Annotated in this window: 42 protein-coding genes and 1 tRNA gene (2 of these 43 only partly in view); 24 read left to right on the forward strand and 19 right to left on the reverse strand. The window is 41.2% G+C overall.

All coding sequences use genetic code 11. From position 1 onward, the window contains the following. Nucleotides 1-934 carry the beginning of a ribonuclease R gene (gene rnr / locus ACFQ1G_RS10630; protein WP_380739372.1) on the reverse strand. It extends 1,271 nt beyond the left edge of the window, so only the first 934 of its 2,205 coding nucleotides appear in the window; it begins with the start codon at nucleotides 932-934; the stop codon falls past the left edge of the window. Between the two features lie 209 nt (nucleotides 935-1,143). On the opposite strand from rnr, the gene ACFQ1G_RS10635 reads away from it, so the two are divergent. The 4 genes from ACFQ1G_RS10635 (at nucleotide 1,144) to ACFQ1G_RS10650 (ending at nucleotide 2,985) form a co-directional block, all read left to right on the forward strand. Next, entirely contained in the window at nucleotides 1,144-1,290 is a 147-nt protein-coding gene (locus ACFQ1G_RS10635) for a hypothetical protein (RefSeq protein WP_380739374.1), read from the forward strand. 52 nt (nucleotides 1,291-1,342) lie between these two features. Continuing rightward, nucleotides 1,343-1,585, forward strand: coding sequence for a DUF2007 domain-containing protein (locus ACFQ1G_RS10640; RefSeq protein WP_380739376.1), 243 nt, complete (start codon nucleotides 1,343-1,345; stop codon nucleotides 1,583-1,585). Nucleotides 1,586-2,105: 520 nt separating this feature from the next. After that, nucleotides 2,106-2,540 carry a ribose 5-phosphate isomerase B gene (gene rpiB / locus ACFQ1G_RS10645; RefSeq protein ID WP_380739378.1) on the forward strand — a complete coding sequence of 145 codons (435 nt, stop codon included), beginning with the start codon at nucleotides 2,106-2,108 and terminating at the stop codon, nucleotides 2,538-2,540. A 4-nt stretch (nucleotides 2,541-2,544) separates the two neighbouring features. Further along, a complete protein-coding gene (locus ACFQ1G_RS10650; protein WP_380739380.1) occupies nucleotides 2,545-2,985 on the forward strand; it encodes a GNAT family N-acetyltransferase in 441 nt (146 codons plus the stop codon). A 1-nt stretch (nucleotide 2,986) separates the two neighbouring features. On the opposite strand, the gene ACFQ1G_RS10655 is transcribed toward ACFQ1G_RS10650, so the two are convergent. From ACFQ1G_RS10655 to ACFQ1G_RS10680, 6 genes are all read right to left on the reverse strand, one after another. After that, entirely contained in the window at nucleotides 2,987-4,621 is a 1,635-nt protein-coding gene (locus ACFQ1G_RS10655) for a S41 family peptidase (RefSeq protein ID WP_380739382.1), read from the reverse strand. Nucleotides 4,622-4,627: 6 nt separating this feature from the next. After that, entirely contained in the window at nucleotides 4,628-5,002 is a 375-nt protein-coding gene (locus tag ACFQ1G_RS10660) for a ribonuclease P protein component (RefSeq protein ID WP_380739384.1), read from the reverse strand. A 109-nt stretch (nucleotides 5,003-5,111) separates the two neighbouring features. Further along, nucleotides 5,112-6,944, reverse strand: a complete 1,833-nt coding sequence (locus ACFQ1G_RS10665; RefSeq protein ID WP_380739386.1) for a M1 family metallopeptidase — start codon at nucleotides 6,942-6,944, stop codon at nucleotides 5,112-5,114. Between the two features lie 4 nt (nucleotides 6,945-6,948). Then, a complete protein-coding gene (locus ACFQ1G_RS10670; RefSeq protein ID WP_380739387.1) occupies nucleotides 6,949-8,625 on the reverse strand; it encodes a S8 family peptidase in 1,677 nt (558 codons plus the stop codon). Between the two features lie 9 nt (nucleotides 8,626-8,634). Next, on the reverse strand, nucleotides 8,635-9,495 hold the full coding sequence (locus ACFQ1G_RS10675) for an MBL fold metallo-hydrolase (RefSeq protein ID WP_380739388.1): 861 nt from the start codon (nucleotides 9,493-9,495) through the stop codon (nucleotides 8,635-8,637). Nucleotides 9,496-9,619: 124 nt separating this feature from the next. After that, nucleotides 9,620-11,404, reverse strand: coding sequence for a monovalent cation:proton antiporter family protein (locus ACFQ1G_RS10680; RefSeq protein ID WP_380739389.1), 1,785 nt, complete (start codon nucleotides 11,402-11,404; stop codon nucleotides 9,620-9,622). Between the two features lie 252 nt (nucleotides 11,405-11,656). Between ACFQ1G_RS10680 and ACFQ1G_RS10685 the strand changes: the two genes are divergently transcribed. After that, nucleotides 11,657-13,543 (forward strand): cation:proton antiporter, encoded by a 1,887-nt coding sequence (locus ACFQ1G_RS10685; protein WP_380739391.1) that lies wholly within the window; start codon nucleotides 11,657-11,659, stop codon nucleotides 13,541-13,543. On the opposite strand, the gene ACFQ1G_RS10690 is transcribed toward ACFQ1G_RS10685, so the two are convergent. Continuing rightward, nucleotides 13,544-14,302 carry a YebC/PmpR family DNA-binding transcriptional regulator gene (locus ACFQ1G_RS10690; RefSeq protein WP_380739393.1) on the reverse strand — a complete coding sequence of 253 codons (759 nt, stop codon included), beginning with the start codon at nucleotides 14,300-14,302 and terminating at the stop codon, nucleotides 13,544-13,546. A gap of 139 nt (nucleotides 14,303-14,441) precedes the next feature. Here ACFQ1G_RS10690 and ACFQ1G_RS10695 point away from each other — a divergent pair, with 139 nt between their 5' ends. Further along, on the forward strand, nucleotides 14,442-14,798 hold the full coding sequence (locus ACFQ1G_RS10695; protein WP_380739394.1) for a four helix bundle protein: 357 nt from the start codon (nucleotides 14,442-14,444) through the stop codon (nucleotides 14,796-14,798). A gap of 43 nt (nucleotides 14,799-14,841) precedes the next feature. Here the strand turns inward: ACFQ1G_RS10695 and lepA are convergent, their stop codons facing one another. Continuing rightward, entirely contained in the window at nucleotides 14,842-16,638 is a 1,797-nt protein-coding gene (gene lepA, locus ACFQ1G_RS10700; RefSeq protein WP_380739396.1) for a translation elongation factor 4, read from the reverse strand. Nucleotides 16,639-16,935: 297 nt separating this feature from the next. Between lepA and ACFQ1G_RS10705 the strand changes: the two genes are divergently transcribed. The 11 genes from ACFQ1G_RS10705 to ACFQ1G_RS10755 all read left to right on the forward strand — a co-directional run bounded on the left by ACFQ1G_RS10705 (nucleotide 16,936) and on the right by ACFQ1G_RS10755 (nucleotide 32,798). Continuing rightward, nucleotides 16,936-17,802 (forward strand): ROK family protein, encoded by an 867-nt coding sequence (locus ACFQ1G_RS10705; RefSeq protein ID WP_380739398.1) that lies wholly within the window; start codon nucleotides 16,936-16,938, stop codon nucleotides 17,800-17,802. Between the two features lie 25 nt (nucleotides 17,803-17,827). Next, nucleotides 17,828-19,108, forward strand: coding sequence for a sugar MFS transporter (locus ACFQ1G_RS10710; protein WP_380739399.1), 1,281 nt, complete (start codon nucleotides 17,828-17,830; stop codon nucleotides 19,106-19,108). Nucleotides 19,109-19,222: 114 nt separating this feature from the next. Continuing rightward, nucleotides 19,223-20,818: a beta-N-acetylhexosaminidase gene (locus ACFQ1G_RS10715; protein WP_380739401.1), complete on the forward strand. Its 1,596-nt coding sequence runs from the start codon at nucleotides 19,223-19,225 to the stop codon at nucleotides 20,816-20,818. Nucleotides 20,819-20,833: 15 nt separating this feature from the next. After that, on the forward strand, nucleotides 20,834-21,646 hold the full coding sequence (gene murQ, locus ACFQ1G_RS10720; protein WP_380739403.1) for an N-acetylmuramic acid 6-phosphate etherase: 813 nt from the start codon (nucleotides 20,834-20,836) through the stop codon (nucleotides 21,644-21,646). 118 nt (nucleotides 21,647-21,764) lie between these two features. Then, nucleotides 21,765-24,875 carry a SusC/RagA family TonB-linked outer membrane protein gene (locus tag ACFQ1G_RS10725; protein ID WP_380739405.1) on the forward strand — a complete coding sequence of 1,037 codons (3,111 nt, stop codon included), beginning with the start codon at nucleotides 21,765-21,767 and terminating at the stop codon, nucleotides 24,873-24,875. Between the two features lie 11 nt (nucleotides 24,876-24,886). Beyond that, nucleotides 24,887-26,503 carry a SusD/RagB family nutrient-binding outer membrane lipoprotein gene (locus ACFQ1G_RS10730; protein WP_380739408.1) on the forward strand — a complete coding sequence of 539 codons (1,617 nt, stop codon included), beginning with the start codon at nucleotides 24,887-24,889 and terminating at the stop codon, nucleotides 26,501-26,503. Between the two features lie 10 nt (nucleotides 26,504-26,513). Then, nucleotides 26,514-27,302: a DUF4397 domain-containing protein gene (locus tag ACFQ1G_RS10735; protein ID WP_380739410.1), complete on the forward strand. Its 789-nt coding sequence runs from the start codon at nucleotides 26,514-26,516 to the stop codon at nucleotides 27,300-27,302. Between the two features lie 93 nt (nucleotides 27,303-27,395). Next, entirely contained in the window at nucleotides 27,396-29,009 is a 1,614-nt protein-coding gene (locus tag ACFQ1G_RS10740; protein WP_380739412.1) for a glycoside hydrolase family 10 protein, read from the forward strand. Between the two features lie 24 nt (nucleotides 29,010-29,033). After that, on the forward strand, nucleotides 29,034-30,524 hold the full coding sequence (locus ACFQ1G_RS10745) for a sodium:solute symporter (RefSeq protein ID WP_380739413.1): 1,491 nt from the start codon (nucleotides 29,034-29,036) through the stop codon (nucleotides 30,522-30,524). A gap of 13 nt (nucleotides 30,525-30,537) precedes the next feature. Continuing rightward, on the forward strand, nucleotides 30,538-31,548 hold the full coding sequence (locus ACFQ1G_RS10750) for a dipeptide epimerase (RefSeq protein ID WP_380739415.1): 1,011 nt from the start codon (nucleotides 30,538-30,540) through the stop codon (nucleotides 31,546-31,548). A gap of 14 nt (nucleotides 31,549-31,562) precedes the next feature. After that, nucleotides 31,563-32,798, forward strand: coding sequence for a C40 family peptidase (locus ACFQ1G_RS10755; protein WP_380739416.1), 1,236 nt, complete (start codon nucleotides 31,563-31,565; stop codon nucleotides 32,796-32,798). A 78-nt stretch (nucleotides 32,799-32,876) separates the two neighbouring features. Here the strand turns inward: ACFQ1G_RS10755 and ACFQ1G_RS10760 are convergent, their stop codons facing one another. From ACFQ1G_RS10760 to ACFQ1G_RS10770, 3 genes are read right to left on the reverse strand one after another with little or no spacing between them, the layout of a single operon-like run. Beyond that, nucleotides 32,877-33,812 (reverse strand): N-acetylmuramoyl-L-alanine amidase, encoded by a 936-nt coding sequence (locus ACFQ1G_RS10760; RefSeq protein ID WP_380739418.1) that lies wholly within the window; start codon nucleotides 33,810-33,812, stop codon nucleotides 32,877-32,879. Between the two features lies 1 nt (nucleotide 33,813). Beyond that, nucleotides 33,814-35,733 (reverse strand): glucosamine-6-phosphate deaminase, encoded by a 1,920-nt coding sequence (gene nagB, locus ACFQ1G_RS10765; RefSeq protein WP_380739420.1) that lies wholly within the window; start codon nucleotides 35,731-35,733, stop codon nucleotides 33,814-33,816. A gap of 26 nt (nucleotides 35,734-35,759) precedes the next feature. Then, nucleotides 35,760-37,016 (reverse strand): ROK family transcriptional regulator, encoded by a 1,257-nt coding sequence (locus tag ACFQ1G_RS10770; protein ID WP_380739421.1) that lies wholly within the window; start codon nucleotides 37,014-37,016, stop codon nucleotides 35,760-35,762. A gap of 228 nt (nucleotides 37,017-37,244) precedes the next feature. Here ACFQ1G_RS10770 and ACFQ1G_RS10775 point away from each other — a divergent pair, with 228 nt between their 5' ends. From ACFQ1G_RS10775 to dusB, 4 genes are all read left to right on the forward strand, one after another. After that, a complete protein-coding gene (locus tag ACFQ1G_RS10775) occupies nucleotides 37,245-38,417 on the forward strand; it encodes an acyltransferase family protein (RefSeq protein WP_380739423.1) in 1,173 nt (390 codons plus the stop codon). A gap of 39 nt (nucleotides 38,418-38,456) precedes the next feature. Beyond that, entirely contained in the window at nucleotides 38,457-41,390 is a 2,934-nt protein-coding gene (locus ACFQ1G_RS10780) for a glycoside hydrolase family 3 N-terminal domain-containing protein (protein ID WP_380739425.1), read from the forward strand. 152 nt (nucleotides 41,391-41,542) lie between these two features. Then, a complete protein-coding gene (locus ACFQ1G_RS10785) occupies nucleotides 41,543-43,975 on the forward strand; it encodes an outer membrane beta-barrel protein (RefSeq protein ID WP_380739427.1) in 2,433 nt (810 codons plus the stop codon). Nucleotides 43,976-44,091: 116 nt separating this feature from the next. Beyond that, nucleotides 44,092-45,084, forward strand: a complete 993-nt coding sequence (gene dusB, locus ACFQ1G_RS10790; RefSeq protein ID WP_380739429.1) for a tRNA dihydrouridine synthase DusB — start codon at nucleotides 44,092-44,094, stop codon at nucleotides 45,082-45,084. 280 nt (nucleotides 45,085-45,364) lie between these two features. Here dusB and ACFQ1G_RS10795 read toward each other — a convergent pair whose 3' ends face one another. Together ACFQ1G_RS10795 and rbfA are read right to left on the reverse strand one after the other, a co-directional pair. Then, the gene (locus tag ACFQ1G_RS10795) at nucleotides 45,365-46,564 is read right to left on the reverse strand and encodes an ABC transporter permease (RefSeq protein ID WP_380739431.1); all 1,200 of its coding nucleotides are present in this window, start codon (nucleotides 46,562-46,564) and stop codon (nucleotides 45,365-45,367) included. A gap of 3 nt (nucleotides 46,565-46,567) precedes the next feature. Next, a complete protein-coding gene (rbfA, locus tag ACFQ1G_RS10800; RefSeq protein ID WP_380739432.1) occupies nucleotides 46,568-46,963 on the reverse strand; it encodes a 30S ribosome-binding factor RbfA in 396 nt (131 codons plus the stop codon). 131 nt (nucleotides 46,964-47,094) lie between these two features. Here rbfA and mce point away from each other — a divergent pair, with 131 nt between their 5' ends. The 3 genes from mce to ACFQ1G_RS10815 all read left to right on the forward strand — a co-directional run bounded on the left by mce (nucleotide 47,095) and on the right by ACFQ1G_RS10815 (nucleotide 49,177). Further along, nucleotides 47,095-47,541 carry a methylmalonyl-CoA epimerase gene (gene mce / locus ACFQ1G_RS10805; RefSeq protein WP_380739434.1) on the forward strand — a complete coding sequence of 149 codons (447 nt, stop codon included), beginning with the start codon at nucleotides 47,095-47,097 and terminating at the stop codon, nucleotides 47,539-47,541. Nucleotides 47,542-47,674: 133 nt separating this feature from the next. Continuing rightward, nucleotides 47,675-47,748: transfer RNA gene (locus ACFQ1G_RS10810), tRNA-Ile, on the forward strand. Nucleotides 47,749-48,088: 340 nt separating this feature from the next. Beyond that, nucleotides 48,089-49,177 (forward strand): Fic family protein, encoded by a 1,089-nt coding sequence (locus tag ACFQ1G_RS10815; protein WP_380739436.1) that lies wholly within the window; start codon nucleotides 48,089-48,091, stop codon nucleotides 49,175-49,177. 782 nt (nucleotides 49,178-49,959) lie between these two features. On the opposite strand, the gene rlmF is transcribed toward ACFQ1G_RS10815, so the two are convergent. The 5 genes from rlmF to ACFQ1G_RS10840 form a co-directional block, all read right to left on the reverse strand. Beyond that, nucleotides 49,960-50,910, reverse strand: a complete 951-nt coding sequence (gene rlmF / locus ACFQ1G_RS10820) for a 23S rRNA (adenine(1618)-N(6))-methyltransferase RlmF (protein WP_380739438.1) — start codon at nucleotides 50,908-50,910, stop codon at nucleotides 49,960-49,962. 231 nt (nucleotides 50,911-51,141) lie between these two features. Then, nucleotides 51,142-51,312 carry a hypothetical protein gene (locus tag ACFQ1G_RS10825; protein WP_380739440.1) on the reverse strand — a complete coding sequence of 57 codons (171 nt, stop codon included), beginning with the start codon at nucleotides 51,310-51,312 and terminating at the stop codon, nucleotides 51,142-51,144. Next, a complete protein-coding gene (locus ACFQ1G_RS10830; RefSeq protein ID WP_380739442.1) occupies nucleotides 51,302-53,629 on the reverse strand; it encodes an ATP-binding protein in 2,328 nt (775 codons plus the stop codon). The genes ACFQ1G_RS10825 and ACFQ1G_RS10830 overlap by 11 nt, the downstream gene beginning before the upstream one ends. Nucleotides 53,630-53,793: 164 nt before the next feature. Next, nucleotides 53,794-56,667 (reverse strand): M16 family metallopeptidase, encoded by a 2,874-nt coding sequence (locus ACFQ1G_RS10835; RefSeq protein WP_380739444.1) that lies wholly within the window; start codon nucleotides 56,665-56,667, stop codon nucleotides 53,794-53,796. 177 nt (nucleotides 56,668-56,844) lie between these two features. After that, nucleotides 56,845-57,671: the 3' portion of a transporter substrate-binding domain-containing protein gene (locus ACFQ1G_RS10840; RefSeq protein WP_380739445.1), read on the reverse strand. Its footprint extends 232 nt past the window's final position; only the last 827 of its 1,059 coding nucleotides appear in the window; its start codon lies beyond the right edge, outside the window; the stop codon is at nucleotides 56,845-56,847.

A 57,671-nucleotide genomic window follows, 5' to 3' on the forward strand; every position in this document is an offset into this window, starting at 1 on the left:
CGTCAAGTATGGTACCGGGCTTTACGTAATGGGAAACATCGGCAATGTGAATTCCAATTTCGTAGTTACCATCTTCAAGTTCTTTAAAACTCAAGGCGTCATCAAAATCTTTCGCGTCTTTAGGATCGATAGTGAAGGTAAGCGTATCCCGCATATCCCTTCTCTTCTTAATTTCTGAAGCTTGTATGGAGGTGTCAAGTTTATCTGCGAATTCCTCTACTTCAGTAGGAAATTCATGAGGGAGTCCATATTGAGCCAGAATGGCATGGATCTCAGTCTGATGTTCTCCGGGAGTTCCAAGTACCTGAACGATCATTCCGAAAGGAGAATCTGCTTTTTCGGGCCATTCTTCCATCTCGACCACTACTTTATCACCGTCTTTTGCTTCACCAATTTTATTCTTTTGAACAAAAATATCGGTGTACATTTTAGCATCGGGAATAGCAACAAAACCAAAGTTCTCTTTCAATTGAAGAACCCCTACAAAACGGGTTTTCTTTCGAGTAATTACTTTAGTAACCTCTCCTTCAGGTTTTTTATTTTTTCTTCTTTTGTAAACATATATCTCAACCTCATCCCCGTCTAAAGCTTTATTGAGGCTGTTTGACGGAATAAACACATCGTCTTCCAATTCCTCAACTACAACATAACCGCTACCTTTTGCAGTCATATCCAAGTAGCCACGGTAATAATCTACGGTCGATACCAAACGGTATTTCCCTTTTTCTACTTCTTCAATTTTTTTCTTAGCAGCCAGCTGGGCCAGAGTCCTGATAATTTTATTTCGATTAGTAGGATCATCAACCCCAATTTTTGCAGCAATCTGCTTGTAATTAAATGGTTTACCCGAATCTTTTCTTAAGATCGCAAGAATCGTCTTGGTTACATTTTCCAGGTTTGCCGACTTATTTCCTTTTTTCTTCTTTCTTGTCATTGTTTAATTTAAGCTATAAAATTAAGCCTTATATCTTAGTTCTCATGAACTATACATTAATATTTGATTAAGCTTATAAAATAAAGGAGGATTTAGAGTGATTCTTTTCGAATCATCTATCATTTTTTTGGATATCTTAACATTATTATTGCTTTATCTTAAAAAAATATTAAATTAGTCGAAGGATTGAATCACATTTACACTAAGATATGAGTAAATCTGTTAAAATCACCTTAGTATTTGTCCTAATATTTCTGGTTGGGGTATTATCTTTTGTCGCTTATATCAATTATACACTCAACAATCCGCTAATTTCTATAAACGGACGTGGTGACGAGATTCCTGATCTTCAATAAATTACTTCCATAACTTAAATTTTAATACTATCTTTCATAGTAAGCATTTATCATGAAAGATTATCATACCATAGCCATTTTTACTCTTCCGCATGAATATGCGATCCTTAAACTCTTGTTTGACCAGGAACATATTCGATATATCTTCGAGAACGAAACCATGGTGGGTGTCTTTCCATTTTACTCTAATGCCCTCGGCGGAATTCATCTTAAAGTTCACGGAACAGATATCGAAAGAGCAAAAGAAATTTTAGATTCCTTCAATGGTTCTTCATCACCCTTAAAAATAGTATAGTTGTTAACAGTTATATTAATATTCTTTTTTTCTTCTTTTTTAAAAAATCAAAAATGATAGTTATTATAGTCTGTTGATATGTGGAATAACTTTTTCCTCTTTTTTTTGCTTTGTATAGCTACGATACTTCAATAACAAGTTATAAACAGGTTATCATTTATTTAAGTAGTTGATTCCTAAATATCCTTAAGACTTTCTTAACAATTGTTCATAACGAAATGTAAATATCATCTTCTAACAACTTTTAAAATTTTGAATGTTTAAAAGCTTAAATCAGGTGCTGAAAACTTTTCGAAAAGTGAGGAGTAAAAAATTTGATACTCTCGGAAATTAATGGATATGGGTATTTAGAAGGAACTTTCCAAATTTCGTTTTTATTTTTTCATCTTTAATTATGAACAAAAACCAGTGAATTGTAAATCCTTTACAATTAAGGTTTTGTAACATTTAATTAACAATAGTTAAAATTGAAGTTAATAAGCCTATTTTCTACCTTTGTCCCTACTTTAAAACACACAACATGAAAATATCCATTGGAAACGACCACGCCGGTACCGGTTACAAATTTGAAATTACCGAGTACTTAAAATCCCAGGGTCACGAAGTGATCAATCACGGAACGGATGAAACCGACAGCGTAGATTATCCAGATTTTGTACATCCCGTAGCTTCCGATATCCAGAATAAAAGAGTGGATTTAGGGATCATTATATGTGGTAGTGGAAATGGAGCTAATATGACCGCCAACAAGCACCAGGGAGTGCGCTCTGCGCTTTGCTGGAATAAAGAGATCGTTCAGCTCGCGCGTGAGCATAATAATGCCAACATCTTAAGTATTCCCGCCCGCTTCACTTCTAAAGAACAGGCTTTAGAAATGGTGAAGGTATTCCTGGATACTGAATTTGAAGGTGGCAGGCATTCCAGAAGGATCGATAAGATCCCGAATGAAAAATAATTTCATGGAGATCAAAGTAAAAGCATTTGAAGAACTGAACCTGCATGAACTTTATGAAGTTCTACAGTTAAGGGCAGAAGTTTTTGTAGTAGAACAAAATTGTGTATACCAGGATATTGATGGCAAAGATGAAAAAGCCCTTCATGTTTTAGGCTTTGAAAATGGTACCCTGTTAGCATATACCAGGATCTTCCCTCCCGGAATTTACTTTACCGAGGCAGCTATTGGCCGCGTAGTGGTGAAAAGTTCCAGCCGCAAGAATAAATTCGGACATGATATAATGAAAGCTTCTATTGAGGCCATTGAAGAAAGATTTGATACTTCAAACATCAAACTTTCTGCACAGACCTATCTTACGAAATTCTATGAAAGCCATGGATTTGAACAGGTAGGCGAAGGCTATCTGGAAGATGGCATTCCGCACATTGCTATGATTAAAAAGTAATTTATCTAAGGATCTCTGTGTATTGTACAGGATCGTTCAAAACCTCCCGGGCTTTTTGGATCTCGGGATTTCTTTGTACGTAATACTCATAAAGGCCTTCCTTGTAAAAATACCTTTTTATGATCTCATCTGATAACAGGCTTACCAGCTCAGACTTTTTTTCCTCAAGAGCTTCTTCCTTCAAATTCTGAATATCTTTTTCGATCTGTGAAAAGTGTTGAGAAATGTCACTTTCAAGTCCTTCAAATTCTGCAGCTTTTTTAAGTTCTTCCAATTGTTTCTCAGTGAAGGTTTTGTAATCGAAATCCATAGACGACAGGTAATTTTGAAAATCGGTGTAATCTTTATCTGTAAATTTGAAATTCTTAAAATCTTTCAGGTCATGCGAATAATAATATTCTGTCGCGTAGTTAAAAATCGCATTTTGCTGAAGGATCGCGTTTGTGATACTGCTGTATTCTGAAGTTGACATTTTAATATCAGGAGAAATTCCCCCGCCGTCATATACTTTTCGTCCATTTCGGGTCTGGAATTCATTATAGTCTTCTGTAGTAAACCTGATCGCATTTCCTTCCTCATCCCTATGGCTATAGTCGAGAGCCTGGATACATCTTCCGCTGGGCGTATAATAACGCGAAATGGTCACTTTTAATTGGGTACCATATGTGAGGTCTTTTGGCCTTTGAACCAGACCTTTTCCGAAGCTTCTCGCACCAATGACCACTGCCCTGTCAAGATCCTGAAGAGAACCCGCAACTATCTCGCTTGCCGATGCGCTTCGGCCGTTGATGAGCACCGCTAAAGGGATCTCGCTGTCGATCGCTTTTCGGGTGGTGAAAAATGTCTGGTTATATTTTTCTACTGCCGACTTTGTACTGGTGATCAGTTCCCCTTCCGGAACGAAAATATTCACCACGTTGATCGCTTCGGAAAGTAATCCTCCGGGATTTCCCCGCAGGTCTAAAATGATCTTTTCGGCTCCCTGTTCCTTTAGTTCTTTTAATGCTTTTAAGGTTTCACCTGAAGCATTTCGGTTAAACTGAGAAAGTACGATATAGCCGGTATTTCCCTCTAATAATTTATAGAAAGGCACAGCCTTGATTTCAATGGCACCCCTGGTTAAGCTGGTGGTTTTAGTTTGCCCCTGACGATTATAAGTGAGTTCCACTTTACTGTTAGGAGCTCCTTTTAGAAGTTCTCCCGCATCTTCGGCATAATCTGCTACCTTGATATTTCCTATCTTAATTATCTCGTCTCCTGCCTTTAATCCTGCTTTGTCTGCCGGGTAATCTTTATAAGGTTCAACGATGATGATCTTATTTTCCCTAATTCCCACGGTTGCACCTATCCCGGTATATTCCCCGGCATTATTTATTCGTGCCGCCTGTACCTCTTGTTCGTTCCAGTAATGGGTATAAGGATCCAGATCCTCCAGCATGGCATTAATGGCGGTGTCCATGAGTTCGGCAGGATTGGTCTCGTCAACATAATTCATGTTGAGTTCCTTGAAAAGGGTGGTAAAGATCTCGATCTGTTTGGCGATCTCGAAAAAGTCAGATTTAAAACTGACGGTACTTAGGAAAAGGATGGCGACAGTAGCCACGACCCCCATCTTCCTGGCAATTTTTGAATTCATGGTATCTTATTTTGTTTCTTTCTCTACAAGAGACTTCAGAAGTTCACGGGTAGAGGAAACGATCTTGGAATAAGAAACAATTTCCCGGCCTATATAAATGAACATGAAAGCGTAGTGAGAGTCTAAACTGTTACTAACAAGATACTTATTTTTCCTATATGCTTCTCGCATCAAACGTTTCAATTTAATACGATCCACTGCTTTTTTATGATTTCTTTTAGGAACCGATACCCCGGTTTTATGATAATTTTCAGATTCTTCGGAAAGAGGAAGGTAAATTAAGAGCATGGGAAATTTTTTTACCGACTTGCCTTCAGCAAATAATTTATCGATAAGGACCTTACTCTTGAGCTTTTCCTGTTTTCCGAAAGATTCATTCATGGGGTAAAAATATTGAATTCAGAAATCTTAGAGATGCGCTTCGGTATTTAATTCTAAAACAAAAAAAGCCCCTTCCGAAGAAGAGGCTTTAAAAATGAGTTTTTGAACCCTATTCGTTAGTATAAACGTTGTTGTCGCGGTTTATGTCGGCCATCAATTGTGAACTATCGATCTCAATAGTTTCGATCTCACTTTGAGGTTTATCCAGTGTAAAAGTATAGGTCGGATAAGCCCATGCCCAATCGTCTTTTACCGTTCTTTCCACTCCTTCTTCAGCAGGTTTTTCCCAACGCATCATCTGCAACGGAATATAAACCTCTTCTGAAGTACCGTCTTTATAAGTTACGCTTACTTCAACCGGCATTGGCATCAACCCGATCCTTTCCAGGGTTACTTTTGTTCCGGAAGCGCCTTTGGTCACTTCTTTCACTCCGTAATCAATGGTGTTGGTGGTTTGTGTCCAATCCATCAGGTACCAATCTAACTCTGCACCCGAAACTTTTTCAGCAACCCTGATAAAATCATTGGGGGTTGGGTGCTTGAATTTCCAGTCGTTATAATACTTTTTCAAGGTCTTCTGAAGGTTTTCCTTTCCAATTATATAACCAAGCTGAGCCATGAATACTTCCCCTTTAGAATAAGCGGTAGCACCGTATGCCACGTTATAGTTATAACGATCTGCATGAGTGGTTTGCGGCTGCTCGATTCCTGAAGTAGCCAGCCTTCCGTAGCTGTTGTAAGATCCGGCATGAGGATTTTCCTCGTTACCACCCATTACTTCGTTCATAGCCAAACTGGAGATGTAGCTGGTGAACCCTTCATCCATCCACTCGTGTTTACTTTCGTTGGTCGCCAGTAAATGCTGGAACCAGGCGTGTGCAAACTCATGTGCGGTAACCCCAACAAGGCTTCCGAATTTACGTTCCCCGGTGATTAGAGTAAGCATGGCATACTCCATACCTCCGTCGCCACCCTGGACAACCGAGTATTGCGGCCAAGGATAAGGACCTATGTGTTCGTTGAAGAACAATAATAATTCCTCTGTTTTTGGCTGTAAATCTTTCCAGTTCTGTTTGATACTTGATTTGTCTTTATAAAGAAAATGCAATACGGTACCATCTGCAGCCGTGCGTTTATCATGGATATAATCCGGATCTGCTGCCCAGGCGAAATCATGCACCATTTCGGCCTTGAAATGCCAGGTGTGCTTATCACCTTTACTAGAATTAACCTTTACACCTTCATCCTCGTAACCATGCCCAATATCATTTGCATTTTGCAACACCCCGGTTGCACCCACAGTATACTTCTTATCAATTGATAATTTTACGTCAAAATCACCCCAAACTCCGTGGAATTCCCTGGCGATGTATGGATCTGCATGCCATCCCTGGAAATCGTATTCAGCCATCTTAGGAAACCACTGTACCATGGAAAGAGCTACTCCTTCGCTACTATTCCTTCCCGATCTTCTGATCTGCTCAGGAACCTGCCCAGCGAATTTCATGTTGAAAGTGGTCTTTTCTCCTGGAAGAATCGGTTCAGCCAATTCCACCTCCAGCACAGTTCCTACTTCTTCATATTGAAGTGGTTTGCCATTTTGGGTAAGGGCGTTTACTTTCAAATAGCCTTGCTGAGAAGGAGAAAGTTTCGAGATACGATCGGCAACCCTTCCGTCAGGGTCATTGATGGTTCTTGATCTTACATCCATTTCACTTCCCGGTTGGAAGGCGTTGAAATAAAGGTGATAAAATACTCTTTTCAAAGTATCGGGAGAGTTGTTGGTATACACCAACTCCTGATCTCCAGTGTACTGAAAATTCTTGACGTTCATATCAACATTCATGTTGTAATCAACATGCTGTTGCCAGTAAGAAGTATTATTCTGGCCCCTTGCTCCAAGGGCGGCCAAAAATGCAAATGTTATTAGGATTCTCTTCATAATATTATTTAGAAATTCTGTCTGCCATAATTAAGGCGTTATACAAATTCACCATTTTTCCGGAAGTAGAAACTTCACTGAATTTTTTGGTTTGGGACGGGTCACCTCCCAGGATCACTGTAGCGCTACTTGAAAGCCCGCTTTCCATAATGATCTGCTTCACTTGTTCTGCGGAAAGTTTTGGGTATAAAGAACGGATCATGGCAGCTACACCGGCAACTGCAGGAGAGGCCATAGAAGTTCCTTGTAAGAACTCGTATTCATCGTTTGGAGTAGTTGACCAGATCTTGGTACCAGGTGCAAACACGTCTACGTTCGTTTTTCCGTAGTTAGAGAATGTAGCCAGCATATTTGATCCATACTCGTAGTTAAGTGCTCCAACCGTTAGGAAGTTGTCTGCGATCTCATTTGGACTGCTTGGATCCTGATCATTCGGATAAATGGTAGTACCATCAAGGTCCAATCCATCATTTCCGGCGGCATTCACGATCAAAACATCATTTTTGTCAGCATATTCAATAGCGTCTCTTACCCATTCAGGATGCGTGGAGAAATATTTTCCGAAGCTGGTATTGATCACTTTCGCGCCATTATCAACCGCGTAACGAATAGCAAGTGCAATATCCTTATCGTACTCATCTCCATCAGGCACCGCGCGTACAGGCATGATCAACACATTGTTGGCTACCCCGTCGATCCCGATGTTGTTGTGCTCAGCTGCGATGATCCCGGCTACGTGAGTACCATGCTTGATATCTTCTTTTTCAGGATCTGGTCCTGTAACATCGTTGTTTCCGTATCCGCGGTCATTAAGATCGTTAGGATCATCTCCAACAACGGCTCTTCCGTCTAATTCCATGTTGAAATGAGAGCTCAATCTTCCGGAGAAATATTCGATTGCATCATTAAGCTGTGCGATAGATTCCGGCACACTACCTTTGATGTTGCTCATTACCTGAGAAAGGAAGGCTTGGTACTGCTTCATTTCTTCGGTTTCGGCATTCATAGCCTGCAATTCTTCCAGGGTATAATCTTCTTTTCCAAGCTCTTCAGAAACAGCTTCATGTGCCATTTTCAGCTGCTGCATAATGCCTTCATACTGATTTTTAAGGCCTAAAGCTTCGTTATATTCTTTGTCATACTCGGCCTTGGCTCTTTTATAAAGCTCGAATTCTTCTTGGTTTTCAGGTTTTACGGCAGAAGCGGGAACATTATCGTATTTAGGTTTTAAAACCTTTAGGATACGCACGTATTCCATGTTTTCCTTAACCGCGTCACCAAGAAAGTTCCAACCGTGAACATCATCCACATACCCATTATTGTCATCATCTTTCTGGTTGTTAGGGATCTCATCTGTATTAGTCCAGATCACCCCGTCAAGATCTTCGTGCTCGATATCAACACCACTGTCAATAACCGCTACGATCACTTTCGTACCTTTTTTATTTTTGATTATCTCGTTATAAGCTTTTTGGACACTCATCCCCGGAACGGTATCTGAAACCAGGTCTGCTCCTCCCCATCCTTTTAGTTCAGTCTCGGTGAGATCTGTGACCTTGAGGGGCATGGAATCAATATTTTCAATTGGGGTTGAAACAACCGCGGGGGCTGAACTGCCGCATCCTGCAACAGCAACAGCTAAACCGGCAATTAAGAATGGTTTAAATGTTGGGATCTTCATAATTTATTTTTAGTTAAAAAGTTCGTTGAATGTAAATACTTCGTTAAGTCTCACTCCTTTTTCGGTGTGCTTCAGGGTGATGACCTTATTATGGGCATCGTGTTCCAGGAACAGGTAATAGTTTTCATCTGCCGCCTTTTCCAAAAAGTCTTTTTTCTCCGGAAGGGTTAGCAATGGCCGTGTGTCATACCCCATAACATAGGGTAATGGAATGTGCCCGGCTGTTGGTAACAGGTCGGCCATAAATACTAGTTTTTTGCCTTTATAGTCAATATGCGGAATCATTTGTTTATCGGTATGACCGTCCACATATAATATCCCGAAATCTAATTCTGAAGTTTCCTGATAAGGGAGATTCTTTCTATCAATGAATTTTAATTGGCCGCTTTCCTCCATAGGCAGGATATTTTCCTTTAAAAAAGAAGCTTTTTCTCGGGCATTAGGCTGAGTAGCCCATTCCCAATGATCTTTATTGCTCCAAAAATGTGCGTTTTTGAACGCAGGCTCATACCCGGTGCGGTCCTTATTCCATTGTACGCTCCCACCGCAATGGTCAAAATGCAAATGGGTCATGAAGACATCGGTAATATCGTCTCTGTGAAAACCATGTTTTTGAAGAGATTTATCCAGGTTATCATCTCCCCATTGGAAATAATAGCTGAAGAATTTTTCACTCTGTTTATCACCCATTCCGGTGTCAATAAGTGTTAGCCGATCGCCTTCTTCAATTAAAAGACAGGTGGCTGCGATATCGATCATGTTATTTGAATCGGCGGGATTGGTTCTATTCCAAATGGTCTTGGGAACCACCCCGAACATAGCCCCACCGTCCAGCTTGAAATTGCCGGCTTCAATAGGATATATTGTCATAAAATTTGTCTTTTTTCTTCGGAAATTTCCCGAAAATGCAAAATACTAAAAGCTGATAATTAGCTTTCATACCTTCTTAATAGAAGGCTGTTATTTAACAAAACTTTCTGTAGAATTCCTAATTTCAGTGTAAATATAGGACTTTTTCTCCTGCGTCAATTTCATCGTGGAAGTGAAATGGTCTCAAGTTTCCTTCCAGGTTGATAATGAATAACGGAAGTATATCGTCCTGGCGGGATCGATTTTGTTTTACCCAGTTACGGGTAGAGATCTTTGTCTCGATGGTTTCTGTTTTTTCCTGAATATTTCCCGATTTCAGTTTATAGATCCAGGGCGCCAGATTGGTTTTATTGGCGAACATGGAAGATGCGCCAATTCGGTCTAGAAGTTCCATTCCCGCCCCGCCTTCTTTAGGAGCGACCAGCACTATATTTTTAGGAATATAGAAATAATTATGGACTGTCTGGGCCGCTAGCAGATTGATTTCATTGTTTCCGGTAAGTGCAATAAAAGTGTTTTTTTCGACTGCATTCGCTTCGTCTAAAGTCTCTTCCTTTAAAGCATTCCCCAGTATACTTTTAAAGCCTTGTTTTTTAGCCTCCTCTATTAATTCCCGGTTTGTATCTATTATGGTTACATCTCCTTCCTGGTTAAGATGTCTTGCCAGGTACAACCCTAAGGGATTAGCTCCCAATATGAGTGTTCCTTTTCGAGATTCCTGGTGTACCAGTTCTCCCCGTCTCCTTAACCAGTCGGTTGTCCAGGTCAAAAATAGCGGGACGCTCAGGGTGGTGAAAATTGCCATGAAGACTAGGATCGAGAATATTTCCGCAGAAATAATACCCATTTCCAACCCTATACCGGCTATAATGATCTCTACCGCTCCCCTTCCGTTCATTCCCGTACCTACGGTGATCCCTTCTCGCCAGCCATATCCACTGGGAAGATAAAACAAGGCTGTTCCCACTATCTTTCCAATAACCGCGACCAAGGTGACGCTTATTAACAGTAACAGGTCTGATTGGAAAACCTCGAGGGTAACATGAAATCCTGCTGAAACAAAGAAGATGGGCGCCAGAAATCCTATTGAAATATCATGAAAAATATCGTTGATCTCCTTTGAAATTTGTCGGTTGAATACCCCATCACGTATGAAAAGACCGGCCATAAAGGCTCCTAAAATACTATGCAAGTCTGCCATTTCGGCCAGTTCGCAAAAGCCGAAAACGATCAGCAAAATGAGTGTAAAATGGAAAGTTCTGTTCTTTATTTTTTGATCACTCAGGAATCTTCCGAGTAAAGGCAAAAGAAAATAACCCGCCAGGGCGGTAAGGGCGAAAAATAAAATGGCTTTTCCGGCCACGAAAATTAGTCCGAGGGTATCAATACTGCCGGCATCGACAAAACTTAACATCCCGGCGAAGATGATCAATGCAAGTGTGTCTGAAATGAGCGCCCCGGCCATGAGAACATAGGCTATACGGGTGTTCAGCAGCTTTAGATCGACCAGGATCCGGCTTTTGGTAGCCAGGGATGTGACCCCCACGGCAATGGCCACGAAAAGTGCGGCCAGGTGAGTTCCGTCAAAAAGTAAGATGGTGTAATAACCCAAACCGAAGGGAACTACAAACCCTCCTATCGCGGCCAGAAGACCGGGCCAGGAAGCTTTTCCGAGGTCCCTGAAATTGATCTCGATGCCAATGTATACCATTAAAAGAATGATCCCCACCTCTGCCAGCACTGCAATCATCTCTGAAGTTTCGAGCAGGCCCAGTACTGCGGGACCCAGGATGATCCCAATCACAAGTTCTCCTAAAATGGGAGGGTAACCGAGTCTCTTAGCAGCCGTTCCTCCAAGCCAGGCACCTGCAAGGATGGTTAAAAGTGCGAGAATATTGAATTCTTCCATCGGATAACTTTTGGTAGTTAGAATAGTCCCTTTAAAATAAGCAAGGCTTAACATCTAAATTGCTTTTTAACAAACATTTATAGGTTTTATAGCTTCTGAAACGGGGAAGATGTAAGCAATCTTATAATTTGTATAATTTTTTAAATTATGTGATGTGTAGCTATCAGATAAGATGAATTCTCCCGAATAATCTGTATTTTTACTGCTTAACCTACTTTGTACATCAAAGAAAACAGTGATAAAAAACGGTAAATGTTAGAATTAGCAGGATTAATTATTCTCGGAATTTTGGCCCAGTGGGTGGCCTGGAAAACAAAAACCCCGGCAATCTTACCCCTAATCTTAATTGGTTTATTTGTGGGTCCGGTTTCTACTCTTATTTCTGAAGACGGAACAAAATGGCTGGAACCTATCTGGAATGGTGAAGAAGGTGTTTTCCCGGGAGAAAGCTTATTCTATTTCGTGTCCCTGGCGATCGCTGTTATACTTTTTGAAGGAGGACTTACCCTCAGGAAAAGTGAGATCGGTAATATTGGGCCCGTTATAGCTAAATTGATAAGTGTTGGGGTGATCGTGACCTTTTTCGGGGCTGGACTCGCAGCACATTTTATTTATGGATTTTCGTGGCAGATCTCATTTTTATTTTCCTCCCTGATCATTGTTACAGGACCTACTGTGATCTCGCCTATACTTAGGAATATTCCATTGAAAAAACACGTTTCCTCCATCCTGAAATGGGAAGGAATCTTGATCGATCCAATAGGAGCCCTTATCGCCGTATTGATGTATGAGTTTATTCGCGTGGAAGGCGGACAGGATTTTACCCAAACTGCCCTGGCTGAATTCGGAAAGATCTTGTTATTCGGATTTACCTTCGGATTCACATTTGCCAATATCCTTGCTCTTCTGATCAAGAAAAATGTAATTCCGCATTATCTACTAAATGTTTTTACCCTCGCTACCGTGCTGGGAGTATTTGTCCTGGCCGATCTTTTCGCTCATGAAAGCGGACTTTTAGCTGTAGTGGTAATGGGAATGGTCATGGGAAATAAAGATCTTCCCAACATCAAGGAATTACTCTATTTTAAGGAATCCCTGAGTGTACTTTTGATCTCAATATTATTCATTTTACTGGCTGCCAATATAGAAATAGCCGACCTGCAACTCATTTTTAATTGGAACTCCTTATTTCTTTTCGGTGCAGTAGTACTATTGGTCAGACCTATTGGGGTTATTTTAAGCTCCTTAGGAGCAGATCTTAAGTGGAATGAGATCGTTTTTATAAGCTGGGTTGGACCACGTGGTATTGTAGCGGCCGGTATTGCTTCGCTTTTCGGATTAAAGCTTGTACGTGAAGGGGTTGAAGATGCCGAATATATTACTCCGCTTGTCTTCATGATCGTTTTGCTTTCGGTACTGCTGAACGCTACTACGGCGAGACTTTTTGCAAGATTAATAGGTGTCTTCATAAAGAATGCCCAGGGGATCCTCATCATTGGAGCCTCCGCAAATTCACGACTTATAGCTAAATACTTACAAGATAATAACAGGCATGTGGTCTTGGTTGACAACAACGCCGATAATATTCGAAAAGCTAAGGAATTAGAACTTGAAGCTATAGAAGGCAGTGTTTATGCCGATGACCTTATCAATAATATTGAGCTTAATGATGTGGGTTATTTAATGGCAATGACCGCCAACAGTGACATTAACCGTACTGCAATCATAAAGTTCAAAAAACAATTTGGTGAAAAAGGGTCTTTCCGACTTATTTCTTCTGATGAAATGAGTGACCCCGAAACAAATCCTGCGGAAGGTCTTTTCTCGCATACAGATGATTACATCAAGCTGGCTGAAGTTTCCCGAAAATATCCGAAGATCCACGAGGTTCTTTTAAATAGCAGGCAACATTATGAAGGGCTTCTGGAAATATCAAAGACAGACCCAGATATTATTCCATTGTTTGTAAAGACCGAAGAAGGCGAATTAGAGATCATTCCCTCACACAGTTCAGAAGTTCAGATCAAGGAAGGTTACCTCCTTGTTTACCTGGGTAAAAAGATCCAAAAGGACAATGAGGTCGAGGAAACAGATTATGAAGAAACGGTTGAAGATGCAGATGCTTCCAATGAACGTTAATTATTCCTTTTCCACTTCCGCAATTAATTCATCGGTGATCTCCAGGTTGTGATAGACATTCTGGACATCTTCATCGTCCTCAAATTTTTCCATTAACTGGAGAATTTGTTTTCCCTGGTCTATCGGCAGACCAATGGTGTTTAAAGGGATTCGTTGTACTTCAGCATTTTTAGGTTCTATATCTAATTCTTCCAGTTTAGTGTTCATGCTTCCAAAATCGGTAAAATCTGTGTACACATAGATAGTGTCTTCCTCTTTTTCAATGGATGTTGCTCCTCCTTCGATCAACTCCAGTTCAAATTCTTCCATATTTCTGGCAATCATTTCCCTATCAATGGTGAAGACACCCTTTCTGTCGAAAAGAAATTCTAAAGAACCATTGGTGCCCAGGCTGCCACCGTTCTTAGAAAAAATAGATCGTACCGAAGCGACGGTTCGGTTAGTGTTGTCTGTAGTACATTCAATGAAGAAAGCGATGCCATGCGGGCCATAGCCCTCAAAAGTTACAGCCTCGTAATTATCGGCTTCCGCTCCGCTGGCCTTCTTTATCGCACGCTCAATGGTGTCTTTGGGCATGTTTACCCCTTTGGCATTCGAAATGGCATTACGTAGCGCCGGATTGGCTTCGGGATCAGGACCACCTCCTTCTTTTACAGCTACACTTATCTCCTTGATAGCCCTTGTGAATTGTTTCGCTCTTTTCTTGTCCTGGGCCCCTTTTCGGTGTTTGATATTCGCCCACTTGCTGTGTCCGGCCATGGTTTGGTTTTTTGCTGGATTTTTATAATGGAGAATTTCTGCAGAAAAATTTCCTTTCACACAAAGTTAAAAAAAGTTTATAGTCGGTAGTTCGGAGTTCGGAGAGGACCAAATAGAAAAGCTTTATCTTTAGATAGGTATGAAATTTAACTTTGAAGATTTACAGGTATATCAAAAATCACTTGACCTGGTGGATGAGGTCTATGAAATGACCAAAATGTTTCCAAAAGAGGAAATATATGGTTTAAACTCTCAATACAGGAGAGCGGTAATTTCTATTTCATTGAATATCGCCGAAGGTTCCGGAGGAACAAAAAAAGAATTCAACCGTTACCTAAGAATTGCTTCAAATTCTTTGAAAGAATGCATAGTCTGTTTAACAATAGCTAAACGACAGAATTTTATTTCTGAAAAAGCTCATGACGAAATGAGGCAAAAGCTCATTGAAATATCTAAAATGATATCGGGGTTGAAAAAATACCTTTTAAAAGAGTGATTTTTCCAATCTCCGAACTCCAAACTCTGATCTCCGAACCTACTTAATCGTTCAACTTAAGAACCGCCATAAACGCTTCCTGAGGGATCTCTACATTCCCTACCTGACGCATACGTTTCTTACCTTTTTTCTGTTTTTCTAGAAGCTTACGTTTACGGGAAATATCCCCTCCGTAACATTTTGCGGTAACGTCTTTTCGAAGTGCTTTAACGGTCTCCCTCGCGATGATCTTCGCGCCAATTGCAGCCTGAATAGGAATATCGAATTGTTGTCTTGGGATCAACTGTCTCAATTTTTCACACATCTTCTTCCCTATATCATAGGCGTTGTCAAAGTGAAGCAGTGCAGAAAGGGCGTCCACCACGTTTCCATTCAGAAGTACGTCTACTTTTACAAGTTTTGACTGGCGCATTCCGATAGGAGAATAGTCGAAAGATGCATATCCCTTAGATACGGTTTTCAAACGGTCATAGAAATCAAATACGATCTCCGCCAGGGGCATATCAAATGATAATTCAACTCTTTCCGGAGTTAAATAGGTTTGATTGGTGATCTGTCCACGCTTTTCGATACATAGGGACATCACAGGCCCTACGAAATCGGCTTTGGTAATGATGGTTGCTTTGATATAAGGTTCTTCCACCCGGTCCAGACTTGATGGATCCGGAAGATCTGAAGGGTTGTTAACTAAAATAACATCATTAGGATGCTTATGGGTGTAGGCGTGGTAAGAAACGTTAGGAACCGTGGTAATAACGGTCATGTCAAACTCTCTTTCCAAACGCTCCTGGATGATCTCCAGGTGCAACATTCCAAGGAATCCACAACGGAAACCAAATCCTAGCGCTGCCGAACTCTCCGGAATAAATACCAAAGAAGCATCGTTAAGCTGAAGTTTCTCCATAGAAGCACGAAGATCTTCGTAATCTTCTGTGTCTACCGGGTAAATCCCGGCGAAAACCATTGGCTTTACATCCTCAAATCCAGGAACGGCTTCAGTAGTCGGGTTTTTCGCATCTGTGATGGTATCCCCTACTTTTACCTCCTTCGCCTCTTTGATCCCGGTAATTAGATAGCCTACATCCCCGGTCTTGATTTCATTCCTTGGAAATTGTTTTAGCCTCAAGGTACCTACCTCGTCTGCATAATAATTCTTATCAGTCGCCACGAATTTGATATGCTGGCCTTTTTTGATAGAACCATTGATCACACGGAAATAGGTTTCCACTCCGCGGAAAGGATTGTAAACCGAGTCAAAGATCAGGGCTCTTAAAGGCGCGTCTTCTTTACCGGTTGGCGGTGGAATGCGCTCAATGATAGCCGAAAGGATCTCTTCAATTCCCAATCCGGTCTTTGCACTCGCCGGAATAACATCTGAAGGATCACATCCTAAAAGATCAACGATATCATCAGTAACTTCTTCCGGGTTCGCACTTGGAAGATCCACTTTGTTCAATACAGGAATGATCTCCAGGTCGTTTTCAAGTGCCAGGTAAAGATTTGAAATGGTTTGCGCCTGGATGCTTTGCGCGGCATCCACAATTAAAAGTGCTCCTTCACATGCAGCGATTGAACGCGAAACTTCATAGGAGAAATCTACGTGTCCCGGAGTATCGATCAAATTCAGAACATATTGTTCCCCTTTGTAAGTATAATCCATCTGAATCGCGTGACTCTTGATGGTAATACCTCTCTCCCGCTCCAAATCCATACTGTCAAGCAGTTGTTCCTGCTTTTCCCGATCGGTCACCGATCCGGTAAAATCAAGCAACCTGTCTGCCAACGTACTCTTTCCGTGGTCAATATGTGCAATAATGCAAAAATTCCGAATATGCTTCATGTGTCAATTTCCAAGATAAAATTCCGTCTCCGGAAAAATGTTTTTAAAAGGTACAAATATAGTTTTTTTAAAAGGCCAAAAGAAAAATTAATGTTTGGTCAGAAACCCTTACTTTGGCAAAGATTTATTTTATACTCCAGCTTAATACTTTTATAAAAAAATTATAAAAGTATTTGGATTTTATATAAAAAAAGAGCTAATTTAGGACTCTTTGAAAAAGAAAGCCACTGTGTTCAAATTAGCTATGGGAACCAGAGGAATAGTGTAATATGTAGAAGGATGTACAAAAAAAATTGAATGAGCAAAAAAGTAATAGGTGTTGATATTGGTGCAACCAAGACCAGAATTGGAATCGTAAAGGATTCAGAAATAATAAAAGAAAAGACTTTTCCCACTTCTTCGAATGCTTCCAAGGAGAAAATCATAGAAGAACTGGCCCTGGGAATTAAAAGTTTAGCCGGGGATGATTTTGCCGGAATAGGAATAGGAGTACCCGGATTGATAGATGAAGAGAAGGGTGTGATTTTCGATCTTTTAAACATTCCGTCCTGGAAAGAGGTGCATTTAAAAGATTATCTCCAAGATTTTTTCAAGAAACCCGTGCGTATTACGAATGACGCCAATGTCTTTGCTGTGGGTGAAAAGATGTTCGGGCTGGGCCAGGCTTATCAGAATTTTATAGGGGTAACCCTTGGGACCGGATTTGGTTGTGGTATAATCATACATGATAAATTGTATTCCGGATCTTTTTCGAGTGCCGGAGAATTTGGAAATATCGCCTACCTGGATAAAACGATTGAAGATTATTGCAGTGGTAAATTTTTCCAGCAACAATATGGTTTAACCGGAAATGAAGCCTATAAACTTGTTTCTTCAGGTGATGAAAAAGGTAAAAAGATGTTCATGGAGTACGGAAAGCATCTGGGAGAAGCTTTGAAGTTGATCCTTAATATATTATCCCCTCAAGCTATTCTGCTTGGAGGATCCATCAGTAAATCATTTAAGTACTTTGAAGAATCCCTTCAGGAAACCATGGATAGTTTTCCTTTTCAAAGAGTACGCAAGCAATTAACCATAAAGCCTTCCGAGGCTCAGAATATGGCAATTTTAGGGGCTGCCGCTTTAATTTTATCTGCAGAACCCGAGCTTTTAAAACCTCAATAACCTACTAAGCTTAATCTATTACCTCATGGCAAACGCAACTGTAATTAAAGATAATACCACCGGAAATACAACCCGCTCCATAATTATAATTGGAGCATTATTTTTTATTTTCGGATTTGTTACCTGGCTAAACTCCCTGCTAATCCCATATCTTGAGATCGCCTGCGAATTGACCAAGTTTCAATCATTTTTCGTCACTTTTGCTTTTTACATTGCTTATGTAGTAATGGCTCCCCTTTCTACCAGGACGCTCAATGCTTTCGGGTTTAAAAAGGGAATGTCGGTAGCCTTAGGAATAATGGCCGTGGGAGCATTGCTGTTTATTCCGGCCGCAATGAGCAGAACTTATCTAATATTTCTTGCGGGTCTTTTTGTAATGGGAAGTGGTCTGGCAATTTTACAAACAGCCTCCAATCCTTATGTAACCATTGTAGGGCCTGTAGAAAGTGCGGCTAAGCGCATTAGTATCATGGGTATATGTAATAAAATGGCGGGTGCTATCGCGCCAATCCTGATTGGTTTCTTTTTACAGCTTGATAAGGCCGATGAGTTGAGGGCAGACCTTGCCAGCCTTTCAGCTATTGAAAGAAATGCCCAACTTGATGAAATGGCCTTGCGGGTAATCCCTCCTTATATTGGAATTATCGTGGTTTTGTTATTGCTTGCTTTTTGGGTTTATAAATCATCTCTCCCTGAGGTAGAAGCTGAAGAGGAGGAAGAGGTTAGCAGTTCTGCCAAATCCTCCAAAAAGAGTGTTTTTGACTTCCCTCATGTGCTTCTTGGTGTGTTCGCCCTATTTTTATATGTAGGGGTCGAAGTGATCGCGGCAGATACTATTATTAGTTATGGTGTTGCCCAGGGAATAAAACTTACCACTGCCAAATACTTCGCTACCGGTACTATGGTAGCTATGGTAATAGGTTACATTATTGGTATCATCACCATTCCAAAATTTATTAAACAAGAAAACGCTTTACGTGTTTCAGCTATTTTAGGGGTTGTTTTTTCTCTCCTGGCAATTTTCACCCAAGGATATCTTTCTCTTGCATTTATTGCCCTGTTAGGTTTGGCGAACTCTCTAATGTGGCCGGCAATTTGGCCTTTAGCTCTTGCAGATGTAGGTAGATTTACCAAAGCAGCATCTTCCTTATTGGTAATGGGTATTGCAGGTGGCGCTATAATCCCATTGGCATATGGTGCTTTGGCTGAAGAGTGGAGTCCGCAAACAGCTTATTGGGTAATGATCCCTTGCTATTTGTTCATTCTTTATTTCGCAACATCCGGTTATAAAATTAGAAAGGCGTGATCTTTTTAATCGAAGAGAATAATTCCTGTGCCTGCTAACTCTTTTTTGAAGTAATTTAAATTGCATCCGAAGATAAAGGCATGGGACCTCAGAAATAAATTAAAATCTTCTGCCATGAAAACCTTTCTGAAAAGTACGGCAACAATATTACTACTGTTTTTATATTCCTGTGATGCTAACAAATCTGAAAGTATCGCTTCGGAAGATGACACAAATGAAGTGGTAGCACCTTCCATTATTCCATTGCCTTCCGAAGTAAATTGGGATAATAAATACTACAGGTTGCCTGCAGAAAATATAATATGTACAGATAATCCTGAAACTGTGTCCTGGCTTCAGAAATTGCTCCATGAGGCAGGCTTAAATACCAGTGTTCAAACCGGAAGTGACTGTGGAAACTGGAATGTTCAAATCAATTCTGAAAAGTTAGAATCTTTAGGGGAGGAAGGCTATGAGCTCTATATTACAGATAAAGGAGTTAAGATAAAAGCTGCCGCAGAGGCCGGAGTTTTTTATGCCGTCCAAACTTTAAGGCAAATGTTTCCGGTGGAGATCGAAAAAGGGGAGAGCGTGTCTACTACAGTTGATTTGCCTCAGGGAACTATTCAGGACCAACCGACTTATCAATGGCGAGGAACCATGGTAGATATGGCCCGTAGTTTCTTCGGTTTGGACTATCTGAAGCGTCATGTAGACCGAATGGCTTTGTATAAAATGAACAGGCTGCACTTACATCTTACCGATGACCAGGGGTGGAGAATAGAGATCAAAGGCAAGCCTAAACTTACAGAAATTGGTTCCAAAGGATCAGTTGTTCGTGGAAGGTCTGGTTACCTGACACAGGAGGAATATCTGGAATTGCAGGATTATGCCTTAGCCAGAAATATTATCATTATCCCGGAAATTGATATGCCCGGGCACATTTATTCAGCCCTGCTTTCATATCCTGAACTGAACTGTGATAACTTCGAAAACCTTTCTCCAAAAAGGGCAACTCCACCCGAACTTTTTAGAAATTATAATGTGGGCTGGAGTAAATTATGTCTTGAAAACCCTAAAATTTATGAATTTGTTTCCGAAGTGATAGGAGAAATGGCTGCGATCACCAAAGGACCCTGGATTCATATAGGAGGAGATGAGATCGAAGATCCCAGGTATAAAGAATTTGTCGTTAAAGCAGATTCTATAGTTCGGGCTTACGATAAGATTACCATTGGATGGGAAGAAGTCACTCAGGCCGAAGTAAGCCCTGATCTAATCAGTCAATCCTGGCGAGGAACAGTAGAGAGTGTGGTTCCCGATATTAAAGTTATACATTCCTTATGTTCTCAATTCTATTTTGATCATGGGAATGTTCCAGGACAGGAGAACACGAACAACTGGTGTAAGAAATCGGGTGTTAGTCTTGAAGACGCTTATAGTTTTGATAACGAAGACCCTAATATAATTGGAGTGGAAGTTCCTGTATGGAGCGAGTTTGTCCTGACTGATGAAATGATGGATAATCGTTTTTGGCCCCGGGCAATTGCGGCGGCAGAGATTGCCTGGACTCCAGGAGCTCAACGGGATTACGCATCATTCAAAAAAAGACTAGGTCGACATGGCGATCGATTAAGAGCATTAAACATAAATTTCTTCAGAACCCCGGGTATTGATTGGGGGAAGGAGTCTAAAGCGGGAATTTTTTCAAACTTTCTTCCTGCGCAATAAAAATAAAATTCAATTATGGAAAATAAACCAACTACAGAAAGTTCTTCGAACTATGACCATCTTGAACAGATGAGTACAAGGGAATTGTTGAGTAATATTAATAAAGAGGACATAACAGTTCCTTTAGCTGTTGAGAAGCAACTACCTGCAATTGAAACATTGGTAGATGTCATAGTGGAAAAAATGAAAGAAGGGGGCCGGCTATTTTATATAGGGGCCGGAACCAGTGGAAGACTTGGTGTCCTGGATGCTTCGGAGTGCCCTCCAACCTTTGGAGTTTCTGAAGATTGGGTAATAGGTTTAATTGCAGGTGGGGATTTTGCCCTTAGGAACGCGGTGGAAAATGCGGAAGATGATCCTGAGCAGGCATGGAAAGATCTACAGAAATTTAAAATTGGTTCAAAGGATGTCCTGGTAGGCATAGCCGCATCGGGAACCACACCTTATGTGATAGGAGGGGTTAAAAAAGCCAGGGAGTTGGGATTGGCTACCGGTTGTATCACTTGTAATGAAGGAAGTCCTTTAGGGACAGCAGTTGAATTCCCTGTTGAAGTTGTTGTAGGGCCTGAGTTCGTTACTGGAAGCACTCGTATGAAAGCAGGTACTGCTCAGAAGCTGGTTTTAAATATGATTTCTACCAGTTCCCTCATTAAAATGGGACGCGTAAAAGGGAATAAAATGGTGGATATGCAGCTGAGCAATAAAAAATTGGTCAATCGCGGTATTAAAATGATAATGGAAGAATTGGAAATCGATGAGATTCAAGCGGGAAAATTGTTAAAAAAATACAAAAGTGTAAGGTCTGTCCTACAAAACTTCAAAAAATAACTTTCATAAAAATTTTATTTAAGTCTAAGGGTTAAGGAAAAGTATTTTATTAAAAGGTTTTATTCTTTTATTTTTTATATTATCTTGGGCGCACTAATCGTTATCCAAATAATCAATTATGAAAAAAAGATTACAATCAGTAATTATGATTCTTCTCTTTTTTGTTTCTGCGAAAACGTTTGCGCAAAACCAAGAAATTACGGGGAAGATCTTAGATGAATCCGGAGTGCCTATACCGGGTGTATCTGTTTACTTAAAGGGAAACCCTGCTGTAGGAACTTCCTCTAATTTTGATGGGGAATTCTCATTACAGGTCCCTGACAGCAATGACAATATTTTAGTGTTTTCATATTTGGGATACTCTAAAAAAGAAATAAAGCTCAATGGTCAAACCAACCTTCAGGTTAACCTTTTGCCAGATACAGAGTCATTAGATGAAGTGGTGGTTACCGCGCTAGGGATAAAACAAGAACGAAAAGCTCTTGGATATGCCGTAACCGAAGTAAAGGGAGGTACAATTGCCGAAACTCAAAGGGAAAATTTTCTCGATGCCATGGCGGGGCGTGTGGCAGGTGTAGAAATTAATTCTACATCTGGACTACCTGGTTCCTCTTCCTCAATAGTTATTAGGGGAATTAGTTCCCTAAGTGGGAACAATCAACCGCTATTCGTGGTAGATGGTTTACCAATTAGTAATAATACTACTTCAACTGCAGTTTTTGCTTCTTCAATTGGAGCAGGAGGTACCTCGTTTGAAAACAGGGGGGTTGACTTCACTAACCGTGCTGCTGATATTAACCCGGATGATATTGAAAGCATTACTATTCTTAAAGGACCGGAAGCTTCTGCCTTATATGGTATCGAAGCAGCCTCGGGAGCTGTGGTAATAACTACTAAACGGGGGAAAGCCGGGGTTGCCCGTATTGATTACAGTAATAGTTTCCGTCTCGATCGAATTGTGAAATATCCTGAAATTCAGCAGGTTTACGGTAGAGGGGCAAATGGTTACACTACAGAAGGCGATGAAAGTTTATATTATTTCGGAGAAAAATATCCTGAAGGAACTACCTTCTATGATAATGTAAAGGCCTTCTTCAAGGATGCGGTTACTAAAAAACACAACTTGTCTGTTTCTGGTGGAAATGAAAAAGTACAATATCGATTTTCTGGAGCACATACAGATGCTGAAGGATTCGTTCCTACCACCGGCCTGGAAAGGTTAAATTTAACTTCAGCCGTTACTGCCGAACTTAATGATTATATCTCAGCCGATGTGACCTTTGACTATACACGTTCTGATAATGATCAAACCTTTAGGGGTAGCGGAGGTCCTTTATTGCATTTGCTGCTATGGCCCTCTACAGATGACGCAAGTGACTACCTTACTCCAGGTGGGAAAAGACGTAATTATGCCGAGTTTGCAGAAGCAGTAGAAAATCCTTTTTTCAATGTTAATAAAAATATTTTTAACTCTTTAACCGATCGTTATAAGTTAAATACGCAAGTGAATGCTGACGCAACAGACTGGTTTAAATTAGTTGGTCAAGTAGGGGTAGACTACTATACACAGAAAAATACGATCGTTCGTCATCCAGAATCAAACAGTGGGCGTGATTATGGAGGTATTTTTGATCAGGCCTTGATCACCACAAGAAACCTTACCATGCAATCTTATGCGCAATTTACGCCTCCAAGTCTTTTGGATGAGAAATTCTCAACCGATTTAAAAGTTGGTGGAGCAGTTTATGATTATAATACATTCAGTGCTGCTGCTGGTGGACAGGACTTCCAGGCGCCAGATCTGTGGTCAATAAATAATACAAGATTAGATACTCACAGGGCATTTAACAATCTTACTCAAAGAAGGCTTGTGGGTGTATTTGGAAGTTTAAACGCCAATTACGACAAAATGCTATTCTTGACATTAACTGCACGTAATGACTGGAGTTCTACACTTCCTAAAAAGAACAATTCCTTCTTCTATCCTTCTGCGGGGCTGAGTTTTATTTTCACGGAACTTGAACCTTTTAGAGGTATCAAAGACATCCTTTCTTATGGTAAACTTAGAGCATCTGTTGCCCAGGTAGGAAAAGATGCAAATCCATATAGTATTAGACCATTCTACGAAAATGCCGAGACAACCGGAGGTGGATTCAGATATGGTTTTACCGGACCTAGTTTGAACTTGCGTCCTGAAATGACCACTTCATATGAATATGGAATGGAATTGAAGTTTTTCAATGATCGTTTAGGACTGGATGCAACTTATTTCAATAAGAAATCTGAAGATCAGATTGTCCAAAATATGAGATTGAGCTATGCCACAGGTTTTGTACTTATGACTTTTAATGCCGGAGAAATACAAAATGAAGGGATAGAGTTGCAGCTGAATGCTACTCCTGTGGAAACTAATAATTTTTCCTGGGATGTACTGGCAAACTTCACAAAGAACTGGAGTGAACTTGTAAGTCTTCCCGGTGATGTGGAGGAATTCTATAATTCCGATACCTGGTTATACGGGAACGTGAGAGTTGGCTCAAGAGTTGGAGGGCCGCTAACTACTTTCACCGGTTATGATTTCGAAAGAAATGACCAGGGAGAGATACTTGTAAACCCATCAAACGGATTACCTCTTTTAGATACCAGTGAGTGGATAGTAGTTGGAGACAGAAATCCTGATTTCACAGTTGGATTGACAAATGACTTTAGATACAAAAACTGGTCCATGAGATTCTTACTTGACTTTAGAGTGGGAGGAGATGTTTATAATGCAACTGAGCATTATTTAACTACACGTGGTTTAAGTGAAAGAACTCTTGACCGTGAAACTCCAAGGATAGTTGACGGTGTGTTAAGAGATGGATTACAAAACACGGATAATCCTACAGAAAATAACATTCCTATTGATCTGTCAAGAAATTCAAGTTACTGGTCATCTATCTATCCATACCAAAGCTTTATTGAAAAAGATGTGAACTGGATGCGCCTACGAGATGTAACCTTGAATTATCAATTACCTGCCAATACTTTAAAAAAGACCAACGTAATCAAAACCGCAAGTGTTTTTGTTACCGGAACCGATTTATTCCTTTGGACCAATTACTCCGGATTAGACCCGGTAGCTAACGGTAACTCTGCTGCTGTAGGTGGAGCAGGAGGATCTGGATTAGATTACGGGAACTTCCCACTACCAAGAGGTTTGAATTTTGGAATTAGAGTTGGATTGTAAAAAATAGAGATATGAAAAAAATTAGAAATATATGTTTAATAATAGCCAGTGTATTTGCTTTTGCTGGCTGTGATGATTATTTGGATGTCAATACCAATCCAAATGGTCCTGATGCACTTTTACAGCCTGAATTGTTTCTGCCGCAAATTCAATCAGAATTGGCAGTGGCTGTTCAATGGGATGGAAGATTTACCGGATTTTATACCCAGAACTGGGCCTATTCTACGGGAGAAGAATACTCTCTGAACCTGCATTCAAATCCCCTGTCTGATTTTTATGCTCAGTTATGGCGTGCTGTTTACTGGAGCATGGGATATAACCTTGCAGATATGATCGAAAGTGGTAATGTGAATGAGAAATATGATTTTGTAGGTGTAGGTTATATATTGCGTGCTTACGGTTGGCAGATGCTTACCGATTATCACGGACCTGTTATTGTAACAGAAGCTTTTGATTCCGAAAAAAGAACTTTTAATTATGACAGTCAGGAAGTGGTTTATGATGAAATTGAAAGACTTCTTTTGCTTGGGATTGAAAACCTGGAGAGAACAGATGGACTGAATTCTGCCGAATCCGGTTTAATGGAGGCTGATCTGATTTATGAAGGTGATCGCGAGAAATGGAAGAAATTCGCTTATGGTTTATTAGCCATTAACAAACACCGTTTAACTAACAAGAGTAGTTATGATCCTCAAGAGGTAATTGATTATGTTGATAATGCTCTTGCAGGAAATAGCGATAACGCTCAAATTCGTTTTGATGGGACTGTAAGCAGAAATACAAATTTCTTTGGTCCTAGGAGAGGAAATATTGGAAGATACCGTCAAACAAAATTTATGGTAGGTCTTCTAGATGGGACTAATCCTGAATTAACAGATGCGAGTCTTGTTGGAGTTGATCCGGTTTATGTTGGAGAACATTTAAAGGACCCTCGTATCACTGCGATGCTGGCTCCTTCACCTGACGGGCAATATAGAGGTGTATCGCCTGTCTTGGGAGTAAATGAGTGGCAAGCCGCTGAAGCAGATCAAGTACCTAAAAACTTTTGGAATGAAGAAGGTTATTCCGGAAGCAATCCTTCCCCTCAAATTTATTTCTTTAACAATGATGCCCTTTTCCCGCTTATGACCTATTCTCAACTTCAGTTCATAAAATCTGAAGCTGCCTGGATAGCCGGTCAAAAATCGGTTGCTTTAAATGCTTATACCGAAGGGGTGACGGCTCATATTGATTTTGCCAGACAGTATGCCCCAGATCAGGACTTGTATGACCTGAGAAAGGCTGCATATTTAAATAGTGATGTCTACCTGCCAACTACTGCAGATGGATTGACCCTGTCTAAAATTATGCTTCAAAAATATATTGCTACCTGGGGATGGGGATTCTTTGAAACCTGGTCTGATATGAGAAGATATCACTATGATCAGGATAAAGATGCTGCCAATTCTGTTTATAAAGGCTTTGAGCTTCCAGATCCTTTATACTTTGCTAATAATGAGAATCCGGCGTACCGTGCTCGACCAAGATTCAATTCTGAATATATGTGGAATCAGCAGGCATTAGAGGAATTAAATGCTTTTGAAGAAGACTATCATACCTATGAAACCTGGTTTAGTAAACCTGAATAATTATTTGACTATGAAAAACATATTTAACAAAATAATAATCCTATTCGCCGCGACACTTTTTTGTACCTCGTGTGAAGAAAATGCTATTCCTGAGCTTACAGTGCCGGTGAATGAGGGTTCGACCCTGGCAAAGTTCTTCTTCCATGCAGAGGATGCCCCAACCGCTAATTTTTACTTTTTTGAGGATAAGGTTACTGCATATAATACGAGTGAAGAAGAGCTTGATGGCTTAGATTATAAAGGAGTTTATCCATCCAATGCTTATGCCCTTGTGCCTTCAGGAAGTACCGAAGTGAGAGCTGTTGATCTTGAAGGAAATGAACTTGCTTATATGGAGTTTAATTTTCAGGTAGGTCAGAATTATTCCATTTACCTTGTGGGAACAACAGGGAATTATGAGGTGGCGATTATAGAGGATAACCTTCCGGAAGATGACCCGCAAAAAATTTACTGGAGGTTTGTAAACACTATGGCAGATATGCCATTCAATGTTGATGCTTATGCAATTCGTGCTGCGGTTCCGGCTACTGAAGAGTCGCCGGCGGAAGATGTTCAGGTTATTGAACTTGGACAGAATATCGGTTTTAAGGAAGGGGGAGACTATCAGTTATTGGAACCCGGTAGCTATACTTTTAAAGTATTTGATGCCGGTAGCACCTATGATCCGGTTGAGTCAGATCCTTACATTCAACACTCTGTAAATGTTGGAACCAGAGGCAGAACTTATACCACTCAAATAAGAGGAACTTATAAAGACCCTTCCAGCTCTTCTAATATCGATTTCTGGAGAGATCGATAAGGAGAGTACGTGACGTTTGTTTAAGAAAGAGAAGGAGGCACATTACGTGGCTCTTTCTTTTTTCCTGTAATTATTTCTAATTAATGTAACCGTATGTCCCTTCTAAAATTGTATAAATATTTTTGCCTTTCATTCTCCCTGACCTTATTTATTTCCTGTAATACTCCAAAACCAGTTACAACAGTCGCTAATGAAGAGATCATTCCAGCAAAACCTTCCCAAGACAGTATTTTAGCGTCAGAAGAAAAGGTCAAAGGTTCCAAACCCGATCATCCGTATGCCGACAGAGAGTTTCGGGCAGCCTGGGTAGCAACGGTAGCTAACATCAACTGGCCAAGCAAACCCGGATTGTCTGTGCAGGAACAACAAAAAGAAGCGATTGATCTTTTGAACATGCTTCAGAAAAACAATTTTAACGCGGTTATTTTCCAGGTAAGACCCCAGGCAGATGCACTTTATAAAAGCGATCTTGAACCATGGTCTGTGTACCTGACAGGAAAGCAAGGGGTGGCTCCAAAGCCCTTTTATGACCCGTTGCAATTCTGGATCGAGGCCGCGCATGATAGGGGTCTTGAATTACATGCCTGGTTGAACCCTTACAGAGCACATCACACAGCAGGCAAAGAAATTAGTGAACAATCTGTTATAAAGACCGATCCCGGGTTGGTTGTAAAACTGAAAAATGGCATGTGGTGGATGGATCCCGCTAAAGATGGGACTAAGAAAAGATCTACCGAAGTTGTAATGGATCTGGTAAACCGCTATGATCTGGACGGGATTCATTTTGATGATTATTTTTATCCGTATCCTTCCTACAATGGAGATCAGGATTTTCCTGATAACGAAAGTTGGAACGCTTATCTTGAAAATGGCGGTAAACTAAGTCGCGGTGACTGGAGAAGGGAAAACGTTAATGACTTTATCTCCAATTTATACACGAAGATCAAAGCCGAAAAACCCCGGGTGAAGTTTGGTTTAAGCCCCTTCGGAATCTGGAGACCGGGGTACCCCAAATCCATCTCCGGATATGACCAGTATGAGCAGCTATATGCCGATGCTAAATTGTGGCTGAATAAAGGTTGGATAGACTATTTCACACCACAATTATATTGGAAAATAAACCCTTCAGGGCAAAGTTTCCCTGTGCTTTTAGGCTGGTGGAATTCTCAAAATTTTGAAAACAGACATCTATGGCCTGGAATTAATGTTGATCTGGGCGGAGATGAAAAAAATTCCGATGAAACCCTTAATCAAATTATGATCACCAGAGGCATGATGCCCCAAAGCCCCGGTGTGGTACACTGGAGCATAGGTCCGCTTGTAAAGCACCCTGAGCTCACAAAAAGTATTGTCGAAGGTCCTTATAAGGCTCCTGCGCTTGTACCTTCTAGTCCCTGGCTGGATGATAAAGCGCCTTTAAGTCCATCTGTTGTTCCAACAGTGGAAGTTCAGTCTGTTAATGTTAATTGGGTGCCGAAATCTGAATCGGAAAAAGCTTTCAGGTATGTAGTGTATTTTAAATATGCTGAATCCTGGAGTTATAAGATCTTCAATAGAAAGACCTATGAAACAAAATTCAGCCGTTTTATTGAGAAAAAAGATGGCGAAAAGGTTTATTTGTCGGCTATTGCCGTAACTGCCGTAGACAGGTCTGGAAATGAAAGTGAATTCCTTGAGATCAAGCTGGACCAAACCGAAAAATTATAATCTAAATTAAATCAGCCCCGATCTATGACTCCTATACTTGTTTTTGGTATCATCGCAGGTTATTTCCTCCTGTTAATGGCCATCAGTCACTTCACTTCTAAAAAAGCTGATAATTCTACCTTTTTTACGGCCAATAGAAATTCTCCCTGGTTCCTGGTAGCCTTCGGAATGGTAGGCGCAACACTTTCGGGGGTGACCTTTATTTCAGTTCCCGGAGAAGTAGGAAACTCAAACTGGACCTACTTGCAGTTTGTTATGGGAAATATGGTAGGCTATGCAGTCATTGCTCTGGTTCTCATTCCTGTTTTCTATAATCTGAAACTGGTTTCCATTTATGAGTATCTTCAGAAGAGATTCGGAAGGAATTCTTATCTCACTGGATCCGGATTTTTCCTGGTCTCTCAAACTATTGGAGCTTCTTTTAGGCTTTTTCTTGCTGCTTTGGTCCTGCAAATGGCATTTTTTGATGCCTTCGGAATTCCGTTTTATGTAACTGTTTTTGTAACCATTGGCTTGATCTGGCTTTATACTTTTAGGGGAGGGATAAAGACCATTGTGTGGACCGATACCCTGCAGACCTCTTTTCTATTGATTGCCGTGGTAATAAGTATTTATATGATCGTTGCCCAGCTTGACCTGAACATCAGCGAAGTTTTTAAGACCGTCTCCAAAAGTGAAAATTCAGAAATATTTGACTGGAACTGGAGATCAGACCGTAATTTCTTTAAGACCTTTTTGGCAGGGGTGTTTATAACCATAGCCATGAACGGGCTAGATCAAAATGTAATGCAAAAGAACCTCACGATTAAAAATACTCGTGACGCCCAAAAAAATATATTCTGGTTCTCCCTGACCTTTTTCTTTTCTACACTGCTATTCCTCATTCTGGGCGTATTATTATATGCTTATACCCTAGAGAATAATATTGCCCTTCCCGAAAAAACCGATGGTCTTTATCCCATGCTTGCCCTGAACCATTTTGGAATCGCCGCGGGGATCGTCTTTTTACTCGGAATTATAGCTGCTGCTTTCTCCAGTGCAGATTCGGCTTTAACCGCTCTAACCACTTCTTTTTGTGTAGATATACTAGATATTCAAAAAGGCAAGCTTGAAAATCAAAAGAAAACACGACTATTGGTTCATATAGGCTTTACGATTCTAATGTTCTGTGTGATCGTAATTTTCAATTCGTTCAATGACAGTAGTGTAGTGAATTCTGTATTCAAGGTAGCCGGATTTACTTATGGTCCATTACTTGGGTTGTTCATCTTCGGACTGGTCTCAAAAGTTAAGGTAAAAGACAGGTGGGTGCCACTAGTATGTATTGCTGCCCCTGTCATTTCGGTTATTCTGGATCTTTATTCTACGGAATGGTTCTTTGGATATCAATTTGGCTTTGAGATCCTATTGGTCAACGCAGCGATCACCTGTCTGGGATTATATCTTCTGAAGACCCCTAAAAAGGAAACTGAGGCAACTCCTTCCGAAGAAGTCAAAGAAGATGTATTAGTTTAAATTAGCGTATATAATGGAATTAGAATTATACCCATTTGAACTTCAGCTGAAAGATACGTTTACAATAAGTCACGGCTCTAGAACTTCTCAACCCACCTTGATCGTTGCCTTATCTGATGGTGGTTATACCGGTTACGGGGAGGCTGCGGCCACTTCGTATTACGGGGTTACCACTGAAGGTATGAGTCGTGATATTATGCAGGTCAAAGATTTGCTAAACGAGAACATACATAAGACTCCGGAAGAGATCTGGGAGATCACCCGTCCATTTTTAAAACATAATTCCTTTGCTCAATGTGCATTGGATATGGCAGTTCATGACCTGTACGGGCAAAAACAGAAACTTCCGTTATATAAATTATGGGGATTAGAACTTAAAGATCTTCCGCTGACCAACTATACCATAGGAATTGATACGATTGAGAACATGGTCAGAAAAATGAAGGAATTTCCCTGGCCGCTGTATAAGATAAAATTAGGTACGTCCGAAGATGTTGAGATCATCAAAGAATTACGTAAACATACCAATGCCGTATTCAGGGTTGATGCCAATGCCGTGTGGACAGCGGAGCAAACCTTGCAAAATGCCATTTTAATGAAGGATCTCAATGTAGAGTTTATTGAGCAGCCGCTAGCTGTGAATGACAAAGAGGGTATGGAAAAGGTTTATAAGGAATCTGTCCTACCGGTAATTGCCGATGAAAGCTGCATCAAGGAATCTGATGTTGAGGAATGCGCCAAATACTTTCACGGGATCAATGTTAAATTGACGAAATGCGGAGGAATAACTCCGGCCCGTCGAATGATAGAAAAAGCAAAAGCTTTAGGACTTAAGGTGATGGTGGGCTGTATGACCGAATCCACTGTGGGCATTTCAGCAATCGCACATTTATTACCTTTGCTGGATTACGTTGATATGGACGGCAGCTTATTGCTGAAAAATGATATTGCTGACGGAGTAAAAATATTTAATGAAAAAGTGCATTTCACGGATCGTAACGGAATTGGCGCACAGTTAAAATAAAACAAATCGAGACTATGAATTCAAAGAATTGGTTAGGGTCGCTCATGTTACTGGGAGTGGTCTTTTTTGGAAGTTGTAATTCTGACAGATCAGAGAACACAGAGGCTTCTAATGAAGTTGATATGATTATAAGCGATGTGAAATCTGAATACGCTCCAGATTCCAGGGTGGCTTTATTTGATATCAGAGCTGAACAAGAGGGTTCAAACCTTGTTTTAAAGGGCGAATCTAACCTTCCGTTGGCAGTTGATGATTTGAAAAAACGCCTCGAAGCTGAAGATGATGTCACTGTAATTGACAGTATTTCTCTGTTACCTTCTAAAGAAATGACGGGGAAAAGTGAAGGGGTCATCCAGATCTCTGTTGCAAATTTGAGATCACGCCCGGCGCATTCCTCAGAGTTGGTGACACAGGCAACTCTTGGTACTCCGGTGAAGGTTTACAAGAAAGATGACAACTGGTATTATGTGCAAACCCCTGATGGGTATTTAGCCTGGGTAGATTCCGGCGGAGTGACACCTATTTCTGGACAGGAGCTTCAAAAATGGAGGTCTAATGAAAAGATCATCTATTTGGAACCCTTCGGATTTTCATATTCCAAACCCAATAAAGATTCAGAAGTGGTTACCGACCTTGTTGCAGGAAGCATTTTAGAGCTTACAGGGGAGAAAAATGGTTTTTATGAGGTTCTTTATCCTAACCAGAAAAAAGCCTTTATAGAGAAGTCGGCAGCGCAGCCGTATAAAGAGTGGGTCAATGCGCTGGATCCTTCCGGAGAGAAACTCACTGAAACCGCTAAGAAATTGATGGGTGTGCCTTATTTATGGGGAGGCACTTCTCCTAAAGGGGTTGATTGCAGCGGTTATACCAAAACCATCTTCTTTTTGAACGGAATGGTATTGCCAAGGGATGCTTCTCAACAGATCGCTGCAGGCGAAGAGGTGGATACTACTCGAAATTTTGAGAATCTTCAACCCGGAGACCTGCTTTACTTCGGAAGGAAAGCTACCGATACCAGTTCAGAAAAGATCATTCATGTGGGAATGTGGATAGGTGATGATCAATTCATTCACTCTATGGGCGAAGTGCGAATAAGTACTTTTGACACAACTTCTGCCGATTTTGACGAGTATAATTACAACCGTTATTTAAGAACCAAGAGAGTGCTTGGGAAGAATGATGAAAATATCATTCAAATCGCTGACTCAGATCTTTTCATGACTTCTGAAAAAGACACTTTGAAAGATTAATATTTCAATCCCAGATATAAAAAAGCCCCTGAGACAAGGGGCTTTTTTATTGGCGGCTAATTCAGCTATGCACGCCTTCTATAAATATTTTTGAGAGAGGTTAAACAGTATTTTAAGATCCTCTTCTGTTAATACCGCGTTTACATCCTTTTGAATAAAATGCAGTTTAAAAGCCCTGATGGCAGCGTCTAAGTCGCTGGTATCATAACCAATGATCCGGAGCGCTATTTTCGGGTTAATGTTTATGGTCAAACTATCCCGGGAGCTTCCGTTTTCCAGTATTTGGTTTCCGGTCACCTTCAGGACCATATTCCTCGAGTAATCAAATTCTTGTGGAGAAATACTGTCACCCACAATTTTAGGATTTACCTCAATTTCATCATACCAATATCCAAATCCTTCTTCGGCCAGCCGTTTCCATGGAAAAGTAATATTAGGGTCCACTTTCCGGGTAGGAGCGATATCTGAATGACCAATAAAGTTCGCGGTGGGAATATCATACCTGCTTTTTAAAATTTTCAGGAGATCTATCAATTCTGAAATCTGCGGTTCCGAAAAGGGCTCATTGCCGTTATTGTCCAATTCGATACCGATGGAAGCAGAATTGAGATCGGTGTCGTTTCCCCATTTCCCGGCTCCCGCATGCCAGGCGCGATAATGGTCATTGAGCATTTGAAAAACTTCTCCCTCCCGACTAATTACATAATGCGAGCTAACGGCAGTTCTGGGAAGGGTAAAGGTATAGAGTGTCTGCTCTACATCTTTTTGAGCAGTGTGATGCAGGATCACATAATTTGGTTTTCGTAAACTAAAATTTGTTGTTCCTACTGGGTAGGGGCCATAATTTATAAGGGAATCATCATCGTGATCTGGAGGAAATTTCTTTAAGGACTTAGCTAATTGAGAGGATTGCCTAAGGTGTTTTCGGTTGGTCTTAGAATAAGGATTGATGCTGCAGCTTGTTTGTAGGGTTAACAAGAGAGCACCAATCCAAAATAGACACTTAAAGTTCATTTCAAAACTTCCATTTTACAAAAGCTTCCATGGCTTCATAATTGGCTAATCCTAATTTATCGTACGCCTGGGCCGTCTCCCTGTTTCGCTCTTCGGCACGCTGCCAGAATTCTCTTGCATCATCCCCGGGGAATACAGGTCTGTCTTTTTGGGATTGATGCTGGAAAATGGCGTTTCTTTTTCTTGAAACCTCCTGAGGGGAAAGGGGAACAGCCATTTCTATCTCATGGGTTTCAAATTCATGCCAGGCACCCCTGTACATCCATAACCAGGTGTCCTGAGCCCATTTTTCGGTTTTCCGGAGACGTTCCAGTGCCTCAGTAACAATATTAAAGCACACAAGGTGTGTACCATGAGGATCTGCAAAATCCCCCGCGGCAAATACCTGGTGAGGTTTTACTTCCTGTAACAGTTTCATGGTCAGCTTGACATCTTCCTCGGTTACAGGGTTTTTTACAGTTTTACCCGTTTCATAGAATGGCAGAGCCATAAAATGAATGTTTCTGTCTTTAAGTCCGGCATATCGAGCTCCTGCAATTGCTTCACTTTTCCTGATGAAGCCTTTGACATCCCTAATTTCCGGAAGATCAATTTCATTAGGTTGTTTCTTGCTGATGAATTCTCTCATCTCATCATATATGGATTCCAGTTTTCCCTGATCCTTTCCGAGACTCTTGTTAAAATCCATGGCAAATTCCACATATCTAAGAACATCGGTGTCCCAAACAGCGGTGTTTCCCGATGTTTGGTACGCCACATGTACATCATGCCCCTGATCAACCAGACGAATAAATGTACCTCCCATTGAGATAACATCGTCATCTGGATGAGGTGAAAATATCAGCACCCTTTTTTGAGCCGGTTCAGCACGTTCGGGACGCTGGGTATCGTCAGCTTTGGGCTTTCCACCCGGCCAACCGGTAATGCTATGCTGCAGTTTATTGAAAACGTGAATATTTATATTATAGGCAGGTCCTTTTTCTGTTGCCAGTTGAGCCATCCCGTTGTTATTATAATCCTCATCGGTTAATTTCAGGATGGGTTTTCCAACTTTATTAGATAACCAGATCACTGCCTTTTTTATAAGATCATCATTCCAAAGACAGTCTTTTACCAACCAGGGAGTATTAAACCTTGTAAGGTCTGAAGCCGCGTCTTCATCCAGGATGAATTCAGTATTATCTGAAAGTTGTAGATAGGTTGCGGGAACTTCGCCTGCGATCTCTCCTTCCACAGCTTTCTTAATAATGGAAGCTTTCTTCTTATTCCAGGCCATTAGGATGATCTCACGGGCTTTGAAAATGGTGCCAATTCCCATGGTGATGGCTTTGGTGGGGACATTTTCTTTTCCTCCAAAATCCCGGGAAGCATCTCTCCTGGTTAGATCGTCAAGGGTTACCAAGCGGGTACCTGAATTGGGAGCAGACCCTGGTTCATTGAATCCTATGTGTCCTGTTCTACCAATCCCAAGAACCTGAAGATCTAGTCCACCCAGAGCTTCGATCTTATTTTCATAAGCTATACAGAATTCTGCGATATCCTCTTTTTTCAGAGTACCATCGGGAATGTGAATATTCTCTTTTTTAATATCAATATGATCGAAGAGGTTCTCATTCATAAATGTCACATAACTCTGCTTTGAGTTGGGACTCATGGGGTAATATTCATCCAGGTTGAAGGTGATCACATTTTGAAAGCTCAATCCTTCTTCCTTGTGCATGCGCACCAGCTCTTCATAGACCTGAACGGGAGTTGCACCTGTTGCAAGGCCAAGAACTGCTTTTTCACCAGATTCCTGTTTCTTTTTGATCAATGCGGCAATTCTGTCGGCTACCTTTTTTGAGGCGATTTGGGGATTTTCGTAAACCGTGACAGGTACCTTTTCAAATCGGGTTTCTTCAAGAAGATTTAATCTGGCCATAAGTAGTGTAGGGTAATTTATTTGGGTTATAACTGATTGACTTTTGAAAATTGTTTTTCAAATATATTTTCCATCACTGTAGCCACAGAACCGAGCAAAACCGAATCATCACCCAGATTAGATAGGCGAATATCTGTTTTCACCCTTAACTGTGCCATACAGTAGGTGTTTATTGAATGTTGAATTGGAGTGGTAATGAATTGCTGCGCAGAAGCAAATTTCCCCTCCAGGATAATGATCTCCGGATTGAACAATTGTATCAGGATCGCGATTCCTTTTCCTAAATGAATTCCTATTTCCGAAAGAATATTGATCGCGAATTGATCCCCCTGGTTAGCCGCCTTGATAACTGTCTGAGGCTGTAGCTTTTCCAGTTCCTTTTCCGAAAGCTTATTCAGGATCGTGCTTTCTCCATTTTTGATGCCGGCTTGAGCCATCCTTACTAAAGCCAGGCCTGAAGCAACGGTTTCAAGGCATCCTCTTTTTCCGCAATGACATAATAATCCGTCATCTATTAATGGTATATGTCCAAATTCTCCTGCAAAACCTGAACTTCCCTGGTAAACTTTCCCGTCTACAATAACTCCAAGACCAATTCCCCAGTCCATGGAAATCACCAGTACATTTTTTCGGTCTTTTGCCAGTCCGAAGTTAGATTCCGCTAAACAGGCACTTTTCGCGTCATTGAGAATGAACACAGGTTTTTTGAACTTTTTCTTCAAGACCTCTTCAAGAGATTCTGTTTCTTCTTCCTTGATGAAATAAGTAAAGTTTTTTCCTTCACTTGAAGATACCAGTCCCGGCATACTCACACCAATACCCAATAATTTATCAAGGTCTATTTTTGAGTCCTTAAGAAGTTCATTAGCCTTTTCATAAAGATGATCCACCACACTGGCTTCGGTTTCTATCTGGAAAGGGAGATCTTCATATTCGGCAATTTTATTGTTGTGGTTGTCAAAAATGGCCATTTTGATCTTGAAGCGCTCCATTTGAACTCCCATCACATAGAAAGAGTCTTCTTTGAGCTTGTACAGGTCAGGTTTTCTACCACCGGCAGATTTTCCAAGGCCTTCTTTTTTAACCCAACCTTCAGTGATAAGTTGGTTTAGTAACCGTATAGAAGTTGGCGAACTTATGTTGAACAACTCACAGATTTCTGTGTTTGTTTTTGAGCCTCCAAAATAAAGGCTTTGAAGTATCTTTAGTTTCTGTAGATAATTCTTCCGCTCTACATTGCTGGCAGTCTCAAGCTGCGATGTCTTCTTTAATAACTCCTGCATAATAAGGATGGTTTTTCAAATAGGAATTCTGATTAGTAATTCATTTATGTAGGCGGTCTAAAATGAAAGATAAAATTAGCTCAAAAATCTTATCCCGCCAAATACTTTAATAAAAATTTTATAAAAGATAATTTATTTACTGAAAATTTATATTTTTATCGAGAGTTAAAGCAGTAATATTTACTAAACTTTTCCAGTTTTCCTGCATAGCTCTCTAAATATCTATTTATGAGCCATTTTTACTCCTCAAAAGACTTTAAAGAAACGAAAATTTTCGAAGTAAAGAAGGAACAGCGTTATTTGGCATTTGACGTACTGCGCGGGCTTACTATAGCTCTCATGATCCTGGTTAATACCCCGGGAAGCTGGAGTACTATTTATGCCCCTTTTAAACATGCCGCCTGGCACGGGTTTACAATTACCGACCTTGTCTTTCCTACTTTTTTATTTGTTGTAGGAAATGCAATGAGTTTTTCATTAAGAAAGTTTAAAGAACAATCAAATAAGGCCTTTTTCGAAAAGGTGCTGAAAAGGACCTTTTTGATATTTTTCATTGGTCTTTTTCTAAGTGCATTTCCATTTGTGTATAGGTCAGGGGGATATTTGTTCCTAAAAGATCTTTCAGAAATGAGGATAATGGGAGTGCTTCAACGAATTGCCCTTTGTTACTTCTTCGCTTCCCTAATTATCAGGTATTTTAAAATGCTAAACAGTATTCTGATCGGTGTTTTCCTGTTATTGATCTATTGGGGGATCATGTTTTATTTTGGAGATGCTGCTGCTCCTTACAGTGCACAAGGTAATGCAGCCCTAAAATTTGATTTGCTTATCTTTTCTCCAGAAAATCTGTGGCATGGCTTTGGTTTCCCTTTTGACCCGGAAGGTCTTTTAAGTACCTTGCCGGCAATAGTGAATGTGATAGCGGGTTATGCGACTGGAGTTTTTTTGCAGCGTTCAGGCAACAACATGGAGACCATCTTTAAGTTGATGTCAATTGGCTTCTTTTTTGTCCTGATCTCAGAGATATGGGATGTCTATTTTCCAGTTAATAAACCTATCTGGACCAGTTCATATGTGATCCTGACCGTGGGTTGGGATTTGATCCTGATCGGAGGGCTAGTGTGGTTGATCGAAATAATGACGGTTAAAAAATGGACCTATTTTTTCGAGGTCTTCGGAAAGAATCCGTTATTCATTTTTGTGATGTCCGGAGTATTTGTCATGTTGATGAATGTAATATATATAGGAGGAACTCCCATGAAATCCTGGTTATATGAAAATTACTTTTTGAGTTGGCTTACTTCCTATAATGCCTCCCTGCTTTTTGCGTTCTGTTACATGTTGTTGATGTGGCTGATGGGATATTGGATGGATAAAAATCGAATTTATATAAAGGTGTAAGTGAACCTTCCACCTCACTTTGTTTTCAAAATTTAATCAATGAAAAAACTTGTTTTCCTTTTTGTTTTAAGTGCCGGAATTGTCGGTAATCTTTACTCTCAAAGCAAAAATTCCAAACCCGAATTCCTAAAGCTCCGCAAAAGTGAGTGGGTAGATTCCGTGATGAAGACCTTAACGCCCGATGAGCGCATCGCCCAGTTGATCATGGTAGCGGCTTACTCCAACCGTGGGGAAGAACATAAACAGGAGATCCTGAAGTTGATCGAAGAACAAAAGATAGGCGGACTCATCTTTTTCCAGGGTGATCCTGCAAGTCAGGTGGAGTTGATGAATGAATACCAGGCTGCTTCGAAAGTGCCATTATTGGGAGCTATTGATGCGGAATGGGGATTGGGAATGCGTTTGGATAACACTATTAGCTATCCTTTTCAAATGACGCTGGGAGCAATTCAGGATGATGAATTGCTGTATAAGATGGGCGTTGAGGTCGCCAGACAGGTTAAAAGAACAGGGCTTCATATGAACTTTGCCCCGGTTGTCGATGTCAATAATAATCCGAATAACCCCGTTATCAACTACAGGTCGTTTGGAGAAGATAAATACAACGTAGCCGATAAGGCGATCGCTTACATGAAGGGAATGCAGGATCATAAGGTCCTAACAACTGCCAAACATTTTCCCGGACACGGAGATACAGACACCGATTCTCATTATGCGCTTCCGCAGATCAACCATCCCAGAGCAAGACTCGATTCGCTGGAATTATATCCCTTCCGAAGAATTCTAAAAGCCGGAATTGGCGGAGTGATGGTAGCCCATCTGGATATTCCCGCACTGGATTCCACCGGAGTGCCGTCCACACTTTCCAAGCCTATCATCACCGGGCTGCTTAAAGAAAAACTGGATTTTGAAGGTCTTATCGTGACCGATGCCATGAACATGAAAGGCGTGACTGAAGGCAACCTTCCCGGAGTAGTTGATAAAGACGCGATCCTTGCCGGAAATGATCTGCTGGAATTCACCGAAGATGTTCCTAAGGCGATCGAGGAGATCAAAAAAGCTGTTGATGCCGGATTGATCTCTCAAAAAGAGATAGATCGCAGGGTGCGAAAGATCCTTGCCGTAAAGCAATGGGTAGGTTTGGACAAATACGGTCCCTTGTCTACAGATAATATTATTGAGGACCTGAACACTTCAAAGGCGCAGCTTCTTCACCGGTCTCTTAGCGAAGCTTCGTTGACGGTTTTGAAAAATGACAATAATATATTCCCTGTAAAAGGACTGGACACCTTAAAGGTCGCATCTGTTTCTCTTGGAGCCGAAACGACTACCTCTTTCCAGAAAACCCTGGAATTGTATGCTGAAGTTTCCCATTTCGTAGTGCCGGTAGATGCCGATGAGAATGCTGTTTCTGAAGTAAAGGAAAAACTAAAAGATTTTGACCTGGTGATCGCGGGGATCCATGACCAAAGTAAATACCCGAGAAATACGCTGAAGCTTTCAGAACCTGCCCTGGAATTGATTTCAGATCTTTCAACCGGAAAGAACTCTGTATTTAGCTTTTTCAAGAATCCGTATGTGCTGAATAAGATAGACGGAATAGAAGATGCCGCCGGTTTGATCGTAGCCTATCAGGACAGTGAAATTTCCCAGGAAGTTGCTGCCCAACTCATTTTTGGAGGAATAGGCGCCAACGGAAAATTACCGGTAAGCGTAGGTGATAAATTCAGTTCAGGTGACGGTCTCGTCGTAAAAGGAGGGATCAGGCTTGGTTATACTTTACCTGAAGCAGTTGGGATGGATTCTAATATCCTGAACACTCGGATTGATTCCCTGATGCAACAGGCGATGGATGCCAAAGCCATTCCCGGAGGACAGGTACTTGTGGCTAAAGATCAAAAAGTGGTTTTTTACAAGGTCTTCGGAGAACATTCTTATTTCGATACTATTCGAGTAAAAAAAAATGACCTTTACGACCTGGCTTCGGTGACCAAGATCTCTGCTGCCATGCCGGCATTGATGAAATTGTATGATGAGGATAAGTTTCATCTGGACGGAACCTTAGCCGATCATTTGCCCTCTTTTAAAAGGTCAAATAAGGCCGATATTCCCTTTACTGATATCTTGACCCACCAGGCGAGATTCCAGCCGTGGATCCCATTTTGGAAAGATATGCTCCGGAAGAACGGAAGCTATAAATGGTGGACCATCAAAAAAGACTCTTCGGCACGATACCCTATTAAGATCACAGATGAGATGTACCTGCACAGGAATTATCCGAAGAAAATCGTGAAGGCGATAAGGAAGTCCCCGCTTAGGGAGAAAAAGGAATATAAATATTCCGATTTTTTCTTCATTCTCGCGCCTAAGGTGGTTGAAAGCAGGACCGAAGAAGATTTTTCAGAATATCTTCAGAAGAACTTTTACAAGTCCTTGGGAGCGACCAGTATCGGTTTTAATCCTGACTATCCGCAAAACAAGGTTGTACCTACAGAATATGATTTTTCATTCAGAAAAGAGCCTATCCATGGTACGGTTCACGATGAAGGGGCGATCATGCTGGGCGGAGTATCGGGTCATGCCGGACTTTTTGCCAATGCCAATGACCTGGCAAAGCTACTTCAAATGTATCTGAATGAAGGGGAGTACGGAGGCAAGACCTATGTTGAAAAAGAAACTATCAGGGAATTCACAAAACGCTATTTTCCGGACTCAGATAATCACCGTGCCCTTGGCTTTGATAAACGCAGGCCTAACAGTAAGGGAATTGTGAACAATACCGCTAAAGATGCCACCGAAACCAGTTACGGGCATACCGGTTTTACAGGGATCATGGTTTGGATGGATCCCGAAGAAGACTTGTTGTATATCTTCCTTTCCAACAGGGTACATCCTACCCGCGACAATCACCGGTTATACGACCTGAATACCCGAACCCAGATCCACCAGGTTTTGTATGAGGCAATAAAATAGGCCCGGAAGCGCTTTACATAATTAAACTTCTTACGAAAACAACTTCCCTTCAGATTTGTTCTGAAGGGAGTTTTTTGTTTAAATGTATTAGCAGAAGTACTATATTTGTTTGATTTTGCTATTATTTTAGCAGTTTAACCAACCAAATCTTCATGATAAATAAGTATTGCCTCCCAATTTTTTCCCTACTTGTATTATGTTCCTCTTTAAGTTTCGCCCAGCATTCCCTGCAAGGAAAAGTGCTCGACGAAGCCAATAACCCGGTTGCCTTCGCTAACGTGATCCTTTTGAATGCAAAAGATTCCGTCACCGTTTACAAAGGCGCCGTTACCCGGGAAACCGGAGATTTCAGTTTTGAGGAAGTCGAAAACGATCAGTATTTGCTTAGGGTAAGTTTTGTAGGCTTTGAAGACCTTTTAACACGAGTTGAAGTAGCTAAAAGCAAGGATCTCGGTACGCTCTTATTAAAAGAAAGTGTTTCAGATCTTGGTGAGGTATCAGTGATCGGTAAAAAACCGGTGATCACCAGAAGTATCGACAGGCTCACCTTTGAAGTGGAAAATTCCACGCTTTCAACAGGAAACACCTATGAACTTCTAAAAAGAACTCCCGGAGTGATCGTTTCCCAGGGTCAGCTTTTGGTTAAGAACAGGCCGGCCACGGTATATATCAATGACCGGAAGGTTTATTTAAGCGCCCAGGAACTACAGCAACTGCTGGAAGGCTTTTCCGCCGGAAATGTGAAATCTGTTGAAGTGATCACCAATCCGCCGGCAAAGTATGATGCCGAAGGCGGGGCGATCCTGAACATTAAGACCAGCAAGAATATTTCCATAGGCTATAAAGGCAGTCTGAACGCCAATACCACTATTGCGGAAGTTCCAAAATATGGAGTAGGGACCAGTCATTACTATAAAAATGACTTTTTGAATCTCTTCACCAACTACAATTATAATTACAGGAATGCCTATAAAGAAGATGAAGGCCACATCGTTTTTTACGATCCATCTGGAGCTGTAGATTCGAAGTGGGAAGAAGACTTTTTTCGTGATTCCAGGAATTCCTCAAACAGCTTAAATGCCATTCTGGATTTCAATTTAGCTGAAAACAGCAGCCTAAACCTGAGTGCCAACCTTCAGTTTGATCCTGCAAGTATCACAGATATAAACGGAAGAACGGAGATCTTTGGAGCCCAGGGCCAGCTTGATTCGCTTTACACTACCAATGCGCGTCGCGATGGTGACCAGGAAAACCTGCTTTTGAGCGCGGCGTACAATACGGATATTGGCGAGAAAGGTGCGAGCTTATCGGCGGTGGCGAATTATATCAATTATGATGACAACCAGGCACAGAACCTGGAGACCCGGTATTTTTCAGATTCGGGAAATCTGCTGAACGCTAATATTTTTTCAACCCTGGCCGGTCAAAAAAGCAATATTTACACCGGAAAAGTAGACGTTTCGGCCCCTCTTGGAACCGTTAGCCTTGAAACCGGACTAAAATATACTGGAGTGAAATCTGAAAGCGGACTGGATTATTTTGACCTCGAAAACGGCTCCCAGTTCGTAAGCGAGTTGTCGGATACCTTTGACTATGATGAAAATATTTATGCGGTCTACCTGAGTGCTTCCAAGGAATGGGAAAAATGGTCGGTAAAAGGTGGTCTTAGAGGTGAGATGACCGATATTGAAGGAAGGTCAGGTTCGGCTGGACTGGTCAACGACCAGGATTATTTTGAGCTGTTCCCTACTTTTTACCTTATGTACACCAAGAATGAAAATAACAGTTTCGGCCTTGATTACAGCCGCAGGATCACACGTCCAAGGTTCCAGAGTCTGAATCCTTACCGCACTTATATCAACGAGAACAATGTGAAGTTGGGGAACCCGAATCTGCGTCCGGGTATTTCCAATAAGATCAACTTCAACTATACTTATAAGAATAAGCTTTCCTTTGACCTGTACTGGGACCGTGGCGAGAATGCCACAGCGGTATTGCCTTTTCAGGATAATGAAGAGCGCGTGTTGAGGTCTGTGAACACCAACCTTAATTACGAGCAGCAGTACAGCCTAGATGTAAGCTTCTACGATTATGTGAAGAACTGGTGGTACCTGTATGTGTATTCCTCGTTCTTCTACATGGAAAATGAATTTGTAGCCGTGGAAAGCGGAAATGAGATCGTACAAAATGACGTTTTCAGCACCTATATCATGGCTCAGAACTTTTTCACCCTTTCCAAGGATGGAACTTTTTCGGGAGAATTGATCGCCTCATACCTGCCCGCATATATCGCCGGGTCGTATGATTTTGACGAGCCACAGTACGGACTTTCCTTCGGGTTGAGAAAGACCTTTTTCGATTCCCGTTTGACGACCACCCTGAATGTAGATGATGTGTTCGATACACAGAACATCCCGGTGTCTTCGCGTTACCTGAACCAGAACAACGGATTTTACGCCCAGCCTGAATCCAGAATGCTGCGTGTTGGCGTCATCTATAAATTCGGAAATTTCAAGCTGCGTGATAACAAGCGGACTATTGATGCTGACGAAAGCGAACGCCTGAAGGAGAAATCTGCTCTGTAACCTAAAGGTTTAAGGAACAGTAGGTTTGCTTTTTAGTTGAATGCGGAATCTCAAAAATCTACCTGTCTTGTAAATCATTAAAATTTGCTATTTTTGCAGCCTGAAAAACAGATGATTTGGCAAAAATAGGAAACATAGATGTAGGAGAATTTCCGTTGTTGTTAGCACCAATGGAAGATGTGAGCGATCCGCCATTTCGCGCCCTGTGCAAAGAGCAGGGGGCCGATGTTGTTTATACGGAATTCATTTCCTCAGAAGGACTTATTCGCGACGCTGCGAAAAGCGTCATGAAGCTCGATATTTACGAAAAGGAACGTCCTGTGGGCATTCAGATCTTCGGGGCCAACCTGGAATCCATGCTGCAGTCCGTTGAGATCGTTGAGAAATCCAACCCAGATATCATTGACATCAACTTTGGGTGTCCCGTGAAAAAGGTGGTTTCCAAAGGTGCCGGTGCCGGTATCCTGAAGGATATTCCGTTGATGGTTTCTTTAACCGAAGCCATGGTAAAGCACACCAACCTTCCGGTAACGGTAAAGACACGGTTGGGATGGGATACAGATTCCATCAAGATCGTTGAGGTTGCCGAAAGACTTCAGGATGTGGGAGCAGCCGCTATTTCCATTCACGGTCGAACCCGCGTACAGATGTATAAAGGGGAAGCTAACTGGGCTCCGATTTCCGAAGTAAAGAACAACCCGCGTATGCATATTCCTGTTTTTGGGAACGGAGACGTTGATACACCTGAAAAGGCGATGGAAATGCGTGATAAGTTCGGACTCGACGGCGCGATGATAGGTCGTGCTTCTATCGGTTATCCGTGGTTCTTCCGCGAGGTAAAGCATTATTTCAAAACCGGTGAGCATCTTGATCCGCCAACCATGGAAGAACGCTTAGACGCCGCCAGAAGGCATTTGCAAATGGCAATTGACTGGAAAGGGGAGAAGCTGGGTGTTTTTGAGACCCGAAGACATTACACGAATTACTTTAAGGGAATTCCGCACTTCAAGGAATACCGCCAGAAAATGGTGACCAGTGATGACGCTGCCGATGTTTTCGCGGCCTTTGATGAGGTGGAAAAAGAATTTGCGGGTTACCAGTTCGTTTAAATAGGTCCCAAATTACGAGCACCAAATTCCAATTTTTCACCCTTTGAAGTTTTAGCTGAGAGGGTTAATTTTCAGTAGAATTTAAGTTAGGTTTTTCCGTTTTACCCCTTCCCTAAAGGGAGCCGGAAAAACCTTTTATTAAAAAGATTTTCTGGGCGTTGTAGTGGCCTTCGTGTAAACTTTGCATGTTTTGCGAGAAAAGAGGAAAGTTAATTTTGGATTATGGAATAGAGCAAAGTTTGCATAATTCTTCTCCCGTCTATAGACTACCGACTATCGACTAATTAGCAAGAGCTCGTTTACTTCGGCTGGCTGCGATGTATGACGCGATCATTCCCAATGCTCCAATAGTAACCAGAACAATAAGGATATTTTCCAGCGTAATGGCTACGGGATATGGCAGGCTGGGTGTGATCATTACCAGGTTGAACTTCAGCTGAAGTAATACAACGACCACCGAAACTCCTAAACCTAAAGCTCCTCCCAGCAGGGTCATAAACACGCCCTGGGCGAAAAAGATATTTTTGATCTGGTTTGGAGTGGCTCCCAGGCTGTGCAGGGTCTTGATATTTTCCCTTTTGTCAAGTATCACCATGATGATGGAGCCTACCACGTTGAAAAGGGCGATGATCAATACCAGCGTAAAAATAAGGTACACGGCAAGGTTCTCGGTATTCAGCATTTTGTAAAGGGCGTCATTCAGCTGGGCGCGGTTCTTTATTTGTACCGGCTCGTCCATGATGTTTCTCACCTGTTCCTGAATGGTTTCCACATCAGCTTCCGGAGAAATCTTTAATTCCAGCGCGCTGATCTCGTTCGGTTTCAGGCTAAGCAGGTCACGGGCATAAGAAATGGAAGAGAATACGTATTTATCGTCCAGTTCTTCGTTGACACTGTAAATTCCGCTGGCGATGGCTGTTTGCGCGTTGAAAGCGTTCGTAGGATCTGTGATCTGTCCGGTTCCGGGGCGTGGCACAAGGATCTCCAAAAGTCCCGAATAATCGAAAAGGCCCATCGAAAGTTCACGGGAAATATTATTACCTATCACCACCTGTGCTTCAGACGGCGCGAACCAGGTACCGATCACTATAGCGCTGTCCAGCTGGTTCACCCGCAGGTAATTTTCGTCTACCCCTTTAATGAAAGCCGTTTTGTTCTTCCCTCTAAAATCAAGGAAGACGCGTTCTTCAATGACTTCGGAAAAGATCTCGATGCCATCAACTTTTAGTAATTGTTGTTTTTCTTCCGGAGAGAACACAAAGGTCTTTCCCGTTTCCGGAAGCACCTTCAGGTCGGGATCAGTTTGATTGGAAAAGGATAAACTGAAATCCTTGAGTCCGGTAAAGCCCGAAAGTACGATGAATAGGGAAAATGCCCCCGCGAAAACCCCAATAGCCGCGATGATCGTGATGATGTTGATGGCATTGTTACTGCTTTTGGAAAACAAGTAACGCCGGGCTATGTAAAAGGGGAAATTCAAAGATTATGATTTTTTCCTTTTTGAAAGCAGGTCTGGCTGCTCAATAGGATTTTCCTCACCTTTCAGTGACTTGTCGATATTCTCAATATAATCAAGCGAGTCATCAATGAAGAATTCCAGGTTAGGCATTCTGCGCAACTGGTTTTTGGTGCGCTGGGCCAGCTGGTGCTTGATCTGTGGTTTGAGCACATTCAATTCCTCCAGCAGTTCTTTCGCGGTCTTCGCCGGAAAGATGCTCAGGTAAGCTTTTGCCTGTGAAAGATCTGTGGTCACCTTCACTTTAGAAACAGAGACCAATATTCCCGTCTTTCCTGCATCCCTCAAGTGAGCCTGAAGGATATCTGCAAGATCCTCCTGTAGCACTCCGCCAATTTTTTTCTGTCTGTTTGTTTCTTCCATAACGCAAAAATAACATTTTTAAAGTTGATTATTATTAAATTCGTCTAAGGATAGCTTTTAACCATTTGCTGTTGGCTATGGATCGAATCTGCCAACAACCGATAACAGAGAACTGAAAACCGAAAACCGAGATGAACAAGATAGAACACATAGGCATTGCCGTAAAAGACCTGGAAGCAGCCGGAAAGACCTATGAAACTTTGCTGAACACCGAATGTTATAAGACCGAAAAAGTGGAGAGCGAAGGCGTGGAGACCGCTTTTTACCAGGTTGGGGAAAGCAAGATCGAACTGCTGGGCGCTACCCGTGATGACAGCCCGATCGCCAAATTCTTAGAGAAGAAAGGGGAGGGCATTCACCATATCGCTTTTGGGGTGGAAGATATCAAGGCAGAAATGAAGCGCCTGAAAGCTGAAGGTTATGTGCTTCTGAATGAGAAGCCTAAAAAGGGAGCCGACAATAAGCTGGTAGCCTTTTTACACCCGAAATCTTCCAACGGCGTCCTGGTTGAATTATGCCAGGAAATAAAGGAGGAACCCGATACCTTGCCGGAAGGAGATGCGGTTTGGGATTCATAAAAGATCGGCTTTAAAAATATTTTTAAAAACCTTGTGAGGTAAACGGCAAATCTCTAAATTTGCGGGCTCTCAAGTATGATTGAGACTGGTATTATAGCATTCCCGATGCTTTGGGAAGTTAGAAACACCAAGCGGTCCTATAGCTCAGTTGGTTAGAGCACCTGACTCATAATCAGGTGGTCCCTGGTTCGAGCCCAGGTGGGACCACAGAATAGAATCCTGCGAAAGCAGGATTTTTTGTTTTTGCCTTCCTGGGCGAGAAGTTTATCCCGAGCGAAGCATTTGCTGAGTCGAGGGGAGCCCAGGTGGGACCACAGAATAAAACCCTAACATTCTTAATCACTGAATGTTAGGGTTTTTTGTTTTATTTATTTGTACGATTGATGTACGGGTGGTTGGTGTAATAGTTCTGATAATTTCGTTTTTCTACTGTAGTTTGGTGTGACCCCTTTATTCCATTTCACTGGAATAATAATTTTCCTTATTCCATTGCATTGCTAATCCAATGGAATAACATATTTTTGAATAAAAGTTTTAAATATGAATTATGGAAAATCATAAGCTTGATTTTTTACCGCCTAATATTGACTATACTCCTTTAATAAAAGATATTAGTGAAGCAAACAGAATATTAGGCTCTCTAAACGGACTCTTGGCGAATATTCCCAATCAAAGTCTTTTGATCTCTCCCCTGCTCACTAAAGAAGCGGTAGCGAGTTCAAAAATTGAAGGAACCCAGGCCACCATTGAGGAAGTTTTTAAATATGAAGCTGAAGGGAAAAGTTCTGAAATAGGAACAAAAGAGCAGGATATTAGAGAAATTATTAATTATAGAAAGGCTATCCATGCTGCCATAGAATTACTGGAAAAAAAGGCCCTGGGGGAAAACTTCGTCAAAAGATTACATGCAATCCTGTTGGATTCCGTAAGAGGTTCGAATAAAGATAAAGGGAATTTCAGAAAGATACCTGTCTTCATTGGTAAACCAGGGGCAGCTATTGAAAATGCCATATTCATTCCCCCAGATGTATCAGAGTTGAGTGAATTAATCTCTAATTGGGAGAAATTTGTAAATTCACCTGATGAACCTGATGTCTTGGTGCAGACAGCAATTGCTCACTACCAATTTGAGGCTATTCACCCGTTTATGGATGGGAATGGTAGAATTGGTAGGCTATTGATTCCTATTATGCTGTATGAAAAAGGTATTCTTTCTTACCCTCTACTTTATGTTAGTGAATTCTTTGAGAGAAATCGGGATGACTATTACTCTTTTTTAAGGATGGTAGATAAGGAAAATAACTGGGAATCATGGATAATATATTTTCTAAAATCCATTAAAGAGCAAGCTTTAGATACTCAAAGTAAAGTATTAAACATGTTAGAGCTATATAAGTCAATAAAGGAAAAACTATCTGATTTTAACTCTCAATATGCTATACACCTTCTGGATATTATTTTTGAAAACCCTGTAACCTCCTTCAAGAATATTAAGACCAGAATTAACACTAATAGTTATCAAACAATCTACAATTTGCTTGATAAATTTCAGGAGGAAAAGATCCTTGTAGAAGTAACCGGAGGAAAGCGAAACAAAATTTATGTTTTTGACGAATTGATGAAGATTATCAGATGACCTTCTTAATTTCTTCATTTTCGTTTCGGCTTACTTTTCCTTATTCCACTCTAATGGAATAAGGAAATTCTTATTCCATTTAAAACTTGTTAACTGGATTATGTTGATAAAAAAATAGAAATTCCTTTTATATTTGTTAAATTTTTATTAAAAATAATTTAATGAATTAACATTTTTCATTTTTTTTAAATTTTTATATAGAATATAAATCGTTCAAAATCAACTAATTAAACTCTTATTCCACTCTATTGGAACAAAGAAAATCTTATTCCACTAAATGAGCGAAAAGTGGATTAGGTGGATGTGTGATCAGAAAGATTAAATTTAATATATTGATTAAACTGCTGCACTTAATGCATTTCCTTCATTATCCCTGGCTGGAGGAATAAATTATCTGCCAAATCAGAACCAGACTCTAAAAGAGATTCTTCTAGGATATTGCTAACCTGTAGCATTAATCCGTTTTTCATTAATTCTTCAGCTCTACTTTTCCAATCTTCATATTCCCCTTTATCTGGATACAGAACTGTTTTTCTCGTCCAGCCTTCTGTAAAGAGGTAAAGTCTTCCTATTAAGATCTATCATTTTAATTTTTAAAAATGGTTGTTCTCTGGGATCTTTCACTTCAAATTCCTTCAGAATTGCATTTAAACGCTTGAATTGATCTGTAACTCTGTAGTGGTGTAAAAGTCTGTGTAAAGCTCAGAAACAGGCTGAGAGCTATTCCAAGCCTGACATTTAAACTTATCATTTGTTGGATAGAACTTCACAGCTTAGGTTGCTTACCCCTCTTCTTTCCATACCTTTTGTTCTTCTTTTGAAAGGAACGTCCAGGCTACAATTCGGCTGCTTTTATTGCCGGTTCCCATAGCAATGGTTTTTAGCTGAGTGGGTTTTACTTTTTCTAATAATTTATAAATACCCTTAAGGTTAGATTGCTTTGATACCAAGGTTGAAAACCAGAAACAGCTTTTAGCAAATTCTTCACTTTCGCGAATCATGTTTTTGATGAATTGATATTCTCCACCGTCGTAAATAAGTTCATTTTCAGCTCCTGAAAAATTTAGTTTAGCTTCATTTACTTTTTTCCCTAAAAGGTTCCTTGTTTTACGTCGACTACCTCTTTGAGCCTCTTCAATGGAGGCATGAAAGGGAGGGTTGCAAATGGTGAAATCAATTTTATCTTTTTTATCGATTATGCCTTTAAAAATTGCAGACGGATCTTTTTGCAATCTACAATCAACTTTGTCTTTTAAAGATGGATTTGAATTAATAATTTTCTCAGCTGAGGCAATTGATTTGGGATCAATGTCAGAAGCTATAAAATTCCAATCGTATTCTGTAACGCCAATAATAGGGTAGATGCAAGTCGCTCCAACTCCCACATCAAGACCAAAAATTTGACTCCCTTTTTCTATTTTACCCGCATTGTTTTCACTCAGCAAGTCGGCCATATAGTGAAGGTAATCAGCTCTACCCGGGATGGGTGGGCATAAATTCTCATCCGGGAAATCCCAATTGTTTATGCCATAATAATGCTTTAGTAGCCCTTGATTTAGAAGTTTTACGGCAATTGGGCTTGAAAAATCCACTGAATCACCTCCATATTTATTGGGCTTAATATGGTTTTTTAAACCTGGAATAGCATCGACCAAAGCTTTCAAGTCATAAGGTTCCCGGTTTCTATTCCGATTATGAAGTTTTGTTTTGAGTGGTTGATTTTTTGATGGCATAGGATGCTGAGGTTTTTTAGATATACATTAGATAACGCTCCATTTGCAAAAGTTTAGTTTCAAGCGTGGATTTTTGTACGGTCTTTATAAACTTCTCGGTTTATTACTTTACTTCTCTTGTTATAGACTTCATAATATCAGAAGGGGGTGGCAAAAGAACCACATTTTTGGCCAGGCTTTACTGCAAGGGACTGGAATGCATGTATGGCGTAAATAAACAAAAAATCCCGCTCAGTTCTGAGCGGGATTATATTTCATTTTGAAAAAAGGTTTATCTTTCTTCTTGTCACTTTTCTTATCTTCTGCTTTCTCCTTCATATTTTCATTTTTCTCGTCTTTTGCAATTCCTTTTGAGGCAGGGGAAATGGTAAGGGTGCTTAAAAAGCATTTTTCAAAGTACAACCTTTAGCCCTTTTAGGATGCTGTCAAATTCTTCCAGGATTTCCCTCTTTTTCCTTTCCAGTTCCTGTTCCCTCGCTGCCGGGTTGGCTAAAATATCTTTGAATCTTTCCATTTTTTCGGTCAGTTGTGAAGCACTGATATAATGGACGTTTGTAGTGTTCTTGTGGATAAGATCTGAAAGAGCTTCTTCATTCTTTACCGCCAAGAAGTCATTCCGGTATTCCTCAACGGCCTTTATGGATCCGGCAAGAAGTTTTTGAAGCAGCTCCCGGTTTCCTTCGGCGAATTCTTTGAAACGCGAAATATTGAAGGTCGGCTCACGGGGTTGTATTTTTTCTGCCGATTCGGCTGAGGCCGTAACTCCATTCTTTTTAAAGTCCTTTTCTGAAAAGTGGAGGAAATGCTGTATCTCCTGTTTTAATTCCGAAGGGTCAAAAGGTTTTGAAAGCGTACCGTTGAAGAGTTTTGAATGCCTTATTTTATTCTTGTTTTCGGCGGTAAAAGCCAAAATAGGAGTGCGTTGGTATCCATTCAACCTTCGAATGTGCAAGGAGGCCTCATAACCGTCGATTTTCGGCATGCGTAAATCCATCAGGATAAGATCGTATTTTTTTTGCCGGGCCATTTTGATAGCTTCTTCTCCGTTTTTAGCCTCATCTGGAATTATATTCCACCACCTGTTCAAATATTGAATGAGAATGTCCCGATTGATCTCGACATCTTCGGCCAGTAAGATCTGCTTGTTCTGAGTATTTGCTGTCTGCTCTTTTTTAACTTTTGGAAGCTTAGTTCCGGGTGCACAGAAAGAGGCTTTTTTTACAGGTAAATTGAATGTGAATACAGATCCTTTACCATGTTTACTTTCAACCTGAATGGTGCCTCCCATAATTTCAAGCAGGGATTTCGTGATGCTCAGGCCCAGGCCGGTGCCCCCGGAATCACTTTCGGAAGTATTTCTCTGCTGGGCGAATTTTTCAAATATATATTCCAGTTTATCATCAGGAATCCCTTTCCCTGAATCCTCAATTGAGAACTGAAGCCATAGGTTCTCATTCTCTTTCCGTACGAGATCAACAGCGATAGATACACCGCCTTTTCTGGTGAATTTGAGAGCGTTCCCTACAAGATTATGCAGGATTTGAGACAATTTAATTTGATCTGCACAAATTCTTTTAGGAACAGCATCATGAATGAACAGTTCAAGTTCCAGTTCTTTTTCTGCAGCCTGTAATTCATGCGAATTTTTAAGGTTGCGCATTAATTCGAAAAGGTCAAATTTCTTTTCTGAAACGGTCATTTTTCCCGCTTCAAGTTTGCTGAAATCCAGGATATCATTAATAAGTTGAAGTAAGTTATTGGCCGCGAAGTTCAGGGATTCAAGATTTGGTTTCTGCTCCTCGAGTGGATCCTTTTCTAACAACAGGTTGCTCAAACCTATCACGGCGTTTAACGGCGTGCGGATCTCATGGCTCATGGTAGAGAGAAAATCTTCCTTCGCCCTGGAAGCTGCCTCTGCCTCTTCTTTTGCCTTTCTCAGGGTTTCCTCAGCCCGGCGGCGTTCGGTGATATCCATATTTACCCCTGCGGCCCGGCTTGGCTTTCCGTTTGGCGCAAAGTAGATAGTGCCTTGTACTTCCATCCAGTGAATACTGCCGTCTTCCCATTTTGTTCGGACTTCAAAATGCAGTTGCCCTGTTTCCTTTGCTTCGGAAAAAGCGGCGTCATAAATTTTCAGATCCTCGGGCAGGATTTTTTTTCTGGCAACGCCATGATCCCATGTTGGTTGTAAGCTCTTATAGCCATAGATCTGGTCATGACGAAGATTTCGATGTATTACTCTGCCCGTTGTCAGGTCCATTTCCCAGGTTCCCAGTTTAGAAGCCTCTACCGCCAGTTCCAGGGCCGCTTCTGTTTTCACCTTCACGGTCACATCCACCACACTGTTAATGATATGCTTTATCTTTCCGGTTTCATCCAATACCGGGGTATTGGTCACATCCCAGTACTTTTCTTCAAAAGTTCCGTCAGGTCTTGGCACATCGTATTTTTGAACCGGCATTTGCTGGGGTTTTTTGGTCTCCAACACTTTGTTGAAAGAGGCCTTGAGGTCGCTTACTCCGGAAGCCGTAGCGTCCTCGGGATTATCAGGAAAAACTTCGAAAACATTCTTGCCTATGATGGCATCCCTGTCAGCCAGTGTTGCTTTTAAATAGGAATTACTCGCAAACACTATCCGAAAATCAGGTGTGAGTAACAACAAGGCATTAGGTAAGTGGGAAATTATATTCAGAAGATTGTCGCTGCTTATTCTTTTCATTGTTCAAATATCATCATCTCAATTAGCACTTGCCCGGGAAAAGGGCATTCCTATAAAGGTAATCAAAAGTTAGATACTAGGTAATAAGCTTCTGAAATGTCATTTTATAACATTAAAAAACCCGCCTTTTACAGCGGGTTTTTTGGAAATTATGAAGGATGAATTTACATTTTCACTTCTTCAAGCGGAATTTCTTCGCCCTTCTTGTTAACTAATTTCACTTCATCAAATCCCATGGTCTTGAATTGCTCAAACTGGGTAGCGGCATCCCCTACAACCAGGTAAGCCATTTTAGACTCGTCAAGATATTTATTAGCCAGTTCTTTGTGCTGCTCTAAGGTCATTGCACCAATCACCGCTTCTTCTTTCTCGATGTATTTTGGATCAAGGTCATAAGCGCTCATTTCCTGAAGCATTCCAAGTAAGGAATACTGAGTTTCAAACCTGCGGGCATTAGATTTGATCAAGGCGTTCTTGGTGAACTCAAGATCTTCTTCTGAAATTCCCTCCTTATACTTGGCGATCTCATCTCTGAAAATACCTACAGACTCGCCGGTCGTGTTGGTTCTTACGCTGGAAGAGGCCGTAAATGTTCCCGGGATCTTACTTCCGCTGAAACCTGAACGTGCTCCATAGGTATATCCTTTTTCCTCACGTAAAACCAGGTTCACGTTTCCGGAGAAAGATCCACCCAGTTTGTAGTTCATCACTTCCGCAGGGAAGAAATCCTCACTGGTTCTTGGCAACGCGATGTAACCAATGTTGATCACCGATTGCTTGGCGTTTGGAATATCCACGAAATAAAGTGAAGCTTTATCTCTCTCATTGGCGATATCAAATTCAGGGATATTTACCTCTTTAGCTTCCCAATTTGACTCAAGTCCGTCGACAGCTTTTAGTACTTGTGATTTTGAAACATCTCCTACCACATGCATACGGCTCACGTTTGGTGAGAAGTAGTTGTTGTAATAGGCTTTCAGGTCATCCATAGTGATAGCGGCAACGCTTTCTTCGGTTCCCAAAGTAGGATAGGCGAAAGGATGTCCTTCTCCGTATAACAGTTTGTTATAAACCTCTCTGGCGATCCTTTCAGGATTAGCCTGGTTTCTCTTAATGTTGTTGATGGTGCTGGTCTTGATACGTTCCAGTTCTTTCTCATCCCATCTTGGTTCAAGCAGCATTTCCTGTACCAGGTCCATGGTCTTTCCGAAGTTACGCTTCAGGGTATTGCCACGAACAACAATAGATTCATTGGAAGTGTACATGTTGATGTTCGCCCCTAAAAGATCAATAGCCTCTTCCAGCTCCGCCGGAGTTTTGTTGGCTGTTCCTTCCATCAGGATATCGGACATCAGGTTGGCAACCCCGTTCTTATTAAGGTCATCTAACAGGTGTCCTCCTTCAATAACTATACTGAAGGTCACTAACGGAATTTCGTTTTGCTCGATCCCGTAAACCTCCATCTCGTTGTCAAGCGTCACGGTCCATGATTCAGGCACGTTCAGTTTCGGAGTATCTCCCATTTCCGGTTGTACAGATCTGTCGAAAGCAGATGGGGTTTTCTGAATTTCTTCAGCTTCGGTCTCAGCTACTTCAGTTTCTACATTTTCGGTGATCTCTTCTTCAACCACTTCAGCTTTTTCAGAATTCTCGGTTATCAATTCCAATTGTCCCTTAGGAACAAAGCTGGTCATCACATAAGGCTTGTCTTTGATGTATTTTTCATACACGCGCATCACATCCTCTTTGGTAACCGCTTTGATATTATTGATGTCTTCCTGAATATAACCAGGATCTCCGGCGAAGACATCATACTGCGCCAGTTGGAATGATTTTCCAAGCACACTGCTGATGCCGTTGTAGAAATCGGTCTCCAGCCCCGCTTTGATACGTTCGATATCTTTTTCGGTTACTCCTTCCTTTTCAAAAAGGGCGAAAGCTTCGTTGATCCCGGCTTCCACGCTGTCCAGATCAACCCCCGCGTTGGCAGTTACCAGAATGCGGAATTTTCCGGCGATCTGATCGGCACTGTTAAATGCATACGGCTGAGATGTCACTTTTTTGTCTTCCACCAAAATTGTGTATAGTGGCGCTTCTTTTCCGTCGGAAAGGATCTCGCCTAAGAAGTCAAGTGCGTACGCGTCTTTACTGTATTGCTCAACGGCAGGCCATACCATATTCAATTGTGGCGCGTTGGCGAAGTTGTCTTCGTGGTAAAGTCGTTTGGTCTCATCTAGAGTAACGGTTTGAACCTCTAACGGTTCAACTTCCTGGCGTCTTTTGATCTCCCCGAAGTATTTTTCGATCATTTGTTTAGCTTCCGCTTTATCAAAGTCTCCTGCCAAAACAAGAGTGGCGTTATTAGGACCGTAATATTTGTCGTAGAATTCTTTTACGTCCTCTACTGTGGCGTTTTGAAGGTCTTCGAGTTCCCCGATAACCTGCCAGCTGTATGGGTGCCCGTCAGGGAACAGGTTCTTGTCGATCACCCAGCCGGTGTGCCCGTAAGGGTTATTGTCAACACGCTGACGCTTCTCGTTTTGAACTACTTCCTGCTGGTTAGCAAAAGCAGATTCGGTTACGGTGTTGATAAGGTAACCCATTCGGTCAGACTCCAGCCACATTACCATTTCAAGAGCGTTGTTAGGCACCACCTCATAATAGATGGTCCCGTCCTGCCAGGTTCCTCCGTTCAAAGTACCCCCGGCATCCTGGATCTTTTTGAAGAACTGGTCCTGTCCTACGTTTTCAGATTCCTGGAAAAGCATGTGCTCAAAAAGGTGAGCGAATCCGGTACGACCTTTTTTCTCACGGTTAGAACCCACACCATATTGGATGGCTACAGACACTATAGGATCTGAGCTGTCCTGGTGCAGCACCACGTTGAGGCCGTTTTCCAGTTCATATTTTTCATAATCGATGGATAATCCATCCTGATCTGTTTGATTCTCCTGTCCCGTGAGGCTATCGCACGACACGAAGGCGAACATCACCAATGGCATGAAGAGCACCATCGGGTTGAATTTTTTAAATTTCATAAAAAAGAATTGTTAAAAGAATTGCTTAATGGGTTGAATATAATATAAATATGTAGCTCTTATTGGTGATTTGTTACAAAAAACTTCAAATTCTATGCATTTTACGGTAACCCGTAAAAAAAGCCATTAAAAAAGCCGGAAGAGATTTCCCGGCTTTTCAATTATTGTTCTCCTGAATTAATAATCCTCAATAAGGGTATTCCATTCCATGGTCTTTAAGGTACCCATTAGAACCGGATCGATCTTCTTTAATAATTTTGACCCTTTTGGGAAAGTGTAACTATAGTAATCTTTTTTCAGGGTCTTTGGCAGGATCTCCAGCTCCTCCTGTAATTCTTTTTGCTCTATTATATGGGCGATTATAGGCTGGTCATACACGAATAGGTTTGTTTCCTCATTTATGAGGAGGTCCAGTCCCTGCTCGGCATTGATCACATTTTTTGATTTAATGTCATATTGCTGTAGCAATTCATGGGCACTGGAGCTTTCTACCGAAGCTACTTCAAAACGGTCCAGGTCTTTTATGGAGTTGATCTCATCGTGAATGTTTTGGACCGTAAGTGACGAAGCAATACCGGCCGTTAAACTGGAGATCATGATGATGGCCAGGAACATCCAAATGAGTCCAACAAATCTTCCACCGAATGTCCGCGGGGATTTATCTCCATATCCCACGGTGGTCATGGTCACGGCACTCCACCAGAAGCCTTGAAAAATACCTTTCGGGCCACCTTCAAATTCATCGGGGTTGGCTTTTCTTTCAAATATCCACACTAAAAATCCGAAAATGAAAATGACTCCTACAAGGATCAAAATCGCCGAAATAAAATTCCAGCTAATTAGATTCGACAGGTAAGTCCAGATCTTGGATCCGCTTCGGCGGGCTACCGCGGTGTGGGAAATGAAATATGGCTGGGAAAAATCCATGCGCTCCATCCTTAGATCTGTTACTGTTATAGGATTGATACTAAGGTCCACTTCTTTCTTTTCAACTCCTTTTAATA

It is taken from the genome of Salinimicrobium gaetbulicola, from assembly GCF_042676025.1.
In the GTDB taxonomy this organism is placed as follows: Bacteria; Bacteroidota; Bacteroidia; order Flavobacteriales; family Flavobacteriaceae; genus Salinimicrobium; species Salinimicrobium gaetbulicola.

Excerpts from the sequence above, each read along its gene's own strand:
- ACFQ1G_RS10635 (WP_380739374.1), top strand. The coding sequence starts at position 1,144 with ATGAGTAAATCTGTTAAAATCACCTTAGTATTTGTCCTAATATTTCTG.
- ACFQ1G_RS10640 (WP_380739376.1), top strand. The coding sequence starts at position 1,343 with ATGAAAGATTATCATACCATAGCCATTTTTACTCTTCCGCATGAATAT.
- rpiB (WP_380739378.1), top strand. The coding sequence starts at position 2,106 with ATGAAAATATCCATTGGAAACGACCACGCCGGTACCGGTTACAAATTT.
- ACFQ1G_RS10650 (WP_380739380.1), top strand. The coding sequence starts at position 2,545 with ATGGAGATCAAAGTAAAAGCATTTGAAGAACTGAACCTGCATGAACTT.
- ACFQ1G_RS10655 (WP_380739382.1), bottom strand. The coding sequence starts at position 4,621 with ATGAATTCAAAAATTGCCAGGAAGATGGGGGTCGTGGCTACTGTCGCC.
- ACFQ1G_RS10660 (WP_380739384.1), bottom strand. The coding sequence starts at position 5,002 with ATGAATGAATCTTTCGGAAAACAGGAAAAGCTCAAGAGTAAGGTCCTT.
- ACFQ1G_RS10665 (WP_380739386.1), bottom strand. The coding sequence starts at position 6,944 with ATGAAGAGAATCCTAATAACATTTGCATTTTTGGCCGCCCTTGGAGCA.
- ACFQ1G_RS10670 (WP_380739387.1), bottom strand. The coding sequence starts at position 8,625 with ATGAAGATCCCAACATTTAAACCATTCTTAATTGCCGGTTTAGCTGTT.
- ACFQ1G_RS10675 (WP_380739388.1), bottom strand. The coding sequence starts at position 9,495 with ATGACAATATATCCTATTGAAGCCGGCAATTTCAAGCTGGACGGTGGG.
- ACFQ1G_RS10680 (WP_380739389.1), bottom strand. The coding sequence starts at position 11,404 with ATGGAAGAATTCAATATTCTCGCACTTTTAACCATCCTTGCAGGTGCC.
- ACFQ1G_RS10685 (WP_380739391.1), top strand. The coding sequence starts at position 11,657 with ATGTTAGAATTAGCAGGATTAATTATTCTCGGAATTTTGGCCCAGTGG.
- ACFQ1G_RS10690 (WP_380739393.1), bottom strand. The coding sequence starts at position 14,302 with ATGGCCGGACACAGCAAGTGGGCGAATATCAAACACCGAAAAGGGGCC.
- ACFQ1G_RS10695 (WP_380739394.1), top strand. The coding sequence starts at position 14,442 with ATGAAATTTAACTTTGAAGATTTACAGGTATATCAAAAATCACTTGAC.
- lepA (WP_380739396.1), bottom strand. The coding sequence starts at position 16,638 with ATGAAGCATATTCGGAATTTTTGCATTATTGCACATATTGACCACGGA.
- ACFQ1G_RS10705 (WP_380739398.1), top strand. The coding sequence starts at position 16,936 with ATGAGCAAAAAAGTAATAGGTGTTGATATTGGTGCAACCAAGACCAGA.
- ACFQ1G_RS10710 (WP_380739399.1), top strand. The coding sequence starts at position 17,828 with ATGGCAAACGCAACTGTAATTAAAGATAATACCACCGGAAATACAACC.
- ACFQ1G_RS10715 (WP_380739401.1), top strand. The coding sequence starts at position 19,223 with ATGAAAACCTTTCTGAAAAGTACGGCAACAATATTACTACTGTTTTTA.
- murQ (WP_380739403.1), top strand. The coding sequence starts at position 20,834 with ATGGAAAATAAACCAACTACAGAAAGTTCTTCGAACTATGACCATCTT.
- ACFQ1G_RS10725 (WP_380739405.1), top strand. The coding sequence starts at position 21,765 with ATGAAAAAAAGATTACAATCAGTAATTATGATTCTTCTCTTTTTTGTT.
- ACFQ1G_RS10730 (WP_380739408.1), top strand. The coding sequence starts at position 24,887 with ATGAAAAAAATTAGAAATATATGTTTAATAATAGCCAGTGTATTTGCT.
- ACFQ1G_RS10735 (WP_380739410.1), top strand. The coding sequence starts at position 26,514 with ATGAAAAACATATTTAACAAAATAATAATCCTATTCGCCGCGACACTT.
- ACFQ1G_RS10740 (WP_380739412.1), top strand. The coding sequence starts at position 27,396 with ATGTCCCTTCTAAAATTGTATAAATATTTTTGCCTTTCATTCTCCCTG.
- ACFQ1G_RS10745 (WP_380739413.1), top strand. The coding sequence starts at position 29,034 with ATGACTCCTATACTTGTTTTTGGTATCATCGCAGGTTATTTCCTCCTG.
- ACFQ1G_RS10750 (WP_380739415.1), top strand. The coding sequence starts at position 30,538 with ATGGAATTAGAATTATACCCATTTGAACTTCAGCTGAAAGATACGTTT.
- ACFQ1G_RS10755 (WP_380739416.1), top strand. The coding sequence starts at position 31,563 with ATGAATTCAAAGAATTGGTTAGGGTCGCTCATGTTACTGGGAGTGGTC.
- ACFQ1G_RS10760 (WP_380739418.1), bottom strand. The coding sequence starts at position 33,812 with ATGAACTTTAAGTGTCTATTTTGGATTGGTGCTCTCTTGTTAACCCTA.
- nagB (WP_380739420.1), bottom strand. The coding sequence starts at position 35,733 with ATGGCCAGATTAAATCTTCTTGAAGAAACCCGATTTGAAAAGGTACCT.
- ACFQ1G_RS10770 (WP_380739421.1), bottom strand. The coding sequence starts at position 37,016 with ATGCAGGAGTTATTAAAGAAGACATCGCAGCTTGAGACTGCCAGCAAT.
- ACFQ1G_RS10775 (WP_380739423.1), top strand. The coding sequence starts at position 37,245 with ATGAGCCATTTTTACTCCTCAAAAGACTTTAAAGAAACGAAAATTTTC.
- ACFQ1G_RS10780 (WP_380739425.1), top strand. The coding sequence starts at position 38,457 with ATGAAAAAACTTGTTTTCCTTTTTGTTTTAAGTGCCGGAATTGTCGGT.
- ACFQ1G_RS10785 (WP_380739427.1), top strand. The coding sequence starts at position 41,543 with ATGATAAATAAGTATTGCCTCCCAATTTTTTCCCTACTTGTATTATGT.
- rbfA (WP_380739432.1), bottom strand. The coding sequence starts at position 46,963 with ATGGAAGAAACAAACAGACAGAAAAAAATTGGCGGAGTGCTACAGGAG.
- mce (WP_380739434.1), top strand. The coding sequence starts at position 47,095 with ATGAACAAGATAGAACACATAGGCATTGCCGTAAAAGACCTGGAAGCA.
- ACFQ1G_RS10815 (WP_380739436.1), top strand. The coding sequence starts at position 48,089 with ATGGAAAATCATAAGCTTGATTTTTTACCGCCTAATATTGACTATACT.
- rlmF (WP_380739438.1), bottom strand. The coding sequence starts at position 50,910 with ATGCCATCAAAAAATCAACCACTCAAAACAAAACTTCATAATCGGAAT.
- ACFQ1G_RS10830 (WP_380739442.1), bottom strand. The coding sequence starts at position 53,629 with ATGAAAAGAATAAGCAGCGACAATCTTCTGAATATAATTTCCCACTTA.
- ACFQ1G_RS10835 (WP_380739444.1), bottom strand. The coding sequence starts at position 56,667 with ATGAAATTTAAAAAATTCAACCCGATGGTGCTCTTCATGCCATTGGTG.